The organism is Pseudoalteromonas sp. SWN166 (assembly GCF_015864485.1).
GTDB lineage: Bacteria > Pseudomonadota > Gammaproteobacteria > Enterobacterales > Alteromonadaceae > Pseudoalteromonas.
In genome coordinates this window covers 1-43213 of record NZ_JADYXB010000033.1, presented here as the reverse complement: position 1 = coordinate 43213, position 43213 = coordinate 1, and the positions used below count along the sequence as shown (strand labels likewise).

41 protein-coding genes are annotated in these 43213 nt (G+C 39.9%); 26 read left to right on the top strand and 15 right to left on the bottom strand.

Annotated features, from left to right (window positions below):
* Positions 1-160: 160 nt before the first annotated feature.
* The 5 genes from I6F49_RS16195 to I6F49_RS16175 all read right to left on the bottom strand — a co-directional run bounded on the left by I6F49_RS16195 (position 161) and on the right by I6F49_RS16175 (position 6758).
* Positions 161-2002 (bottom strand): methyl-accepting chemotaxis protein, encoded by a 1842-nt coding sequence (locus I6F49_RS16195; protein ID WP_197181318.1) that lies wholly within the window; start codon positions 2000-2002, stop codon positions 161-163.
* 178 nt (positions 2003-2180) lie between these two features.
* Positions 2181-3461 carry a glutamate-1-semialdehyde 2,1-aminomutase gene (gene hemL / locus I6F49_RS16190; RefSeq protein ID WP_197181317.1) on the bottom strand — a complete coding sequence of 427 codons (1281 nt, stop codon included), beginning with the start codon at positions 3459-3461 and terminating at the stop codon, positions 2181-2183.
* Between the two features lie 33 nt (positions 3462-3494).
* The gene (locus I6F49_RS16185) at positions 3495-4511 is read right to left on the bottom strand and encodes an aspartate carbamoyltransferase (RefSeq protein ID WP_007584862.1); all 1017 of its coding nucleotides are present in this window, start codon (positions 4509-4511) and stop codon (positions 3495-3497) included.
* Between the two features lie 114 nt (positions 4512-4625).
* On the bottom strand, positions 4626-5060 hold the full coding sequence (locus I6F49_RS16180; protein ID WP_197181316.1) for a CopD family protein: 435 nt from the start codon (positions 5058-5060) through the stop codon (positions 4626-4628).
* A gap of 15 nt (positions 5061-5075) precedes the next feature.
* Positions 5076-6758, bottom strand: coding sequence for a chloride channel protein (locus tag I6F49_RS16175; RefSeq protein WP_166420136.1), 1683 nt, complete (start codon positions 6756-6758; stop codon positions 5076-5078).
* 322 nt (positions 6759-7080) lie between these two features.
* On the opposite strand from I6F49_RS16175, the gene erpA reads away from it, so the two are divergent.
* Entirely contained in the window at positions 7081-7419 is a 339-nt protein-coding gene (gene erpA / locus I6F49_RS16170) for an iron-sulfur cluster insertion protein ErpA (protein ID WP_002958911.1), read from the top strand.
* 49 nt (positions 7420-7468) lie between these two features.
* Here erpA and I6F49_RS16165 read toward each other — a convergent pair whose 3' ends face one another.
* A complete protein-coding gene (locus I6F49_RS16165) occupies positions 7469-7657 on the bottom strand; it encodes a hypothetical protein (RefSeq protein WP_166420135.1) in 189 nt (62 codons plus the stop codon).
* Positions 7658-8109: 452 nt separating this feature from the next.
* On the opposite strand from I6F49_RS16165, the gene I6F49_RS16160 reads away from it, so the two are divergent.
* Entirely contained in the window at positions 8110-8349 is a 240-nt protein-coding gene (locus I6F49_RS16160; RefSeq protein ID WP_007584874.1) for a helix-turn-helix domain-containing protein, read from the top strand.
* 70 nt (positions 8350-8419) lie between these two features.
* Here I6F49_RS16160 and I6F49_RS16155 read toward each other — a convergent pair whose 3' ends face one another.
* Genes I6F49_RS16155 through I6F49_RS16140 form a run of 4 tightly spaced genes read right to left on the bottom strand, consistent with a single transcriptional unit; the run spans position 8420 to position 12176 of the window.
* Positions 8420-9799 (bottom strand): AmpG family muropeptide MFS transporter, encoded by a 1380-nt coding sequence (locus I6F49_RS16155; protein ID WP_197181315.1) that lies wholly within the window; start codon positions 9797-9799, stop codon positions 8420-8422.
* A gap of 50 nt (positions 9800-9849) precedes the next feature.
* Positions 9850-10470, bottom strand: coding sequence for a peptidylprolyl isomerase (locus tag I6F49_RS16150; RefSeq protein ID WP_166420133.1), 621 nt, complete (start codon positions 10468-10470; stop codon positions 9850-9852).
* 2 nt (positions 10471-10472) lie between these two features.
* On the bottom strand, positions 10473-11033 hold the full coding sequence (locus I6F49_RS16145; protein ID WP_197181314.1) for a YajG family lipoprotein: 561 nt from the start codon (positions 11031-11033) through the stop codon (positions 10473-10475).
* Complete coding sequence (locus I6F49_RS16140) at positions 11034-12176, bottom strand: methyltransferase (RefSeq protein ID WP_166420131.1); 1143 nt, start codon at positions 12174-12176, stop codon at positions 11034-11036.
* Positions 12177-12218: 42 nt separating this feature from the next.
* Between I6F49_RS16140 and I6F49_RS16135 the strand changes: the two genes are divergently transcribed.
* The 17 genes from I6F49_RS16135 to cyoE all read left to right on the top strand — a co-directional run bounded on the left by I6F49_RS16135 (position 12219) and on the right by cyoE (position 28999).
* Positions 12219-12830, top strand: coding sequence for an alpha-ketoglutarate-dependent dioxygenase AlkB family protein (locus I6F49_RS16135; RefSeq protein ID WP_197181313.1), 612 nt, complete (start codon positions 12219-12221; stop codon positions 12828-12830).
* A 54-nt stretch (positions 12831-12884) separates the two neighbouring features.
* Complete coding sequence (locus I6F49_RS16130) at positions 12885-13196, top strand: BolA family protein (protein ID WP_165728481.1); 312 nt, start codon at positions 12885-12887, stop codon at positions 13194-13196.
* A gap of 104 nt (positions 13197-13300) precedes the next feature.
* Positions 13301-14494: an enoyl-ACP reductase FabV gene (fabV, locus tag I6F49_RS16125; protein ID WP_197181312.1), complete on the top strand. Its 1194-nt coding sequence runs from the start codon at positions 13301-13303 to the stop codon at positions 14492-14494.
* 629 nt (positions 14495-15123) lie between these two features.
* Complete coding sequence (locus tag I6F49_RS16120) at positions 15124-16467, top strand: Na(+)-translocating NADH-quinone reductase subunit A (RefSeq protein ID WP_197181311.1); 1344 nt, start codon at positions 15124-15126, stop codon at positions 16465-16467.
* Between the two features lie 4 nt (positions 16468-16471).
* A complete protein-coding gene (locus I6F49_RS16115) occupies positions 16472-17674 on the top strand; it encodes an NADH:ubiquinone reductase (Na(+)-transporting) subunit B (protein ID WP_010555189.1) in 1203 nt (400 codons plus the stop codon).
* Positions 17667-18419 (top strand): Na(+)-translocating NADH-quinone reductase subunit C, encoded by a 753-nt coding sequence (locus tag I6F49_RS16110; RefSeq protein WP_197181310.1) that lies wholly within the window; start codon positions 17667-17669, stop codon positions 18417-18419. Before I6F49_RS16115 ends, I6F49_RS16110 begins: the two co-directional genes overlap by 8 nt.
* Entirely contained in the window at positions 18419-19051 is a 633-nt protein-coding gene (locus I6F49_RS16105; protein ID WP_007584891.1) for an NADH:ubiquinone reductase (Na(+)-transporting) subunit D, read from the top strand. The genes I6F49_RS16110 and I6F49_RS16105 overlap by 1 nt, the downstream gene beginning before the upstream one ends.
* Before the next feature lie 10 nt (positions 19052-19061).
* On the top strand, positions 19062-19670 hold the full coding sequence (nqrE, locus tag I6F49_RS16100) for an NADH:ubiquinone reductase (Na(+)-transporting) subunit E (protein WP_166420125.1): 609 nt from the start codon (positions 19062-19064) through the stop codon (positions 19668-19670).
* Between the two features lie 19 nt (positions 19671-19689).
* Positions 19690-20919, top strand: coding sequence for an NADH:ubiquinone reductase (Na(+)-transporting) subunit F (gene nqrF, locus I6F49_RS16095; RefSeq protein ID WP_197181309.1), 1230 nt, complete (start codon positions 19690-19692; stop codon positions 20917-20919).
* A gap of 108 nt (positions 20920-21027) precedes the next feature.
* Entirely contained in the window at positions 21028-22059 is a 1032-nt protein-coding gene (locus I6F49_RS16090; protein ID WP_197181308.1) for an FAD:protein FMN transferase, read from the top strand.
* A gap of 101 nt (positions 22060-22160) precedes the next feature.
* Positions 22161-22373, top strand: a complete 213-nt coding sequence (gene nqrM, locus I6F49_RS16085; RefSeq protein WP_007376137.1) for a (Na+)-NQR maturation NqrM — start codon at positions 22161-22163, stop codon at positions 22371-22373.
* A 1049-nt stretch (positions 22374-23422) separates the two neighbouring features.
* The gene (locus I6F49_RS16080) at positions 23423-23842 is read left to right on the top strand and encodes a hypothetical protein (RefSeq protein ID WP_165728513.1); all 420 of its coding nucleotides are present in this window, start codon (positions 23423-23425) and stop codon (positions 23840-23842) included.
* A gap of 318 nt (positions 23843-24160) precedes the next feature.
* Complete coding sequence (cyoA, locus tag I6F49_RS16075) at positions 24161-25120, top strand: ubiquinol oxidase subunit II (protein ID WP_165728486.1); 960 nt, start codon at positions 24161-24163, stop codon at positions 25118-25120.
* 2 nt (positions 25121-25122) lie between these two features.
* Positions 25123-27111: a cytochrome o ubiquinol oxidase subunit I gene (gene cyoB, locus I6F49_RS16070; RefSeq protein WP_165728487.1), complete on the top strand. Its 1989-nt coding sequence runs from the start codon at positions 25123-25125 to the stop codon at positions 27109-27111.
* Complete coding sequence (cyoC, locus tag I6F49_RS16065; RefSeq protein WP_165728488.1) at positions 27108-27749, top strand: cytochrome o ubiquinol oxidase subunit III; 642 nt, start codon at positions 27108-27110, stop codon at positions 27747-27749. Before cyoB ends, cyoC begins: the two co-directional genes overlap by 4 nt.
* The gene (gene cyoD, locus I6F49_RS16060) at positions 27749-28105 is read left to right on the top strand and encodes a cytochrome o ubiquinol oxidase subunit IV (RefSeq protein ID WP_197141201.1); all 357 of its coding nucleotides are present in this window, start codon (positions 27749-27751) and stop codon (positions 28103-28105) included. Before cyoC ends, cyoD begins: the two co-directional genes overlap by 1 nt.
* Before the next feature lie 9 nt (positions 28106-28114).
* Positions 28115-28999: a heme o synthase gene (gene cyoE, locus I6F49_RS16055; protein WP_197119093.1), complete on the top strand. Its 885-nt coding sequence runs from the start codon at positions 28115-28117 to the stop codon at positions 28997-28999.
* 99 nt (positions 29000-29098) lie between these two features.
* On the opposite strand, the gene I6F49_RS16050 is transcribed toward cyoE, so the two are convergent.
* From I6F49_RS16050 to ettA, 5 genes are all read right to left on the bottom strand, one after another.
* Complete coding sequence (locus tag I6F49_RS16050; RefSeq protein ID WP_165740402.1) at positions 29099-29764, bottom strand: hypothetical protein; 666 nt, start codon at positions 29762-29764, stop codon at positions 29099-29101.
* Positions 29765-29846: 82 nt separating this feature from the next.
* The gene (locus I6F49_RS16045; protein ID WP_197141199.1) at positions 29847-30344 is read right to left on the bottom strand and encodes a TlpA family protein disulfide reductase; all 498 of its coding nucleotides are present in this window, start codon (positions 30342-30344) and stop codon (positions 29847-29849) included.
* Between the two features lie 62 nt (positions 30345-30406).
* Complete coding sequence (locus I6F49_RS16040) at positions 30407-31315, bottom strand: histone deacetylase family protein (RefSeq protein WP_021032146.1); 909 nt, start codon at positions 31313-31315, stop codon at positions 30407-30409.
* 53 nt (positions 31316-31368) lie between these two features.
* Positions 31369-31737, bottom strand: a complete 369-nt coding sequence (locus I6F49_RS16035) for a PilZ domain-containing protein (RefSeq protein ID WP_007581201.1) — start codon at positions 31735-31737, stop codon at positions 31369-31371.
* A 156-nt stretch (positions 31738-31893) separates the two neighbouring features.
* The gene (gene ettA / locus I6F49_RS16030; protein ID WP_007581203.1) at positions 31894-33567 is read right to left on the bottom strand and encodes an energy-dependent translational throttle protein EttA; all 1674 of its coding nucleotides are present in this window, start codon (positions 33565-33567) and stop codon (positions 31894-31896) included.
* Between the two features lie 222 nt (positions 33568-33789).
* On the opposite strand from ettA, the gene I6F49_RS16025 reads away from it, so the two are divergent.
* From I6F49_RS16025 to I6F49_RS15995, 7 genes are all read left to right on the top strand, one after another.
* A complete protein-coding gene (locus I6F49_RS16025; RefSeq protein WP_007376156.1) occupies positions 33790-34737 on the top strand; it encodes a homoserine O-succinyltransferase in 948 nt (315 codons plus the stop codon).
* On the top strand, positions 34727-35800 hold the full coding sequence (locus I6F49_RS16020; protein WP_197181307.1) for a homocysteine S-methyltransferase family protein: 1074 nt from the start codon (positions 34727-34729) through the stop codon (positions 35798-35800). Before I6F49_RS16025 ends, I6F49_RS16020 begins: the two co-directional genes overlap by 11 nt.
* A gap of 9 nt (positions 35801-35809) precedes the next feature.
* Positions 35810-38440: a methionine synthase gene (metH, locus tag I6F49_RS16015; RefSeq protein ID WP_197141195.1), complete on the top strand. Its 2631-nt coding sequence runs from the start codon at positions 35810-35812 to the stop codon at positions 38438-38440.
* Positions 38441-38612: 172 nt separating this feature from the next.
* The gene (locus I6F49_RS16010; protein WP_197181306.1) at positions 38613-39284 is read left to right on the top strand and encodes a DUF2971 domain-containing protein; all 672 of its coding nucleotides are present in this window, start codon (positions 38613-38615) and stop codon (positions 39282-39284) included.
* 78 nt (positions 39285-39362) lie between these two features.
* The gene (locus tag I6F49_RS16005) at positions 39363-40118 is read left to right on the top strand and encodes a hypothetical protein (RefSeq protein WP_197181305.1); all 756 of its coding nucleotides are present in this window, start codon (positions 39363-39365) and stop codon (positions 40116-40118) included.
* 175 nt (positions 40119-40293) lie between these two features.
* The gene (locus I6F49_RS16000; protein ID WP_165740542.1) at positions 40294-40791 is read left to right on the top strand and encodes a (2Fe-2S)-binding protein; all 498 of its coding nucleotides are present in this window, start codon (positions 40294-40296) and stop codon (positions 40789-40791) included.
* The gene (locus tag I6F49_RS15995) at positions 40788-43052 is read left to right on the top strand and encodes a xanthine dehydrogenase family protein molybdopterin-binding subunit (protein WP_197181304.1); all 2265 of its coding nucleotides are present in this window, start codon (positions 40788-40790) and stop codon (positions 43050-43052) included. Before I6F49_RS16000 ends, I6F49_RS15995 begins: the two co-directional genes overlap by 4 nt.
* Positions 43053-43213 lie beyond the last annotated feature (161 nt).

Here is a 43213-nt window from a genome sequence, read left to right as displayed (position 1 = left end):
GAACGAGTGAAACGTTATATTCTTCCAGAAAAAAGAAAACGGCCCAAAAGTAGGACCGTTCGAATTTCAAAAACTCGGTACACCATTAAGTCAAAACATGCTTAACTGAATGGTGTTAGCTTATTTAGCGGCTTTGTTGTTTAAAGTATAGTTAACGTAATTAAGATTTAAAAAACTGCATCGATTTAGTTAAATCATCGGATAGGCGACTTAATTGCTGTGCATCTTGTAGCGTTGATTGAGCTGATGTTAACGTTTGATCTGCTAAATTACTCACCTCTTGCGAATCATTCAATGCTTGTGTTGTGGCATTAGATTGCTGTTTAACACGCTCTGCAATAACTTCACCCTGATGTTTAATATCACCCATGCTTTGCTCTGCACTTTGCAATACATCATTAGTTTGGTTGGCTGCTTTTACTGATTGCTCCATTTTTTCAACACTTGAGCGCATTTTTTGCTGAGTGTCGTCAGATGCTTGTTGTAAGGAGCTAATAATTTGATGTATTTCTTGGGTTTGTGTTTGTGTACGCTGAGCAAGAGTTCTTACTTCATCAGCTACAACGGCAAAGCCTCGACCATGCTCGCCAGCGCGTGCAGCTTCAATAGCAGCATTGAGTGCAAGTAAATTTGTTTGATCGGCTATCTCACTAATACCTTTGCTAACTTTGCTAATTTCTTGGCTATCTTGCGCTAGCTTATCGAGTGCTTGCTGGCTTTCTGCAAATTCAATCTGTAGGTCTTGCATGTATTTAGCAAGCTCCATTGTGTTATCTGAACCCTGCTTTACATGCATTGCAGCATCTTGCGCGGTAAGCGTTGCTTGGTGCGCAGATTCTTCAACTGCAAGTGCGTTTTGAGCCATGTCACTTAAAGCATTATAAATAGCATTTACTCGAATTTGCTGTTTTGAAACATCATTACTTGTTTGGCTACTCGCATGTGATAGCGATTTAGTTGCGCCGCACAGCTCTTCTGTACTTGCTTTAACATCAAATAATAAATGTGAAAATGCATTAAGTAATGCGTTGTAGCGCGATGCAATAATTCCCATTTCATCATTAGTACTCGAATCGATAGTAGCATTTAAGTCCCCATTCGCGGCTCTATTAGCTGCGTCAGCAAAGCGATTAATGGTATCAACAACTGCAAAATAAAAACCAATCATTAAATAAAATGCAAATAACAAACTGATCAATGAAGCAGCTAAAACAAGATTTCGAGTCCACTGTTGAGTTTGCAGTTTTGCTTTAATAAGGCTCTCAAGAGTTGGAATACTCTTACTAACAAGTTGATTAATGCTGCTGTGAACATTGTTTGTTAGTTTAGTAAACTCTGATTGAGTTAACAAAATATCGTCTGGCTCAAGTAGTTTCCCATCTATCGCTTTTTTGAATGCACCAACAGCACTGTGTAAATTAGTTAACGAAGGCATGAGCGCTTTATTTACTGATTTATCTGCATTGGTGGCTACATTAAGTATTTTATCGAGTTGCTTTTCGTATAAAGGAAGCGACTTACTAAAATTTGAAAGTGCTATAAACGTATCTGGCGTAAAGCGATTACTTGCCAAAACAGTGTTTGCGCTTTGCGCTGTCGAGTTTATTTGCATTATAAGTGCAGGAATTGGCGTGACTAAAGAGCGGTTTACATAAGCACTGGCTAATTGGCTATCTAGGGCTAGATTTGACTGAATAGAAACAAGTTCGAGCACTTCATTTTCTTGATCGTTTTTTATATTAAAACCGAGTGAGCGGGCTATTTTTATATTTTGATTTATATCACCTTGCATCAAGTTTGAAAGTATAGGTCTGTAGCCTTTTAAACCTTGTTGCTGCATTTTTGAAACAGCGATACTTTCACTTAACAATGAGACTAAAAAAAACAAACTAAGAGCAAGAGGAACGAGTAAAATTCCAAACATTAAGCTGATTTTAGTTTTGTATTTTAAATTTGCCATTAGCTGGATAGCGGGAAAAGAAAATTGGCGTAATCCTGACATAAGGCTCTCTTGTATTTTTGTAATTAGGGTAAAGGTGAATAGACCTTGTTATGCTTAATTATCATTCATTTATAGTACTTTACAAATAAAAAAAGCCCTTCCGGGCTTTTTTCAATCTTTAGTCTTAATTACACACTATAAAAACAAGCGCTTATAAAATATAAAAAGTAATTTTAACTTAAAGTTTAGCAAACGAGCGTTCTGCTGCCGCTATTGTTTCTTTTACTTCTTGCTCAGTATGCGCAGCACATACAAAACCAGCTTCAAATGCTGATGGAGCAAGGTACACACCTTCTTCAAGCATAAGGTGGAAAAAACGTTTGAAGCGCTCTAGGTCGCATTCAGTAGCTTGTTTGTATGTCGTTACTTTTTCAGCATCAGTAAAAAAGAATCCATACATGCCGCCAGCATAATTAGTTGTTAATGCAATGCCTGCTTTTTTAGCGCCAGCTTCAAAGCCTTCACAAATTGCTTTAGAAATTGCTTCTAACTTATCGTGTAGGCCTGGCTCACATAATAGCTCAAGTGATTTTAAACCTGCAGCCATCGCAATAGGGTTACCAGAAAGAGTACCCGCTTGGTAAACAGGACCCACAGGCGCAATGTAATCCATTATTTCGGTTTTGCCACCAAATGCGCCAACAGGCATGCCGCCGCCAATTACTTTACCTAAACAGGTAAGGTCTGGTTTAATGTTGTAATAGGCTTGTGCGCCGCCAAGTGCAACACGAAATCCCGTCATTACTTCATCAAAAATAAGCACAGACTTGTATTCATCACATACTGCGCGTAAACCTTCTAAAAAGCCTTCAACAGGTGGAATGCAGTTCATGTTACCCGCTACTGGCTCTACAATAATACAGGCAATTTCGTCTGCGTATTTTGCAAAAATAGCTTTTACTTCATCAAGGTTATTAAACGATACTGTTAGCGTGTGCTTAGCAAAGTCCTCTGGAATACCTGGAGAGTTAGGTACGCCCATTGTTAATGCACCAGAGCCTGCTTTAACTAATAATGAGTCAGCATGGCCGTGGTAACAGCCTTCAAATTTAAGGATTTTGTCACGATTAGTAAAACCACGGGCTAAACGAATTGCACTCATAGTCGCTTCAGTGCCTGAGCTAACCATACGTACTTTTTCGATTGATGGAACCAGCTCTTTTACCTTTTCCGCCATTAGTATTTCGGCTTCAGTTGGCGCGCCATAACTAAGGCCATTTTCTACAGCTTCGTGTACGGCTTGTTTAATTGCAGGGTGGTTATGGCCCATGATCATAGGCCCCCAAGAGCCAACATAATCAATGTAACGATTACCGTCGGCATCAAATGTAAACGCACCTTCAGCTTTTGTAATAAAAAGCGGTGTACCACCTACGCCATTAAAAGCACGTACTGGCGAGTTTACGCCACCAGGAATAGAAGCTTGAGCGCGTTCAAATAAGTCTTGGCTAATTGTCATGAAAAATCCTATGAATTATTACTAAAAAGGGGTTTAGCTATCGCGTTTGCGGCTAAACCAAGGTACGTCTACTTCATACTTATCGACTTTGTTTTCTACGCCGAGTGTTAAAGCAAATAGTGCCATACGAATTAATACGCCATTTTGTACTTGGCGGAATATTGCTAAATTGTCGTTACTGTTTAAGTCGTTATCAAGCTCGTTAGCTTCTAAGCGACTATCGCGTGGTAACGGATGCATTAATACTGAGTTAGGTTTGCAGTGAGCGCTGTAAATAGATTGGCTAATTCTAAAGCCGCCACGGTATTTATTTGCTTCTTCTTGTGAAGGAAAACGCTCTTCTTGAATACGTGTTTGGTAAACAATATCGGCTGCTAAGTTGCCTTCCATCTTGTTTACTAGCTCAATTTTGTGGCCTGCATTTTCTACGGCATCTAAAATGCTCGTTGGCATTTGTAGGCCATCAGGCGCTACCATCGAAAACTTTACGTTTTTGTAATGGCACAATAGTTTTGATAAAGAATGCACTGTACGGCCATATTTTAAATCACCAACCAGGGCTATATGCATACCATCAATATTTTGATCAAAACGGTGCAATTCACGCTCTATGGTTAATAAATCAAGTAATGCTTGAGTAGGGTGCTCATTTGGGCCGTCACCGCCATTAATAACCGGCACAGTACATCCATCAGCAAATTCACTTACTGAGCCTGCATCAGGGTGGCGCATAGCTACGGCATCAGCGTAAGCTGAAATAACGCGCGCAGTATCGTAAAGTGACTCACCTTTTGCAAGGGCAGAGCTTTGCATACCTGTAGTTTCACGTACACCACCGCCGAGTAAGTTAAAGGCGGTACCAAAACTAACCCGTGTACGAGTGCTTGGTTCAAAAAACAAATTAGCTAAAATAGCGCCTTTAAGCACCGTTGTTTGCTTTTGCTTTTTAGCATAAGGCTCCATTTTTTTAGCTACTGCAAAAATACGTTCAATGCAGTCTCTGTCTAGCTGATTTACAGACAGTATATGTTCGCCTTGGAAACTTAACATGGGGTTATTCCTAATCAATCAAATGGGCGCGATAATCCATAAATAGGGCACGCAATCGCGCGTGTTATAACAAGTATTGTAAATTGCGGCGCAGTTTAACATGCACCGAAACGCTTATAAATTAGGTTTTATTACAGCAAGTGCCACTATGATAAGCAGCGCAATAACAGGAAGCTCATTAAAAATACGGTAAAAGCGGTCTGTTTTAGTGTTTCGGTCATGTTTAAAGTCACTCAATAACTTAAAACAGTAGCCGTGGTATACGTATAAAATAATTACTAGTACAAGTTTGTAATGTAGCCACATACTGTATTTAAACCAATCACGACCATATTCAACAATGGTTAATACACCAAATACAGCCGTTAAAACAGCAAATGGGGTTACGAAATAAAGTAGTCTGCGCTCCATAACTTTAAGCATAGAGTTACATGCTCTTTCTTCGCTCATTGCGTGATATACAAATAACCGTGGTAAGTAAAAAATACCGGCAAACCACGCAATCATAAAAAATATGTGGAGTGTTTTATAAATCAATAATGCGCTCATACTAGTCCTTATTACTTAAAGTAAGCTGTTACGAATGGTTAAAATATGATGAATTTGATCCCAGCGTAATAGCCCCATAATTTGTTGATTATCTAAAAGGTTATAAACGTAAAGTGCGCCACTTCTTTTATCTTTTAGTATATCGAATGCATCGGCTAGAGTGGCTTGGCTGCTGATACCCTGCAAGCTAATGTAGTTTATATTTATTGTTTCATCAGACATTAGCGTTAAATCGTACTCAGCGAGGCGGTAGCCATTTTCTTCGTCAAAAACAATTAACGGGGTTTGACTATCCATCGCATCTAGCGTGTTTTTTATTTGTTCTTTGTCATCTGAGTAAAGTAATTTAAAGTCTTCATCCATGTCATCCATTATACCCACTTTTTGCAGGGCTTCTGTTGCAGGGGACACATGATACGGCAAACCTTGAAAATCTAATTGCTGTAAAAATATGGAACGATTTCCAAAAAACTGTAAGGCAGTAACATAGGCTGTGGTTATAACTATCATCGCAGGAACGATTATTTCCGGTGACGATGTAAGCTCCATTACTGTTGTTAATGCAGCAAGTGGTGCATGCAGTGTTGCTGCCAATAACCCCGCCATGCCCAAAACTCCGTATGTACCGGCTATATCTGTACCAGGGCTAATATATTGAGCAAAAAAGGCCATTAATGTACCAATTAATACGCCTAGTCCAATAACAGGGCCAATTAAACCACCCGGAATACCTAAGCCAATAGCAAATAATGTTGCAAGCAATTTAGCTATTAATATAGTGGTAAGCAGTTTTACGTTATCAGGGGATTCAACCGCGATAGTAATTGCACTCATACCAGAGCCCATAGCATGTGGTACCGCGTAAGCTATTAAGCTGGCAATACAGCCCGCAATTAATAAACGAGGGAACATACTTAAAGGTTTAAATGTTTTAATAATTAGCATTAAATTTTGATTAAAGCTAAATGCAATAGCGCCCAGTGCCATCCCGCATAGTATTAAATAAGGATAATGCCAGCCACTCAGTGGCGCTATGGTTATAAGTGCAAGCTCAGAGCCTTCACCAAATACAAACTGTGTAGCCAGTGCACCAGTAACAGCAGCAAGCATGATAGGCACAAATATGTGTACTTTATATTCACGAAGTACCACTTCCATTACAAAAATAACGGCTGCAAGTGGGGTGTTAAATGAAGCGGCTATACCTGCTGCAACGCCGCAACCACTTAAAGTACGCATGGCGTTATGCGGTAAATGCAGTTTATCAGCTAAAATACTCGCGCCCGTTGCGCCCATATGTACGGAAGGCCCTTCTCGACCAACCGAAAAACCGCTAATGAGTGCAAGTGCGCCACCAACAAATTGATTAACCGTATTGTATAAAGGCATTTGCCCATAATGGCGTTTAATTCTGTGTATAACAAAAGGGATGCCTAAACGGTAATGTTTAAAGCCAGTAAAAGCAGCAAACGTGGCTATTAGTAATGCAGCAACTAAAGGCATGAGCACACGTTCAAGTGTTGGTAGGGTCGTAAAGTCGTCAGGCGTTTCTAAAAATAAGCTTTGGAAAAATAAAATAGTTAAGCGGAATAAAATAATAAAAAATGCAGCAATTAGTCCGGCAACTACGCCTAATAAGCATAATTGTACAGATGTTTTAGGTTTTGCCAGTCGACGTCTGAGTTGCTCAAGCCACATACATTATTTCCTCGCCGCATTTTTCAGCAGCATTTTAGCAAAAGAGTTTAGCTAAGTCGTTGTGATTTTGAATTTTTCGTAACTTATATTAACAATTTGCAGTAAAGTTTAAGCCCTATTATTTATAACTAAAATTTTTAATGAACTTATAGTTTACAAGGGTCGCTTTTAGTTTGCTTAAGTATTATTTTAGTGAGCTAACGTTTAGCTATTTTTTTACTAATTTATAGGTATAACTTAGAGTAAAGAGTTGTTTTACTATACTTGATTAAAACACTCGGGTATTAGATAATCACGCCATTGCGATATTGAGGGTTTTAGAATGTCTGAAGAATTACCAATTAAGTTCAGCGATGCAGCTGCTGTTCGTGTTAAACAGTTAATCGACGAAGAAGAAAATCCAGATTTAAAACTGCGTGTTTACGTAACAGGTGGTGGTTGTTCGGGTTTTCAATATGGTTTTACTTTTGATGAAAAAGCGAATCCTGGCGATTTAGAAATTGTAAAAAATGGTGTAACGCTAGTTATCGATCCAATGAGCATTCAATATTTAGTTGACGGTGAAGTTGACTACACTGAAGGATTAGAAGGTGCACGCTTTTTTGTATCTAATCCTAATGCAACAACAACCTGTGGTTGTGGTGCAAGCTTTAGCGTTTAACAGCTAAACGCTAAATAGAATAAAGCCGCTTTTGCGGCTTTTTTAATGTCTACAAATCGCTTGGTGCATATTCGGTTATTTGCATTATTAATACAAAAAAGCCAAGTACAAATGCAGAAAACGCTAAAATGTATATAAATCCTTTTTTGCCTTGTTTAATCGGTACGCCGTTATTGCGCAAAAAAAAGTACCAACCTAAGCATAATACAATAGGTAATAAAAAAAGAAGTCTGAACATTATTCGGCCTTTTTGGTGCTAATTATTGCTTAATCATAAACATGTGACGATAAATTGGAACAAAATTGTTATAAAAATTCATTTTAATTTTTTATAGCCAAGAGTTAATTTATTAATACTTTTTGAGTACTTAGGTGAATATTCAGTGTTTATAAATATTCACTCGTGTTCATATTTGTACCGAGTATGTAATTAGTTATTTAACGAAAGTGTTAATAGTATATAATGTATCCAAGAATGAGACGGGCAAAATTTCATTCTCAATAAAAATAAATCTTTACCACATTATTAGCGTAGTGCTTTTAGCTATATTGGTGGAGTGAGTAGCAACACATGCTTTGTTAAGCAATAGCTTGCTATTGAATGTAAGTATGACTGCTTACTTGCCTACAGCTATTGATAGAGACTACTGCTTTAATAGGTACGTCAAATCATCTAGTAGGAGATGTAAAATGATGGGCAAAACAGTTTCTTCTGAAGAAAATGCAAAGCTAACAAAGTGGCTTAAAAGTAAGCGCCACGAAAAAGGTCATACAATGCGAAGCCTAGCACAAGTGCTTGGAACGCCTCATTCGTTTATCGGCAAGATTGAAAATCAAGAACGCCGTTTAGATGTAATTGAGTTTGTTCGCTATTGTACAGCTCTTGAAGTTGATCCACATGAAGCACTTAGCTTGCTAAAAGTAGATTAACTCAAAAATTGCTTAGTACACTTTAAGGGGCACTTGATAGTGCTAAGCAATATGTTAATGCAGGGATGCATTAAATATTTTGATGATAATTCCTCTCAAGCTCATATAATTTATGCCGAATTAGATATAAAAACACTAGCGAAGGTATAACCATTAAAGCTGTTAAAATAAAGAACAGCGACCAATTCCCCATTAACCAATCATCAATCACTACACCGCTGTAGCTTGAAAGTAACGTTCGTCCTAAATTCCCTAATGATGCTAGTAATGCATAGTGTGTTGCACTAAATGCTCTGTCGCATAGCATTGATATAAAGGCCACCATAGCCACTAACGACCATGCTTGTGTAAACCCATCAATAACAATAGCAAAGGCATATAGCCTTAAATCAGGGCCAACTAAAGCAATCCACGAAAAGGCTAAGTTTGAGGCCGCCATCGCAATGCCACTTATAAATAAACCTCTAACAATGCCATATTTTTGATTAAATAAACTGCCAACAAAGGTAAATATGATTGTGAGTACCGCTGTACCTACCTTTGAAAATGTTGCTATGTCGCTATTACTAAAACCAATTTCTTTATAAAACACAATCGACATACGCCCTAAAAACGCTTCGCCTATCTTAAATAAGAAAATAAACGCAAGTAATGCCAAGGCTGTTTTAACGCCGTTTTTAGTAAAAAAAGCTCTAAAGGGGTCAATAACGGTTACTGCAAGCCAGGCAACCGTTTTGGTAAGCGGCGTTTGCGTTGTTGAAGAGAGCTTTTCAAGGTATACACGTTCAAGTTCGGCATGTACGGCTTCGCGATTTGATTCAGGCTCTTTAGCAAATAATGCTCCACTCATTAGCAGCAGCATTACGGCTGCTAAAAAGTAATAAATTTGTGGCCAGTCGAGCGACGGAATATCAGCCATGTAAAATGGAATGGCGCCCAAAAGTGCGTAACCTGTCCACCAACCAGATGTTGCCATCGCGGCCGCTGCGGTTGCTTTGTGTGATTCTTTCTCGCTTAGGGTGTCTATTCTAAATGCGTCAATTGCAATGTCTTGCGTGGCAGAAGCAATGGCGATTAACAAACAAATTGCAGCAACAAGTGCCAAATTAGCTTTTAAATCAAGCCCAGCTAGTAACAAGGTGCCAATAAAAATAAAGCTTTGGCAAAATAGTATCCAACTGCGGCGTTGGCCTAGCCATTTATATAAAATAGGGAGTTTTGTACGATCGATTAAAGGCGACCATAAAAAGTTAATACTGTAAGCGCCAAATACAATGCCGAATAAGCCGATCATACTGCGACTTAGCCCTTCATCTTTTAACCAAGCGGACATAACAGAGCCAATTAGTACCCACGGAAAACCGCTACTCATACCAAATATAAAAATATTGATTAAGCGTTTGTCTTTAAAATAAGAAAAATATTCGCTAACAGAGAGAGATTTACTCATAGGGCCTTCATTGGCTTTGATGCAGAGCAGCTAAGCTGCTCTTAAAAAAGTTATAGTGGGACTTGCTCAAGCATTTTTATATTTAAAATAACCACTGGTTTTACAGGTACAAAATCGTAACCAATTTTTTCATTAAAGCCTGTTTCAACAGCCATAATTTTATCTAGTGTTTCGTAACCTTCCATAACATTACCAAAAACAGCAAAACCCCAATCTTTACCTGGGTTTAAGTGATCGTTGTTATCCATATTAAAAAAGAACTGACGAGTACCAGAGTGAGGTTCACGGTCCTGATACGCCATAGCAATGCTATACATATCGTTTTTCATACCGTTACCGCTTTCATTAAAAATAGGATCGTTTTCGTGTAGGCCGTCGTAATCTTTATCGTAGCCACCACCTTGAATAACAAAGTCGCGGTCATTTTCTACATCACGTTCTATGCGATGAAAGACACTACCTTGATAGCTTTTATCTGACACGTAAGTTAAAAAGTTATTGACCGTAATAGGCGCTCTCGAACGGTCGAGTTCAACAACAATACTACCCATAGTCGTTACAATTTCGACGCGCGGAAAAATATTATCTTTTTGAACAAAGCGGCCTTCTTGGGCTGCAAAGCTACTTACACTCACAAATAAGCTTAAGCAGATTAAAAAAAGTCGTTTCATAGTTAACCTTCTAAAAATTCTATTAATTCAGGGTCAGATACAATGCGGGTAATAATTTGCTCAGTCAACTTATTGAGCTGACCTTCTATTTTAGCTCGCTCGTGGCTAAATGGGCCTTCTAAATTAGCACTGCCTTTATACACTTTACTAAAGTTGCTTGAAGCGCGAATAACTCTTACACCAAGCTCTATATGCGCTTCGCTGGTATGGCTCACTAGTTTTTCGGTTACCACCGCTTGCAGTGCATGAATATCTACTTCAAAACGCGCCATTGCACGGTTTGAAATACGCACACCATTACGATTAAGTGCGCTGTCTAACACACTTTTAATTGATTCAGTAAGGCCTTGGCTTGCAAAGGTTTTAGTTTTGTCTGATTCAATAAGTTTAAGTGTTGATGTATCGCCACGTAAATCAATTACACTGGTGCTTAAGCTACTATTTATAGTGCTTATTTGACCGCTTTTATAAACAGGGTTGAGTATTACTTGGCTAGGCTGATTAGCGCAGCCACCAAGTATTAGCAATACACAGCACCCAGTTATAATGTTTGTTAATTTCATTTATAGCATTCCACTATTTTTAGTTGCGCTTAAAACGACAAACTTTTTGTTTGAACCTAGCAGCTTACAGTTACCAAACATACGATTTAACTTATCGTGATAGTCTAAATGGCGATTACCAATAATACGCAGTTCGCCGCCTTCTTTTAATGTATCTTTTGCTTGTTTAAACATTTGCCAAGCAATGTGATCGGTAACAGCTTGAGCTTGGTGAAATGGAGGGTTACATAACACCATATCTACACTGTCTCTTTCAAAGCCTGTTAAACAGTCGTTTTCGATAAATTCACAGTTATCAAACTTATCGCCTAGGTTAATTTCTACATTTAACCGGGCTGATTCTACTGCCATGTAAGACTCATCAACAAACGTTACTGATGCATTAGGACACTGAGCAAGCGTCATTAATCCAACAACACCGTTACCACAGCCCAAGTCAATAATACTTTTAGCTTTTGGCGTTTCTGGTAAGTAGTTAAAAAAGAAGCGCGCACCAATATCTAACGAATCACGCGAAAACACATTTGCATGGTTTGTTATATTAAACTCTGTGCCTTCAAGCTCCCACGTTATAGGGAAGTCTGCTGCTTTATATCCGCCTTTAGCTGTGCTTAAAATAAGGCGAGACTTTTTAACTGCTAGGCTGGTTGTTGTTTCACCAATAAATTGTTCAAATGATTTTATTGTTGAATTATGAATTTCTTTTGTTTTACCTGCCGCAATTACTGGTGTACCAGGCGCAAGTACTTCACTAAGTTCACTTAATTGGAACTGTAAAAAACCCACATTACGAGGGATTTTAATAAGTACTAAATCAACGTCTTCTGGTAATGCCGACAAACTATCTACTTGTGTAAAATCTGTAGTAGGCAATTTGTTTTCTTGTAAGTTATAAGCCGCAGCTTGGTGGCTAATATAAGAATCATTAACTGAACAAACCGTTAACTTATTAAAATAACAAGCAAGTGCACCAAAGCTATCGTTTAGAATAAGCAATGAGCGACAATCAGGGTGATGTTCGTTAACATAATTGATAAGGTACTCATCTGCCGAATCCCACGCTTGTAAGCTGCGGTTTTTTTGATCCAATGGAAAGCGTTCAAGAGTAAAGGTTTTATCGCCTAGCTGGGCTTGCGTCGTCATAATGGTTCGTTGATCAGTAATCTAATGTAGGTAAATTCTAACATGCAACGGCAAAACGCCAACCCCCAACAGTTACCAAATGGCTTTTCTTATCAAAGTAGGGCACTTAGTGCGCAAAAAAGCCTCGATCTGTTTTATTATTTGCAGAAAAACCTACATTGGCAACAGCCCGATGTAACCGTTTATGGAAAAACAGGACCCATTCCACGACTTCAATGCTTCATGAGCGATTTAAATATTGAATACGGCTATTCAAGTAGTAAGCAAATAGTAGAACCGTGGGATGAGTTGCTACTTAATATGCGAAAGCGATTAGAAGCACATTTAAATCAGCCTCTAAACTCACTACTGGTTAATTATTACCGAGACGGAAATGATACGATGGGGTGGCACAGTGATGATGAAATAGAGCTTGGTGATAAACCAACAATTGTGTGTGTGTCGCTAGGAGCTGATCGGGTTTTAAAGTTAAAGCACAAAGCGAGTAATAAAGTGACTGACTTAAAGCTACAAAGCGGCAGTTGCCTAATAATGAATGGACATAGTCAACGAGATTATCAACATGCAATACCCAAGCAAACAACGCTTGCGCACCCGCGAATAAGTTTAACTTACCGATTTATTAAGCACATTAAGCAAAAGCAATTTAGTTAGTTAATTTAACTTGTTATAGTAAGCCTATAAATTAGCTAATTAAAATGGTCTTTTATGTCAATGCAGCAACAGATCCAAGAAAAAATAAGCAGCGCCATTGCGTGTAAACATTTAAACGTAATCAATGAAAGTCACATGCACAGTGCCGGTACTGAGTCACATTTTAAAGTTATAGTAGTTAGCGAAGAGTTCGCGGGTAAGCGCTTGTTACAACGCCATCGTGAAATTAACGAAATTTTAAAAGATGAATTAGCAAATCATATTCATGCACTCGCTATTCATACATATACACCAGACGAATATACAGAGCAGGGCGGTGAAGCGCCTGATTCTCCTAATTGTATGGGCGGCTCAAAGCTTAACTAAAATAAATAGGGAATTTGGTCGGTGTTTAACTGATCAGATCAGTGTTTTTAGTATTAGCCTTTAAACTAGCGCTAATTTTTATTGTAAAAGATATAGGATGATCAATGGTCATTAAGCCTAAAATTCGTGGATTTATCTGCACAAACGCACACCCAGCTGGTTGTGCAGAGCATGTTCAAGAACAAATTAACTATGTAAAACAACAGGGTGCATTAAAAAACACACCAAAAAATGTATTAGTTATTGGCGCATCAACAGGCTACGGCTTGGCATCGCGCATTACTGCTGCGTTTGGTGGTGGTGCTAAAACATTAGGTATTTTCTTTGAAAAAGAGGGTACAGAGCGTAAAACAGGTTCTGCTGGTTGGTACAATACCGCTGCTTTTCAAGATGCTGCAGACGAAGCGGGCCTTTGGTCTAAAAATATTAATGGCGATGCGTTTTCTAACGAAATCAAGCAAAAAGCAATCGACACCATTAAAGCTGATTTGGGCAAAGTAGATTGTATTATCTACAGCCTAGCATCTCCTCGTCGTACTGATCCAAATACCGGTGAAGTGTTTTCTTCTACACTTAAGCCAATTGGTAATGCCGTAACAACAAAAAACTTAAATACATCAAAGCGTGAAATTGATGAAATTACGGTTGAAGCTGCAAATCAAGACGATATCGACAACACCATTAAAGTAATGGGTGGTGAAGATTGGGAAATGTGGATAGACGCATTAAAAGAAGCAGATGTATTAGCCGATAACTTTAAAACGACTGCGTACACTTATATTGGTAAAGAGTTAACATGGCCAATATACGGACACGCTACTATTGGTAAGGCTAAAGAAGACTTAGACCGTGCAACGGCTGCTATTAAAGAATCAACAAAAGATTTAAAGGGTGAGGCGTATGTTTCATCACTTAATGCAGTAGTAACCCAAGCAAGTTCTGCTATTCCTATTATGCCGTTATATATTTCTGCTTTATTTAAAGTTATGAAAGCAGATGGCACATACGAAGGTACTATTGAGCAAATTCACGCATTATTTAGTGAAAACCTATATGGTGCATCGCCTCGCTTTGACGAAGGCGGACATTTATTCCAAAACTACAAAGAGCTAGAAGACGATGTGCAAGCACGTGTTCAAGCTGTATGGGATAGTGTTGATACAAGTAGTATTGATGAGCTAACAGACTATGTTGGTTACCATAACGAGTTTTTACGCTTATTTGGTTTTGGTATAGACGGTGTTGACTACGAGCAAGATATCGATTCAGTTAAGCCAATTGCTAATATGATTGACTAACAGAACGTAGGGCCTGTTTATCTTTCGAGGTTGAATTTGCAGCAGGCTGTTTGGTATTTAGGCAAGGTAGAGCCTATGTAGTGTGGTTATTCCCCATAAATGGGCGATAACGTGGAATAAATGCCAAACATGCGCTGCCCAAAGGGTTCTGCCTAGGGGCTATTTACTCTTTGTTGCTCGGTTTTTACTTAGCCCACTAGGTTACAAACCTCACGCCGCGATTAAATAGCCCCTAGATTGAACAAATTTTAATCCTGAAAGGTCAACAGGCCCTAGTTATTAAAAGCCGCTATTGTGGCTTTTTTTATATTATGCGATTTGTTTAATTTACGATGAAATCAGGAACAATAATTGCTTAGGCTACCACTTTGGTCTAACTTGATTTTTATTAAAATCACTTAACAAAACCAAATAAGCGTTTCTGTCGTATAATTTTCATAAATACACTCGCATAGTCATCTAAAATGATGTTAAAATCTCGACAATATGTGATGAGTTTTACTACGTTGCTTGTTTGATATATCTAGCAAGCTGCTCTTTTGTACCTTGATATAGCTTGGAATAACTCAAATGGCGACGTGGTTGATACGATTTTTCAGTTTCTTTCCTTTAATGTAATGCAAGTGCGTATGATCAATATAAAAAAAGGTCTGGATTTACCCTTAGAGGGCTCACCACAGCAAGTTATACATGACGGTTCTGCTGTCAAACGTGTAGCTGTGCTTGGTGAAGAGTTTATCGGTATGCGTCCAACCATGCATGTTCGTGTGGATGACCAAGTCAAAAAAGGCCAGGTACTTTTTGAAGATAAAAAGAACCCAGGCGTCCTATTTACTGCTCCAGCTTCTGGCACAGTAAAAGAAATAAATCGTGGTGCTAAACGTGTGCTGCAATCTGTTGTTATTGAAGTTAACGGCAGTGAGCAAATCACCTTTGACTCTTTCAAAGCAGACGAGCTTTCGAGCTTAGAGCGTGAAAAAGCCAAAGAAGTACTTATCCAGTCTGGTCAATGGACAGCACTTCGTGCTCGCCCATTTAGCAAAGTAGCGGCTGTGGATGCAAATCCTAGTTCTATTTTTGTGACCGCAACTGACACAAACCCATTAGCTGCAGATCCTGCAGTAATAATTGCCGAAAATGCGCAAGCATTTGAAGCGGGTCTTGCTGTTATTTCGCGTTTGACCGATGGCAAAGTATTTGTGTGTAAAAAAGCAGGTAGCCAAGTTCCTAGCTCATCTATAGCTCAAGTAGAAGTACATGAGTTTGGTGGTGTGCATCCGGCTGGCCTCGTTGGCACTCATATCCATCATCTTGATGCAGTTTCTGTTAGCAAACAAGTTTGGCATATTGGTTACCAAGACGTTATCGCGTATGGTCACTTATTCCTTACTGGTGAAATTTACACAAATCGTGTTATTTCGCTTGCAGGTCCTCGCGTTAAAAATCCACGTTTAGTGAAAACACAACTAGGTGCTTCATTGGATGATTTAGTTGCTGGTGAGCTAGAAGACGGAGATAACCGCGTTATTTCTGGTTCTGTTCTATCAGGTTCTATTTCAAACGGTGTTCATGCATTCTTAGGTCGTTACCACGTTCAAGTATCTGTTTTACTTGAAGGTCGCGAAAAAGAATTGTTTGGCTGGATTGCACCAGGTAGTGATAAATTCTCTGTAACGCGTACATTCCTTTCTCACCTTGCGCCGAGTCGTTTATTTAAAATGACAACGTCAACAGGTGGTTCAAAACGTGCCATGGTACCAATTGGTAGCTACGAGCGCGTAATGCCGCTGGATATTTTGCCTACTCTATTATTACGTGACTTAATTGCGCGTGATTTAGACAGTGCAATTTCATTAGGTGCGCTTGAACTTGATGAAGAAGATTTAGCGTTATGTACCTTCGTTTGTCCTGGCAAATACGAGTATGGTTCTATCCTACGCGATTGCTTAACTACGATCGAGAAGGAAGGCTAGAGAGATGGGTTTAAAAAAATATCTAGAAGATATCGAGCCGAATTTTGAAGCCGGTGGTAAATATGAAAAGTTTTATGCTCTGTATGAAGCAGCTGCAACTATTTTTTATACACCAGGCTACGTAAATAAAGGCGCGACACACGTACGCGATAACATCGACCTAAAACGCATGATGATTTTAGTGTGGATGGCGACGTTCCCAGCTATGTTTTTTGGTATGTTCAATATCGGCCATCAGGCCGCAGGTGCTTTAGCACAAGGTTTTGAACTAGCAAATACGTGGCAAGTTGGTTTGTTCCAGTTATTCGGTGGTGAATTAACCGCTGATGCAGGCTGGGGCGCTAAGATGTTCTATGGAGCATGTTTCTTCCTACCTATCTACGCGGTAACATTTGCAGTTGGTGGCTTTTGGGAAGTAATATTTGCTTCTGTGCGTAAGCATGAAATTAACGAAGGTTTCTTCGTTACTTCAGTGTTATTTGCACTTATTTTGCCAGCAACGATTCCTTTATGGCAAGTTGCGTTAGGTATTACGTTTGGTGTAGTAATCGCTAAAGAAATCTTTGGTGGTACTGGCCGTAACTTCTTAAACCCTGCTTTAGCCGGCCGTGCATTTTTGTTCTTTGCATACCCTGCTCAAATCTCAGGTGACACAGTATGGACAGCAGTAGATTCGTTCTCTGGTGCAACTATGCTAGGCCAAGCATTTGCTGGCACACTTGATTTTGCAAACATGGAATTATGGTGGAATGCGTTTTATGGTTTCATTCAAGGTTCTGTAGGTGAAACATCTACACTTGCATTATTAGTAGGTGGTTTGTTCTTAATTTACGTTCGTATCGCTTCTTGGCGCATCGTACTAGGTGTATTCCTAGGTATGGTAGCAACTGCATTTTTACTAAATGCTGTTGGCTCAGAAACTAACCCTGTATTTGCAATGCCTTGGTATTGGCATTTAGTACTTGGTGGCTTTGCGTTCGGTATGTTCTTTATGGCTACTGACCCTGTATCAGCTGCATTTACTGACAAAGGTAAATTAGCATATGGTCTATTAATTGGCTTTATGGTGGTTATGATACGTGTTGTGAATCCTGCTTTCCCAGAAGGTATGATGCTAGCAATCTTATTTGCTAACTTATTCGCTCCACTGTTCGATCACTTTGTAGTGCAGGCTAATATTAAGCGGAGGTTGGCACGTAATGTCTAGTAATAACGAATCAATCGGCAAAACGTTATCAGTTGTTGTCGCACTATGTTTAGTGTGTGCAATCATCGTATCGTTTGCTTCTGTACAGCTTCGTCCTTTACAGCAAGCTAATAAAGAAAAAGATATTCAAAGTAATATCTTGGCTGCTGCGGGTATCGATAAAGTTGAAAATGTTTTAGAAACATTTGATGCAAAAATCGAAGCGCGCGTTGTAAACATGACTACAGGTGAGTTTGTAGATACAGACCCAACAATCTTTGACTTTGAAAAAAGCAAATATGATGCAGCGCTAAGTGTTTCTCTTAAAGAGAAAGGCGTTAAAGATATTGCTGGTATTCAACGTGTGACTAAAGAGTCGCCGGTGTATATCTCTAAAAAAGAAGATGGCTCAGTTGATGCAATCATTCTTCCTATCCAAGGCTACGGCTTATGGGGCTTAATGTATGGTTTTATCTCGCTTGAAAGCGATGGCGAAACTGTTAAGAGCATTATCTTTTACAAGCATAATGAAACCCCTGGTCTAGGTGGCGAAATTCAGAATCCACAGTGGACAGCTACATGGGAAGGTAAAGAACTTCCAATTCAAATTGTTAAAGGTACTGCGGGCAATGATGAGCATAAGATCGATGGTCTTTCAGGTGCTACATTAACGTCTAACGGTGTTGATCATGCAGTTGATTTTTGGACTGGCGAAAATGGCTTTGGCCCTTTCCTTGCGAAAGTACGTAAAGGAGCATTGAAATAATGGCTGATACTAAAGAAATGAAGGCGGTCCTATTTGGTCCGGTTTTAGCTAACAACCCAATCGCACTACAAGTACTTGGTATTTGTTCAGCGCTAGCGGTAACGTCTAGCTTAAAAAATGCGTTAATTATGTCAATTGCATTGACACTAGTAACAGCGTTTTCGAGCTTCTTTATCTCACTTATTCGTAACCAGATCCCATCATCTGTACGTATCATCGTACAAATGACAATTATTGCATCATTGGTAATCGTTGTTGACCAAGTATTACAGGCATTCTCTTACGCTACGGCAAAAGAGCTTTCTGTATTCGTTGGTCTAATCATTACTAACTGTATCGTAATGGGTCGTGCTGAAGCATATGCGATGAAGTCGCCACCAATTATGTCTTTCCTTGACGGTATTGGTAATGGCTTAGGCTACTCTGTTGTTTTACTTACTGTTGGTTTCATTCGTGAGCTATTCGGTAAGGGTTCACTATTCGGTGTTGATATTATCCCATTAGTACAAGATGGCGGTTGGTATCAGCCTATGGGTCTATTGATTTTACCACCGAGTGCATTCTTCATCATTGGTTTATTCATATGGGTACTTCGTACTTATAAGAAAGACCAAGTAGAAGCTAAAGCGTAAGGGGCAAATAGTGGAACATTATATTAGTTTATTTGTAAAAGCCGTTTTTATTGAGAACTTAGCGTTGTCATTCTTCTTAGGCATGTGTACTTTTTTAGCAGTATCTAAAAAAGTAACTACATCAATTGGCCTAGGTATAGCGGTTATAGTTGTATTGGGTATTTCTGTGCCTGTTAACAACTTGGTTTATCATGCGGTACTTGCACCCGGTTCACTTACTTGGTTAGGTTACCCAGATGCAGATCTTAGCTTTTTACGTTTCTTAACTTTCATTGGTGTTATTGCAGCACTTGTGCAAATTCTTGAAATGGCATTAGATAAGTTTTTCCCTGCACTATACAACGCATTAGGTATCTTCTTACCACTTATCACAGTTAACTGTGCAATATTTGGTGCGGTATCATTCATGGTTGAGCGTAACTATAACTTCGGCGAGTCTGTTGTTTATGGTGTTGGCGCTGGTGTTGGTTGGGCGCTTGCAATTACATTACTTGCAGGTATCCGTGAGAAACTGAAATATTCAGACGTGCCAGACGGCTTACGTGGTTTAGGTATTACCTTCATCACTGTTGGTTTAATGGGACTTGGCTTTATGTCATTCTCTGGTATTTCACTGTAAAGGGTAGCGAGGATAAATCATGGATTATCAGATTTTCTTAGGCGTTGGTGTTTTCATCGCTATCGTTGTACTACTAGTTTTAGTGATCATTGGTGCTAAATCTCAGTTAGTTGCAAGCGGTGACATCATCATCGGTATTAATGGCGATAAAGACAAAGCCATTACTACATCAGCAGGTAATAAGCTTTTAAGTGCATTATCTGAGTCAGGTATTTTTGTATCATCTGCTTGTGGTGGCGGTGGCTCTTGTGGTCAGTGTCGTGTTCACATTAAAGAAGGTGGCGGCGATATCCTGCCAACTGAACTTGATCACATATCTAAAGGTGAAGCCCGTGAAGGCTGTCGTTTAGCGTGTCAGGTAAATGTTAAAAACGACATGGAAATTGAACTTGAAGAGTCAATTTTCGGTGTTAAAAAATGGGATTGTGAAGTTATCTCTAACGATAACAAAGCAACGTTCATTAAAGAACTTAAACTGCAAATCCCTGGTGATGAGTCAGTGCCTTTCCGTGCGGGTGGTTACATCCAAATCGAAGCGCCACCTCATCATGTTAAATATGCAGATTTTGATGTTCCTGAAGAATATCGTGGCGACTGGAACCATTTTGGTTTCTTCGATCTGGAGTCAAAGGTAGACGAAGAAACTATTCGTGCATACTCAATGGCTAACTACCCAGAAGAAGAAGGCATCATTATGCTTAACGTGCGTATTGCTGCTCCGCCTCCGAGAAACCTAAGCTTGCCATGTGGTAAAATGTCTTCGTACATTTGGTCACTTAAAAAAGGCGACAAGGTAACTATTTCAGGTCCATTTGGTGAGTTCTTTGCTAAAGATACAGATGCAGAAATGATCTTTGTTGGTGGTGGTGCTGGTATGGCGCCAATGCGTTCACATATCTTTGACCAACTTAAACGTTTGCACTCTAAACGTAAGATGAGCTTTTGGTATGGTGCACGTTCTGAACGTGAAATGTTCTACGTAGAAGATTTTGACGGCCTAGCGGCTGAAAATCCTAACTTCGTATGGCATACAGCGCTTTCAGATCCACAACCTGAAGATAACTGGGAAGGCTACACTGGCTTTATCCATAACGTGTTATTTGAGAACTATCTTAAAGATCACGAAGCGCCAGAAGATTGTGAGTACTACATGTGTGGTCCTCCAATGATGAACGCGGCAGTTATCACTATGCTTAAAGATTTAGGTGTTGAAGACGAAAATATCTTATTAGATGATTTCGGTGGCTAACACTAATACCAAAACAGTTTAGTTTTGGTTAAAATACCAGCCTCGTAGCACTTGTGTTACGAGGCTTTTTTTATTCTTTAATTTTTCAATCTATTAAGTAGAGCTGTTATGAATCGAGTAAGTACTTCACAAGGCATAATGGCCTTTTTACTAATTGCGCTGACTTTATTATTGTCTGGGTGTGGTGAAAAGCCAGAGTCAAAAGAGACCTTTTTAGAAGGTAAGACTATGGGAACCACTTATCATATTAAATATTATGATGAGCAAGCCCTGTTATCGGCCTCACAATTACAGCTGCAAATAGACGCTGTTTTAAAAGATGTAAATCAATCTATGTCTACTTACATAGAAGGCTCTGAAATAAATACATTTAACAGATTACCTGCAAATCAAGTGATGCCAATTAGCGACGATTTTAGGGCTGTTATAAGCGAATCAATCCGCTTAGGTGAATCAACTAAAACACTTGATGTAACTATGGGACCTTTAATTGACTTATGGGGCTTTGGTCCTGATAAAAAGCCAACCAATCGCCCAAGCGATGAAGAGCTTACTAAAATGGTTGAAAAAATAGGTATTGATAAGCTTATTTTAAATGAACAGGGTTTAGCTAAAACAGTTAATGGGCTAGAGCTTTCGTTTTCAGCAACGGCTAAAGGCTACGGTATCGACAAAGTAGCGCAGCTATTAGAAAGCCACAGTATTACTAATTATATGGTTGAGATTGGTGGTGAGCTACGTATAGCGGGTGAAAAGCCAAATAACCAGGATTGGAAAATTGCGATAGAACAACCAGATGCACAACCTGGAGAGCGTAAGGTACACCGTGTTTTATCGCCAGGTACAAACGGGATAGCGACATCAGGTGATTACCGTATTTTTTATAAAATGGATGGGGAGATCTATACGCATCTAATTGATCCAGCAACAGGTATGCCTATTAAGCACGACTTAGTGTCGGTAACGGTGCTTAATCCAAGCGCTATGACGGCAGATGGTTTAGCGACTGCTCTTACTGTGATGGGTATGGAGAAAGCGCAGGCATATGCACAGCAGCATGATTTACCGGTGTATTTAATAGGTAAATCAGAAGAGGGTTTAGTTACTTATTCAAGCCCTGCATTTAAACCTTATTTATAGTATGGTGCTGGCTTGTTTATTTCCACGTTATTTGGGTATATAATAGCAGTTGCTCAAAAATGTTTGAGTTTAATTAATTGCTGATCAATAGGGGCTAAGCAATGTCACTTTTTCTTCTTACTTTTGGCTTACTAATTTTGATAGTGTCGGCTATGGCCGTTGGTATGATCGTGCAAAAAAAATCTATGGCAAGTAGCTGTGGTGGTTTAGGTTCGGTTGGTATTGATAAAGCCTGTGATTGCGATGATCCATGTGATAAGCGCAAAAACCGTTTAGCTAAAGAGCAAGCCTGGAAAGAAAATCAAATTATTTAAGTTCTCTTAAATATTAAAAAGCGCTTTACAGCGCTTTTTTTGTGTCTGTAAAACTCTTTAAATCCTTTGTTCTCAAACCAACCCAATCTTAATGTATTAGACAAACGTCTATAGTTTAGTTTTTTTCACCTATTAGGTTTATTTTTCTCGTTTGTCAAATTGGAGCTAACACTCTAAAGTTTAACCATAGACACAGAGCAAGGCTCTAGTCATAAGCTTGAGGCAAAGTTGGCCTCGCTTAAAAGAATCTTTATATTGTGTGTGAAGATGTTGTCAGTGTGAAAGGCAACTCAAATTCGGTGGTGACTGTATTTGAGTTGTTTTTATTTCCTTACAATGCCACGCAGTGTAAACAAAAAATCTTTATATTGTGTGTGAAGATGTTGTCAGTGTGAAAGGCAACTCAAATTCGGTGGTGACTGTATTTGAGTTGTTTTTATTTCCCTACAATGCCACGTAATGTAAACCAAAAATCTTTATATTGTGTGTGAAGATGTTGTCAGTGTGAAAGGCAACTCAAGTTCGGTGGTGACTGCATTTGAGTTGTTTTTATTTCCCTACAATGCCACGCAGTGTAAACCAAGAATCTTTATATTGTGTGTGAAGATGTTGTCAGTGTGAAAAGCGGCTCAATTTCGGTGGTGACTGAATTTGAGCTGTTTTTATTTGTGCGGCACAATTATTACTCCCTCCTAAAAGCCTACAATTCTATTAAATATACCTCTTTAAATTGTTTTTTATTTTAAACAACCCTATGTTTTTTATCGTGTTATTTTTTATTAACAAAATAGCTTCGAAAGCTTAACTCAAATTAATTGATTTTTAGTTGAACAGAAAATTCTCTTTGTTATACTCACGTTCGAACTTTCAGTAAGTTTTGAAAGTTTGATTGATACGGATCAATTTTCACTAGGCAAATATGTGCTAGCCGGATTTGATTGTATTTAGCACCTGGTTTTAGGGCTTTCAGCAGCAATGTTTTTTAAGTTTTTCCATTGCAAACTGTATTACTCTAATTTTGTTATAGTCATTTAAGTAGGTTAATGTCTTTGAACACACTTTCTTTACATCATACCAATACTGATCTCGCCCCAAGCGAGCCAGTTACGTGTGAACGCTTGAATAAAGCAGGTAAGGGCGTGTGTGTAGCTATAACTTTATTAGTGTTTAATACGGTCATGTTGTTAAGTGGTGCACTAGAGGATGCCTTCAAGCTTGAGGCGCTATTAAGTGATGGGTTTATTGTAGAGCCACTGTTACTTACTATTGCCGGATTTTTAGCTCATCCAATCATTTCAAGTCAGTTACTTATTGGCCTTTGTTGGTTATTGTTCCATATTTTTCCAGCGCGTCGTGCTGGAATTATCCTCCGTAAAGCAGCCTTTGCTTTTAGCGAGGCTAAAGTTCTTCAGCCAGTGCATGTTGCACATGGTTGTCGTGCTCCACCTAGCTTTACAGGTTGTCTGTAAGGCTGCATCTTGTTGCTGGTTTTAATTATTTGTTCTTGCTGTAAATAATTAAGGTTAGCTAAAACAAAGTAGCTCTGTGTTTTTTAAGCACACTTCAGCCAACCACCACTCACCCAAGTTAACTTTTATTACGTTATATAAATGCGTTTAGAAAGCTGGGTTTGTTGCTAGGTCATTAATGGCATGAGCTTTAGGTTTTGAATAGCCCCCTTATTTTTATAATTTAATTCTAGTTAACTTGGGTTTTTATTGAAAAATCGTTGCTTTGGTTTTTATGCAAAGCAGCAAACTGAAACTCTAGGTTTGTAGGATACTCCCTTGTTAATTCGTAACCTTTGTAATATTGCTTTAGCTAGTACCGTGCTGGCGTTGTCAGGCTGTAAAGGCGGGATACTCGATCCAAAAGGGCAGATAGGCATAGATGAGAAAAATTTAATTATCATCGCAACCGTGCTTATGTTGCTTGTAGTCGTTCCCGTTATTGTGATGACTTTGTATTTCGCATGGAAATATAGAGACACGCAAACTCATGAAATTTACGCTCCAAAATGGGCTCATTCAAATAAAATTGAAGCCGCAGTTTGGGCTGTTCCTATTGTTATTGTGATTATTTTAGGTGTTATTACCTGGGTGTCTACCCAAGAGCTAGACCCTTACAAACCCATTGAAGGTAAAGGTAAGCATCTTACTGTTGAAGTGGTGTCATTAAATTGGAAGTGGCTATTTATTTATCCTGAGCAAGGTATTGCTACGGTTAATGAATTAGTGTTTCCGGCAAATGTACCTGTTGAATATAAAATCACGTCAGAGAGCACAATGAATTCATTTTTTATTCCGCAATTAGGTAGTCAAATATACTCAATGGCTGGGATGGAAACCAAGCTTCACTTAATTGCAAATGAGCCAGGTACGTTTAAAGGTTTCTCAGCAAATTACAGTGGTGCAGGTTTTACTGGTATGAAGTTTAATGCCATTGCTACCCCTACTCAAGCTGGTTTTGATAAGTGGGTGAGTGATGTAAAAGCGAATTCAAGCGCTAATAATCTGACTCATGCAAATTATGTTGAGCTTGCAAAAGCGAGCGAAAATAATCCTGTTGCTTATTACGGTAAAGTTGAAGACAGCTTATTTCATACCATTATCATGAAATATATGCAGGCGCATGGCGATATGAATAAAAAGCACAATGCGATGAGCGAACATGGCGAGATGGGTATGCAACATCACGCAATGGACAAACATTCAGCGAAACCATCACACAGCCAGGACGAGGAATAATAATGTCGTTTTTAGGTAAACTTTCACTCGATGCAATACCGTTTCACGAGCCGATTCTTGTGTTTACGATGGCAGCTATTTTAATAGCTGCAATTGTTATTACTGCGCTAATTACAAAGCATAAAAAATGGGGCGTGCTTTGGCGCGACTGGATCACATCTGTGGATCATAAGCGCTTAGGCGTAATGTATATTATTTTAGCTTTAGTAATGCTGTTTCGTGGGTTTTCTGATGCAATAATGATGCGTACTCAGTTAGCACTTGCTACTAGTGGCGCGCCCGGTTATTTACCACCAGAGCACTACGACCAAATATTTACAGCTCACGGCGTAATTATGATCATATTTATGGCGATGCCATTTATGATTGGTTTAATGAACATTGTACTACCACTGCAAATTGGTGCTCGCGATGTTGCCTTTCCATTTTTAAACAATTTAAGTTTTTGGTTAACTACCGGTGGTGCTATTTTAATTAATATGTCGCTGGTTTTTGGTGAGTTTGCTAAAACAGGTTGGGTGGCGTATCCGCCACTTTCGGAGCTGACCTTTAGCCCTGGGGTGGGGGTCGACTATTATATTTGGGCTTTGCAAATATCCGGTCTTGGAACACTCTTAACTGCAGTAAACTTTTTAGCGACCGTTATCAAAATGCGTGCACCAGGCATGACCTTAATGAAAATGCCAATTTTCACATGGACATGTACGTGGGCAAACATCTTAATTGCAGCATCATTCCCAATTTTAACCGCAATGCTTACTATGTTAACGCTTGACCGTTATCTCGATTTCCATTTCTTTACCAATGAATTGGGCGGTAACGCCATGATGTACATCAACCTGTTTTGGGCATGGGGTCATCCTGAGGTATATATTTTAGTATTACCGGCGTTTGGTGTTTTTTCTGAGATTATTTCGACATTTGCAGGTAAGCGTTTATTTGGTTATAAATCGATGGTTTACGCCAGCGGTGCAATCTCTATTTTAGGGTTTATTGTTTGGTTACATCACTTCTTTACAATGGGCTCAAGTGCTAACGTTAACGCGTTCTTTGGGGTAATGACCATGGTTATTGCCGTACCAACAGGCGTTAAGTTGTTTAACTGGCTATTTACTATTTACCGAGGTCGTTTACGTATAACCGTTCCGGTACTTTGGACACTTGGTTTTATGGTTACCTTTACCGTAGGCGGCATGACTGGCGTATTACTTGCTATTCCTGGTGCCGATTACGTACTGCATAATAGCTTATTCTTAATTGCACATTTTCATAATACAATTATCGGTGGTGCTGTATTTGGCTACCTAGCAGGTTTTGTATTTTGGTTCCCTAAAGCGATGGGCTTCAAGCTTAACGAAAAATGGGGCAAGGCATCATTTTGGTGTTGGATTATCGGTTTCTTCGTTGCATTTATGCCGTTGTATGTACTTGGTTTCTTAGGTATGACACGTCGTTTAAACCACACTAATAATCCTGATTGGAACATTTGGCTATACATTGCTGCAGGCGGTGCTGTCATTATTATGTTTGGTATTATTAGCCAAGCAGTTCAATTATATGTGAGCTTTAGAGACCGTGAAGCGCTTGACGATACAACAGGCGATCCGTGGAACGGACACACACTTGAGTGGGCAACAAGCTCACCTCCACAAGTGTATAACTTTGCTACCATTCCGCACATTGATGATATTGATGCATGGACCGACATGAAAGAAAAAGGTCAAGCTTACCAAGATAAGGCAAGCTACAGCCCTATTCATATGCCTAAAAATACATCAGCAGGCGTGCTAATGGCAGCAAGTTTAACCGCATTTTGTTTTGCGATGATCTGGCATATTTGGTGGTTAGCAGCTGTTGGTTTTATTGGCGCAATTGCTTTATTTATCAAACGTTGTTACGCCAGCGATGTTGATTACTATATACAACCTGATGAAATTGCACGAATTGAAGCAGCATACAATTCAAGTGGGAATAAGGAGCTAAAAGCGTGAGTACACTTTCTGCAAATTTAGAATCTGCAAATTTAGAGTCTGTATCTCACGATGATCATGCGCACGAGCATGATCATCACGATACATCGGGCGATACCGTATTCGGTTTTTGGTTATACCTAATGACCGATTGCTTATTATTTGCCTCATTTTTTGCAACCTACGCCGTGTTATTTATGAACACAGCCGGTGGTGTATCGGGTAAAGATATTTTTGAACTCGACTTTGTAGCAGTAGAAACAGCTGCACTACTTATTAGTAGTATTACCTTTGGTTTTGCCATGATTGCCGCTCAAGGGCAAAAAAAGGCGCTCACACTTACTTGGTTATTTATTACGTTTTGTTTAGGTGCTGTGTTTATTGGTATGGAAATATACGAATTTCATCACCTAATAGTGAACGGGCATGGTCCGCAACATAGTGCTTTTTTAACATCGTTTTTCTCATTAGTTGGCTTACATGGTTTACATGTAACAGCCGGTTTAATTTGGATGACCATAATGATGATAGAAGTTGCTAAACGCGGTCTAGGTAAAGCAACCGTAACGCGTTTAAGTTGCTTAAGCCTATTTTGGCACTTCTTAGACATTGTTTGGATTTGTGTATTTACCGTTGTTTATTTAATGGGAGCAATGTAATGAGCCACAGCGAAACGCATGCGTTAAAGCAAACGCACAGTGATCATCATGATGAATCTCATGGCAGTGTTAAAACTTACTTAATTGGCTTTGTGTTATCAGTAATTTTGACAGCCATTCCATTTTGGATGGTAATGGAAGGCGACTTCACAAAGGCAACAACGCTTTGGAGCATTGTTACTTTAGCAATCGTACAAATTTGGGTGCATTTAAAGTACTTTTTACACCTTAATTTTACGACCGAAGATGGCCGTGCAAGTACTTTCTCATTCCTATTCAGTGCTCTGATCATCGTAATGGTGGTTGGGTTATCTGTTTGGATCATTTATGAATCTAACGCAATGATGATGTACTAGGAGTTGAAGATGTTTCGTCGTTATTTATCAGTGACAAAGCCGGGTATTATTATGGGCAATTTGATCAGCGTAGCGGGCGGGTTTTTACTTGCCTCGCGCGGTGATATAAACCCATGGTTAATGATTGCTACATTAATTGGTTTGTCGCTAGTGGTTGCATCAGGTTGTGCTATCAATAATGTTATAGATAGAGACATAGATGTAGCCATGGCGCGTACTCGTACGCGAGTAACAGTAACAGGCGAAATGTCGGCCTTTGCTGCACTTAGTCACGGTATTTTATTGGGTGTTGTGGGCTTTGGTTTACTTATCGCCTATACCACTCAAGCCGCGGTATTTTTTGCAGCCTTTGGCTACGTAATTTATGTAGGGGTTTATAGCCTCTACATGAAGCGTAACTCAGTATATGGCACTTTTGTAGGTAGCCTTTCGGGCGCAGTACCACCAGTAGTCGGTTATTGCGCCGTAACAGGCCAGTTCGATATGGGCGCGTTAATACTGCTGGTTATGTTTAGCTTGTGGCAAATGCCGCACTCTTATGCCATCGCTATTTTTCGCTTTAAAGATTACCAAGCTGCAGGTATTCCAGTATTACCTGTAGCGCAAGGTATCGACAAAGCAAAACGCCACATTGTGCTTTATATTGCTGTATACGCGTTAGTTGTGATGTTACTGCCAATTACTGGCTACACAGGTGCTGCTTTTATGGCTGTTGCTTGTATTACCAGCTTTTGGTGGTTGCTAATGGCACTAAGAGGGTATCGTCGAAATATTGATGTAACCAGTTGGGCACGTAAAGTGTTCGCGTTTTCTATCATTAATATTACAGCGTTAAGTATTGCTATGGCTGTTGACTATCATAGCGTTGCTCCACAGCTATTAACACTTACCTAATTTAAAAACTTTAACATTCCAAAGTTAATCCAAAGGCTCGAAAGAGCCTTTTTTTATGCCTGAATATTGAAATTATTTAGCATTCGTATACTCGCTATTTTACTTTTTAAAATCATCAGCATTGTAATAAAGTGGTTTAAGGGTGCCGCAATTAATAAATTTATAAGTAAGCTCATTTTCAGCTGGGACACGTTTTGAGGTACGAAGCTTTTGCATACATGCATTAACTAAATCGACAAAAATAAGATGGTTATAGCTCGGCGCTTTTTGAATTTTATGAATATAAATACGCTCAGTACCGCTTAGTGTAATCATGTCGTAGTCTTGCCATTGCGATGATTCACTTAATTTTTTTAGTTCTCTGGCATACAGCTGCTTACTCAAGACCAACTCTTTTTTTGAATAAATTAAACTGCCACCTTGTTGATAATCACCCTCGTAAATATCGGCAATAATTGTAATTTCTTCACCACGCATTAAATGCTGAATATTAAACGCTTGTGGCTTTACGGTGATTAACTCGGCATTTCTAACAAAGCCTAAAAATGGAACATCGGGGTTTCCTATTTTATAAACAACTTGCACATCATTGGGTAAATTATAGGTGGGTAAATTCATTGCAATAATAGACGAGCCTTGATTAACCAAAGCCATAGGGTGCTCAGCATTGTAAGCGGGGTCTACCGGTGGAAGTTCTGCTTTTTCTTCTTCAGCTGCGGCAAAGCCACTTAAAGTAATTAGTAATAAAGTAAGTAGTAAGCGCATTATAATCTCAATTAATTTATGAGCTTAAATTGTAGTATAAAGTTTATATTACTTATATTTTTAAACTAAATTTAGACCTATATTATTGTTCAGATATGGAGTGCAACAATGTTCGTGCCTTTAAATGTAGGTTTGCGTCCTCTGGGTTTGACGTATTAGTCAGCCAAATTACATTACCTTCTTTATTTACAAACAATGTAGTAGGTGTGCCTCGTATACCTAATTGCTGTGCTGTTGCATCGGCTTTTACGGCTGTTTTAAAAGTATAACCTCTATCGCTAAGCGCTTTAGCGGGAGTAGCATCGTCATCCTCTTTAAAGCTCACGGCAATAACTTTTAAGCCCATATCATCAATTTTTTGAAGTGCTGGCTGAAGCTTTTTACAGTACGGACACCACGTTGCCCAAAAGTGTAAAACGTAAGGTTGACCTAATAAATCTTGAGTATTGAGTGCAGATCCATCGGCCATTTGTAAATTTAATGTAGGTAATTTAGGGTATGTTGCTTCTGAATTTTTATCTTGTGCGTAAGCTGTAAAACTTAATAAAATGAGTGTAATGGCAATAAAGAATTGTTTCATAATATGTTCGTTCTTATTTTACATATTAAATAAGAACGAGAATTTAACAATTTTATTTCAAACTAAAAGCGAGCGGCTTGCTCAACAACAATAGCATGGCGTTTAGCGAGGCGAAGATGGTCTTTATCGTAGCCACCACCTATTACTGTAGCAACGGGTGTATTGTGTTCAAGGCAGCGTTTTAGCACTAAATGGTCGCGCTTAACTATGCCATCCCAGCTTATATCTAATTTACCCAAGCCATCGCCTTGCCAAATATCAACGCCAGCATCGTAAAGTACCAAGCTTGGGTTTAGCTCTTTAAGTAAATAACTCAAGGTGTCGTCAACTACGGCAAGGTATTCGTCGTCTTTCATATTATCGGCTAAGCCAATATCTAAATCGCTAGCGGATTTTCTGAAAGGGAAGTTTTTTTCACAATGGATAGAGCAAGTATAAGCGTATGCTTGATGCTGTAACATTGCGGCTGTGCCATCACCTTGGTGCACGTCTAAATCAAAAATAAGTACGTTAGTTACTTCACCCGATTCAATTAAAGTTTGCGTGGTAAAGGCTAAATCGTTAACCATGCAGTAGCCTGAGCCAAAATCGGTATGCGCATGGTGTGTACCACCGGCTAAGTGGCAGGCTATACCATGTTTAAGTGCTAAACGAGCTGTTTGCAAAGTACCTTGAGGTGCTGTAAAGGTACGTGCCATAAGCTCTTTTGACCAAGGTAGGCCAATGCGACGCATTGCTTTTTCATCTAAGCGGTTATTCCACAAATCATGTATGTAATTTTCGCAGTGTATTAGCTCCAGTGGCTCTGGCGTGCCTAATATTGGCTCAACCAGGTTATCGCCAATCAAACCAAGCTTTGCTACATGCTGATATAAATGTGCAAACTTACTCATTGCAAAACGATGCTTTGGATCGAAATTAAACGAGTAGTTAGGGTGATACACCAAAGGTAAATGTGGATTTAAAGTCATGTTTGCACAAGTTAAAAAGTTTGCACTATGGTAATCAACTAATCCAAATGAGTCTATTCTTGTGTGTCGTGAATCAACATAGCGAGTTCGCGATGTAATAGTTCGTCATCAGCTAAGTTTAGCTCTATTAAACGCTTTAAATAAGTAATGCTGTCTATATCAATATGGTGGCACTTTAAACCAATATGATCCGCTTCTATATGGCACACCACAACCTCCATTTTTATTTCTATTTCGCTTTGAGGCAGCGAAAAACGCAGAACAGCTTGGCTATTTTGGTTGCCAATAAAAGCATCACATTTAGTGATTAATGCGCCATGCAAAGATACATCAAGTAATTTACATGGGTATTGGTGATCATTAAAAATCACTTGTGCATCGGTTGAAAATAAAACACGAGAAAACTGACGACGATTTTGCATAACCTAATTTAGCCTTACTATTTTTATAATAAATTAAGCATAGCGGGTAATTCTCTACATGCTAGCAGGATATGCTCCTGTAATGCTGGTGGCATAAAAAAGCCCCGCATAAATGCAGGGCTTAGTTTTACTGTAATAAATTAGCTACAGTAAATATTAACCAATTTTTTTGTACTTAATACGTTTAGGTTCAGTTGCTGCTGCACCTAGTGTCTTTTTAAGCCACTCTTCGTATTCAGTATAGTTACCATCAAAGAAGTTAATTTGACCTTCGTCGCGGTAATCTAAAATGTGCGTAGCAATACGGTCAAGGAACCAACGGTCATGCGAGATACACATTACGCAACCAGGGAACTCTAAAATAGCGTTCTCTAGCGCACGTAATGTTTCAACGTCCAAGTCATTGGTTGGCTCATCGAGTAGTAACACATTGCCGCCAGCTTTTAATAACTTAGCAAGGTGTAAACGGTTACGCTCACCACCTGATAGGTCTTTAACAAACTTTTGCTGATCGTTACCTTTAAAGTTAAAGCGACTTACATACGCACGACTTTGGAACTCAAAGTTACCAATTTTTAGTACGTCTTGGCCGTCTGATATTTCTTGGAAAACAGTTTTGCTTTCGTCCATACCGTCGCGGAACTGATCAACAGTAGCAAGGTGTACGCTTTCGCCAACGGTAATGCTACCGCTGTCTTGCTTTTGCTCACCACTGATCATTTTAAACAGCGTTGATTTACCCGCGCCATTGGCACCAATAATGCCCACAATGGCACCTTTTGGCATGCTAAAGCTTAAATCGTCAATTAAAACGCGATCGCCAAAACTCTTACGAAGATTCGTTACTTCAAGCACTTGATCGCCTAAGCGCGGGCCAGGTGGAATAAACATCTCGTTAGTTTCGTTACGTTTTTGGTAATCAGACTGCTGCATTTCAGTAAACTGAGCCATACGTGCTTTTGACTTAGCTTGGCGACCTTTAGGGTTTGAACGAACCCATTCAAGTTCTTGCGCAATTGATTTTTGACGTGCTTTTTCAGATTTTTGTTCTTGCTGTAAGCGCGCATCTTTTTGTTCAAGCCAAGAAGAGTAGTTACCTTCCCATGGAATACCTTCACCACGGTCAAGCTCTAATATCCAACCAGCTACATTATCAAGGAAGTAACGGTCATGCGTAACCGCCACAACAGTGCCTTCGTAATCGTGTAAAAAGCGCTCTAACCATGCAACCGACTCAGCATCCAAGTGGTTAGTAGGTTCATCGAGAATAAGCATGTCTGGTTTTTCAAGCAGTAATCGACATATAGCAACACGACGACGCTCACCACCTGAAAGGTGCTCAATTTTAGCATCCCATTCTGGCAGGCGAAGTGCATCAGCAGCACGCTCTAAAACGTTATCAATGTTGTGACCATCGTGCGCCTGAATAACAGCTTCAAGCTCGCCTTGCTCTTTTGCAAGTGCGTCAAAGTCAGCGTCTTCCATGGCGTATTCGTTATACACTTCGTCAAGACGTTTAAGTGCGTGTTTAACTTCGCCAACAGCTTCTTCAACAATTTCACGAACTGTTTTGCTTTCGTCTAAAACAGGCTCTTGCGGTAAATAACCAATTTTTGTACCAGGCTGAGGATGTGCATCACCTTCAAAATCTTGGTCAACACCGGCCATAATACGTAGTAACGTAGATTTACCAGAACCGTTTAAACCAAGCACACCAATTTTAGCGCCAGGAAAAAAATGTAACGAAATATCTTTTAAGATAGTGCGCTTAGGTGGCACAACCTTAGATACTCGACTCATCGAGAATATAAATTTATCAGGTAAAACCATGGAGGAAAGCCTTCAAATAATAATAAAAATTTCAATGTTGTATTGTAGTGGCTGACAGGTGAAACAGTCAACGAATGGCGGGTTTTAAAGCACTAAAGCATGCTTGTAAGTAAAGTATAAAATCATGAATAAATTTCATTTAGACATCTATACATCTAGAGGTTGATATTTTTTACTTTCAGTTCATAATTAAGCTTCGGTTTTTATGAGCAGGAGTAAAGTATGCCAATTACAGTAAAAGACGAGTTGCCGGCAATTGCACGTTTACGTCAAGAAAACGTATTTGTAATGCCTAAAACACGTGCAAAAACGCAAGAAATACGCCCAATGCGTTTGGCTATTTTAAACTTAATGCCTAATAAAGTAGAAACCGAAGTTCAGTTTATCCGCTTGCTTGCCAACTCGCCTTTGCAAGTAAACGTAGAGCTGCTGCGCCTCGACACTCACCGCAGTAGTAGCAACTCAGAAGAGCACCTTGATACCTTTTATCGTTATTTTTCTGAGGTTAAAGACAACAATTACGACGCATTAATAGTAACTGGCGCGCCACTTGCGCATTTAGAATACGACGATGTAGCGTATTGGGATGAGCTAAAGGTCATTATTGATTGGGCTGAGCAACACGTTACCTCTACGTTATTTTCGTGCTGGGCAGCACATGCAGCGCTATACCATCGTTACAATTTAAAGCGCGATTTAAAAGACGACAAACTGTGTGGCGTATTTACTCACCAATGTTACTTTGATCACGGCGCACTGACTCGCGGATTCGACGACACCTTTTTAGTACCGCACTCACGCTACGGCCACATTGATATAAATAAAATAAATGCTTGTGATGAGCTAGTTGTACTAGCTGGTTCTGAGCGAGTAGGGGCTTACTTACTTAAAAATAAATCAGGTAGCCAAGTGTTTATAACCGGCCATCCTGAGTACGACGCCGACTCGCTAAAAGCAGAATACGAGCGCGATTGTAAAAAAAGCCCTAATGCACCAAAACCCGAAAATTACTTTCCGGATGACGATGCAACCAAACAACCTTCAAAAACGTGGCAAAGCCATGCTTTTTTACTTTTTTCGAACTGGTTAAATTACTACGTGTACCAAACCACACCGTATGATATTAATTTAGTTAGCCAAGACGTGAGGACTAACAACTATGCCGAATAACGCTCCTACAAATAATAAGCAAGCCGAAATAAGCGCCGCATTAAAAGAACGCATTTTAATTTTAGATGGCGCTATGGGCACCATGATCCAAGATCATAAGCTAGAAGAAGAAGACTATCGCGGAGAGCGTTTTAAAGACTGGCATGTATTAATTAAAGGCAATAACGATTTATTAAGCCTAACCAAGCCCGATTTAATCACTGATATTCATCGTGGTTTTTTATCAGCGGGCGCCGATATTATCGAAACCAACACGTTTAACTCGACCACTATTTCGATGGAAGATTACGACATGGCAAGCTTAAGTCGTGAAATAAACCTAGAGTCGGCTAAATTAGCACGCGCAATTTGCGATGAATTTACGGCTAAAACGCCAGAAAAACCACGCTATGTAGCCGGTGTTTTAGGGCCGACATCTAAAACGTGTTCAATTTCGCCAGACGTAAACGATCCGGGTTACCGAAATGTCACTTTTGATAAACTCGTTACTGCGTATGTTGAGTCTACCCTTGCATTAATGGAAGGCGGCGCCGATTTAATACTAATCGAAACTATATTCGACACCCTTAATGCAAAAGCCGCATCGTTTGCAGTAGAAGAAGCCTTTGAACAAGCAGGGCGTACATTACCCGTTATGATTTCAGGCACTATTACCGATGCCTCTGGGCGTACGCTTTCGGGGCAAACAACCGAAGCATTTTATAACTCTATTCGCCACATTAAGCCTATATCAATCGGCCTAAATTGCGCGCTTGGCCCCGATTTATTGCGCCAATATGTGCAAGAGCTATCGCGTGTATGCGAAACATTTACCTCAGTACATCCTAATGCGGGCTTGCCTAATGAGTTTGGCGAATACGACTTAGAAGCGCCTGAAATGGCAGCCGAAATTATCGATTGGGGTAAATCGGGCTTTATTAATATAGTAGGCGGGTGCTGCGGTACAACGCCTGCGCATATTCGCGCGTTTGCAAAAGGGCTTGAAGGCGTTAAACCTCGGCCTTTACCTGAGCTTGAAGTACGTATGCGTTTATCAGGCCTTGAAGCCTGTAACTTAAACTAAGGAGCCAACATGACACAGCAAATAGCAGTATTTACTAATGTCGGCGAACGTACCAACGTAACTGGTTCGGCCATGTTTAAACGCCTAATCATGGAAGAAGACTTTGAAGCCGCGCTAACTGTTGCCCGCGAACAAGTAGAAAATGGCGCACAGGTTATTGATATAAACATGGACGAAGCCATGTTGGACTCAAAAGCCGCTATGGTTAAGTTTTTAAACTTAATAGCCTCAGAGCCTGATATTTCTCGCGTACCAATTATGGTCGACTCCTCAAAATGGGAAGTAATAGAAGCAGGTTTAAAGTGTATTCAAGGCAAGGCAATTGTTAACTCAATATCACTAAAAGAAGGTGAAGAGCCGTTTATTCGCCAAGCTAAAATAATAAAACGCTTTGGTGCAGCCGCTGTTGTAATGGCGTTTGATACCGACGGGCAAGCCGACACGGCAGACCGTAAGTTCGCAATATGTGCGCGCAGTTATAAAATATTGGTAGAAGACATTGGCTTTGCGCCAGAAGATATTATTTTCGACCCAAATATATTTGCCGTAGCCACCGGTATAGAAGAGCACGACAACTACGCCGTAGAATTTATTGAAGGCACGCGCCGTATTAAGCAAAATTTACCGCACTGTAAAGTGTCGGGCGGGGTGTCAAATGTATCGTTTTCGTTTAGGGGTAATAACCCAGTACGTGAGGCTATTCACTCGGTGTTTTTATATCACGCTATTCAAGCTGGTATGGATATGGGTATTGTAAATGCAGGGCAACTAGCCGTTTACGACGACATACCAGAAGAGTTACGCAAAGCCGTTACAGACGTAATACTTAACACCGACTCAGGCGCAGGCGAGCGTTTAGTAGAGCTTGCACCAAAATACTCGGGTATGGCGCAAGCCGAGCGAGTAGAAGATTTAGAGTGGCGCACATGGCCTGTTGCAAAACGCCTTGAGCACGCGCTTGTTAAAGGTATTACTACCTTTATAGATGAAGATACCGAAGAATGCCGCGCCGCAGCAGCTAAACCTATTCACGTAATTGAAGGGCCGTTAATGGACGGCATGAACGTAGTAGGCGACTTATTTGGCGCAGGAAAAATGTTTTTACCACAAGTTGTTAAATCGGCGCGCGTAATGAAGCGAGCCGTAGCCTACCTAGACCCCTACATTGAGCTTGAAAAAGAAGAAGGCTCAACTAACGGTAAAATAGTGATGGCGACCGTAAAAGGTGACGTACACGACATAGGTAAAAATATTGTGGGTGTTGTACTGCAATGTAATAACTATGAAGTAATCGATTTAGGTGTAATGGTACCTGCCGATAAAATACTGCAAACCGCCATCGATGAAAAAGCCGATATTATTGGGTTGTCGGGCTTAATTACCCCATCGCTTGACGAAATGGTGCACGTAGCAAAAGAAATGAAACGCCGTGGCTTTGAGCTCCCATTAATGATTGGTGGCGCTACTACTTCTAAAGCGCATACTGCCGTTAAAATTGAGCCACAGTACGACAAGGGCGTAGTGTACGTAAGTAACGCCAGCCGTGCAGTAGGTGTGGTATCAAGCTTGTTATCTAAAGAGCTAAAACCTGCCTTTTTAGAAAAAACAAAAGCCGAGTATGTAAAAGTACGCGAGCAACAAGCGCGTAAAAAACCACGTTCTAAGCCTGTTACAATCCAGCGCGCACGCGATAACGCAGCACAACTCGATTGGGATAACTACACGCCACCAGTGCCTAAAAAGCTTGGCGTGATCGAGTTTAAAAACGTATCAATCGCTACTTTGCGTAAATACATAGATTGGACGCCATACTTTATGACGTGGTCAATCGCCGGTAAATACCCGCGCATAATGACCGATGAAGTCGTAGGCGAGCAAGCGCAAAGCTTATTTAAAGACGCTAACGACATGTTAGACGACCTTGAAAAAGCCGGCAGTTTGCAACCACTTGGCGTAATAGGTTTATTCCCTGCTAACCGCGTTGGGGACGACATAGAAATATACACCGACGAAACACGCAAAACGCTGTTAACTACTTCATGCCATTTACGTCAGCAAACCGAAAAAACCGACTTTGCTAACTACTGCCTAGCCGACTACATAGCACCCAAAGGCACACCAGACTATTTTGGCGCGTTTGCAGTAACAGGCGGTTTAGAAGAGGACGACTTAGCAAATGCGTTTGACGCACAGCAAGACGACTACAACAAAATAATGATTAAAGCGGTTGCCGACAGACTCGCAGAAGCGTTTGCAGAATACCTACACGAAAAAGTACGTAAAGAGTATTGGGGTTTTGCACCAGACGAAAACCTAGCAAACGATGAGCTAATACGCGAAAACTACCAAGGTATTCGCCCAGCGCCAGGTTACCCTGCGTGCCCAGAGCACACCGAGAAAAAGAAAATTTGGCAGTTGCTCGACACCGAAAAACGCATTGGCATGCAGTTAACCAGCTCATACGCCATGTGGCCAGGTGCTGCTGTTTCAGGTTGGTACTTTTCACACCCAGAAGCTAAGTACTACGCAGTAGCAGCGGTACAACGCGATCAAGTAGAAGACTACGCTAAACGAACTAATATGACGCTCGCAGAGGCAGAAAGATGGCTATCGCCTAACTTGGGGTATGATCCGGAGTAAATAGAACAGCTGTCCGTTAAAACAAAAGCGAGCTTAATTAAGCTCGTTTTTTTGTTTTTTCAGACTTTATTCAAAGTATTGTAAAACAGTGGGTAACTTATTGTTACAATCTAATGTGTGTAATAAATGACCGTTGATTTATCTAATATTATTTTTCGGGGGGGATTAGCATATGAAACTTTATAAGTACTTATCAGAAGAAAGATTAGATGTTTTAACTAACGGAAAAATTAGGTTTTCTTACCCTAGAAGTGTAAATGATCCATTTGAGTCATCTATGATGATAGGGGACTATGAGCTAGATCTAAAAAAACCACATGAGAGGCATGATGAATGTAGAAAAAAAATGACTTTTCTCTCTCTATCGAGAAACAAGGGGAATTTATTAATGTGGTCACATTATGCAGCTTCACATACCGGGTTTTGTATTGAGTTTAATAGAAAAAACAACTTTTTCTCAAAAGCACAGCCAGTTATTTACCGTAGGGAAAGAGGCACTCTAAACGGTTATATGTCGGAAGGAAAACTGTTTAATCTTGATAAAACACTACTTCAAAAACCTATTGATTGGGCCTACGAGGAAGAAGAGCGTATTTTTGCATCAGATTTAGATTTTGAACCTATGATTATTAATAATGATATTTTTGGCGAGAGTATTAATTTAATGGAGTATCCAATAGGATCCATCGATGGAGTGTATTTAGGCTTACGATCTAGTGATAAATTAAAAGAAAGAATATCAGAGAAATTACTAAAAATTTCTGCTGGAAAAATAAAGTTATATAAAGCTGAGACAGATTCAAAATATTACCAATTAAAATTTCAAGAAGTTTTATATGCTTAAGAATAGTTTTAGCCATATAAAACTCAAGCTATTCTGACTACTTATTCATTCCCAATAGCTTTAAATAAAGGATTATAAATGAAATGTCTAAACCACATCCTACTGTGCTTATCCCTACTTTTTACATCAAACACATTCGCTCTTGATCAAAAGTATCAGGAGAGCGTTTTACCTGTTATTACTGCCTTTGCAGATCACGATAAACCTACAATTGCTGCACTTATTAGCTACCCGCTAAAACGACGATATCCCATACCTGACATTAAAAATGAAGCTGAGTTTATTAACCGCTTTGATGAGGTGTTTGACGATGAGTTAGTGACAGTTATTGCCCGTTCAAACATTAATACTGATTGGGAGAAAGTAGGTTGGCGCGGCATTATGCTAAATAACGGCGTGATGTGGGTTGATACCGACGGTAAAATAATTGCTGTAAATACCCAAAATACTAAAGAGCAGGCACTTGCTAAAAGCTTAATCGAACAAGGTAAGCAATCTTTGCACGCAAGTATCAACACTTTTGAAAAACCAGTACTTGATTGGAAAACGGCTAACTACCATATTCGTGTTGATGATTTAGGCGATCATAATTATCGGTATGTAGTGTGGGGTATTAATAAAAAACCAAGCGACAAGCCTGATATGGTTTTACTAAATGGCGATATTACATTTGAGGGTAGCGGCGGGAATCATCACTATACGTTTAAAAATGGACGTTACAGTTATGTGCTACAAGTAACCATTATTGGCTGCGATACATCACCACCGGGTTGGCTTGAAGTTTATAAAGACGATGAGCGGTTGTTAAACGAGCCTGTGGTAAGTGCTAATTAATGTATATTTTTAGTGTATTAAACAATGTGGATCTGTTTTTAACAATTAAGCGTTCTAATAATTAGTATTTTTATAAAATAGATCTAAGTGGTAGGCTAAAAAGTAGTAAGTAATTAAAATAGTTCTCGCGCAACAAGGAACCGTCCTTTAAAAGCGCTTTGCCAAGGAGTTTAGTATGATCACGCTTACCATTAATGGTAATAAACATGAGTTTTCTGGCGATCCGTCAACGCCAGTATTATGGTATCTCCGAGACGAATTGAATTTAACAGGGCCTAAGTTTGGCTGCGGTATGGCTCAGTGCGGTGCATGTACTGTGCATATTGATGGGGTAGCTCAACGCTCGTGTGTATTACCGGTAGCGGCAGCAGCAGGGCGTTCAATTACAACAATTGAAGGGCTAAGTGAGCAGGGCGACCATCCGGTACAACAAGCGTGGGTTGAGCATAAAGTACCGCAATGTGGTTTTTGCCAGTGCGGCCAAATGATGCAAGCAGCGAGCTTATTAGCTGCCAATCCAAACCCAACTGATGATGAAATAGTAAGCAATATGTCGGGCAATATTTGTCGTTGTGGTACTTATCCGCGTATTCATAAAGCGATTAAATCGGCTGCTAAAACTATTGCGGGCGTGCAGTATTTTGACCCAAATGAGCAAGGGGAAGAAGTATGAGCGAAGCAAATAATACATACTTTGATTTAACCCGCCGTAAGTTTTTAAAAACCAGCGCAATAGGTGCGTTGGTACTCGGTACTTATTTTGTAGGCAGTGCGCCAAGAGCATTTGCGGGTGTGTTAGAGCAGCCATCTGAGCTGGCAAAACGCGCAAACTTATTTATTGCACTGCGCCCAGACGGCATGGTTGAAATAACCTGTCACCGCTCTGAAATGGGTCAGCAAATTCGCACTGCAATTGCACAAATAGTTGCCGATGAAATGGAAGCCGCATGGGATAAGGTTATTGTTATTCAGGGTAAGGGCGACCCTAAATACGGCGATCAAAATACCGATGGCTCGCGCAGTATTCGCTACAACATGCAGCGCCTGCGTGAAATGGGCGCAAGTGTGCGTTACATGATGCAGCACGCTGCCGCTAAGTATTGGAAAGTTGATCCTCAAACCTGTACTGCTAATCAACACGTTGTTACACACAGCTCAGATAAATCGCTTACTTATAAAGATTTAATCGACTTAGCGCTTACAATAACGCCACCAGAAGCTGACAAATTAACACTCAAAACACGTAAAGAATGGCGTTATATTAATACGGGTATGGCGCACATAGATTTAGCCGATTTAGTAACAGGTAAAGCTATATTTGCAGCCGATGTACGCGAACCACAAGCGCTGGTGGCTATAATTGAACGCCCGCCGGTAGTAGGCGGTGTTGTTAAGTCGTTTGATGCCAGTGCTACAAAAGCGATAAACGGCGTTATAGATGTTATTGAAATACCTGCACCAAAAGGCGCGCCGCAGTTTCAGCCAAAAGGCGGTATTGCGATTATAGCTAAAAACACATGGGCTGCATGGCAAGGGCGTAAAGCATTAAAAGTAGTGTGGGATGATGGCAAAAATGGCGATTACAATTCAGAAGAATTTAAAAAGTCATTATTACAAACTGTACAAACTCCACAGACAAACATACGTGACAAAGGCGATGCCATGGGTGTATTGGCTAAATCGAGCAATAAACTCGTAGCTGATTACTACGCGCCGCATCTTGCTCAAGCACCCATGGAGCCACCGTGCGCGACAGCTATGTACAACAAAGACAGTGTTGATATATGGGCTGCTACGCAAAATCCACAAGCCGATATGAAAACAGTGGCTGCAATGCTTGGCATGGATGAGAGCAAAATTAACGTTCACGTTACCATGTTAGGAGGCGGCTTTGGGCGTAAGTCAAAACCTGACTTTTCAGCAGAAGCAGCTTACCTGTCAATGAAAGTAGGCAAACCTATTCGTGTTCAATGGACGCGTGAAGACGACATACAACATGGTTTTTATCATGCGGTTTCGGCTCAGCACATTGAAGCATCGCTAGATAAAAATGGCGCTATAGAATCGTATTTACACCGCACCGCGTTTTCACCAATTACCTCTACCTTTTCAGAAGGGGCAACTACGCCAGGGAGCTTTGAACTGCGCTTAGGGTTTACCGATAATCCTATTAATACACCAAACATGAAATTAGAAAACGGTGATGCGCAAGCCAAAGCACGAATTGGTTGGATGCGCTCCGTATCAAATGTTTTTCATGCTTTTGCTATTCAGTCATTCATTGGCGAAGCAGCGCACAAAGCCGGTCGCGACCAAAAAGACTATTTACTAGACACTATAGGTCCGAGTCGCATTGTTGATGTAACTGAGCAAAATGCCACATACGATAATTATGGCGGCGATAAAGCGGTTTATCCGTTAGATATTGGCAGGCTGCGCCATGTTATTGAAAAAGTAGCTGACATGAGTAAGTGGGGGCGAGAGCTTCCTAAAGGGCGAGGTTTAGGTATAGCAGCGCATAGAAGCTTTTTAACTTACGTAGCGACAGTAGTAGAAGTGGAAGTATCGGATGCTGGCGATTTAAAAGTAATTAAATCATGGGTTGCCATTGATGCGGGTACGGTTGTAAACACCGACACAGTTAAAAACCAAACTCAAGGTGGCTCTATTTACGGTATTACCACTGCAATTAGTGACGGTATTACCTTTGATAAAGGCCGCGTGCAGCAAAGTAACTTTCATGATTATCGCGTACCGCGTATGAGCGACTCACCTCTTGAAATTGAAGTTGAAATTGTACAAAGCGATGCACCACCAGCAGGGGTAGGAGAGCCGTCTACACCAGTTTATGCGCCAGCATTATGTAACGCTATTTTTGCAGCATGCGGAAAGCGTATTAGGCAGTTACCGATTGGTAACCAATTAAAAGCGTAGCTAAATAACCTACAGCTTAAACAAAAAAAACCGCCAAAATGGCTAACACCGATCAGTTAAGGTATTTTTGATCGGTTGACCGATCTTTTGGTTGCTTCACAATACCCTTATCATCTTTTGATTATGAGGGTATTTTTATGCTTAGTCATTGGTTACTTGAT

Bases quoted from the DNA above. Each gene is read 5' to 3' on its own strand.
- I6F49_RS16195 (WP_197181318.1), bottom strand. From the start codon at position 2,002: ATGTCAGGATTACGCCAATTTTCTTTTCCCGCTATCCAGCTAATGGCA.
- hemL (WP_197181317.1), bottom strand. From the start codon at position 3,461: ATGACAATTAGCCAAGACTTATTTGAACGCGCTCAAGCTTCTATTCCT.
- I6F49_RS16185 (WP_007584862.1), bottom strand. From the start codon at position 4,511: ATGTTAAGTTTCCAAGGCGAACATATACTGTCTGTAAATCAGCTAGAC.
- I6F49_RS16180 (WP_197181316.1), bottom strand. From the start codon at position 5,060: ATGAGCGCATTATTGATTTATAAAACACTCCACATATTTTTTATGATT.
- I6F49_RS16175 (WP_166420136.1), bottom strand. From the start codon at position 6,758: ATGTGGCTTGAGCAACTCAGACGTCGACTGGCAAAACCTAAAACATCT.
- erpA (WP_002958911.1), top strand. From the start codon at position 7,081: ATGTCTGAAGAATTACCAATTAAGTTCAGCGATGCAGCTGCTGTTCGT.
- I6F49_RS16165 (WP_166420135.1), bottom strand. From the start codon at position 7,657: ATGTTCAGACTTCTTTTTTTATTACCTATTGTATTATGCTTAGGTTGG.
- I6F49_RS16160 (WP_007584874.1), top strand. From the start codon at position 8,110: ATGATGGGCAAAACAGTTTCTTCTGAAGAAAATGCAAAGCTAACAAAG.
- I6F49_RS16155 (WP_197181315.1), bottom strand. From the start codon at position 9,799: ATGAGTAAATCTCTCTCTGTTAGCGAATATTTTTCTTATTTTAAAGAC.
- I6F49_RS16150 (WP_166420133.1), bottom strand. From the start codon at position 10,470: ATGAAACGACTTTTTTTAATCTGCTTAAGCTTATTTGTGAGTGTAAGT.
- I6F49_RS16145 (WP_197181314.1), bottom strand. From the start codon at position 11,033: ATGAAATTAACAAACATTATAACTGGGTGCTGTGTATTGCTAATACTT.
- I6F49_RS16140 (WP_166420131.1), bottom strand. From the start codon at position 12,176: ATGACGACGCAAGCCCAGCTAGGCGATAAAACCTTTACTCTTGAACGC.
- I6F49_RS16135 (WP_197181313.1), top strand. From the start codon at position 12,219: ATGCAACGGCAAAACGCCAACCCCCAACAGTTACCAAATGGCTTTTCT.
- I6F49_RS16130 (WP_165728481.1), top strand. From the start codon at position 12,885: ATGTCAATGCAGCAACAGATCCAAGAAAAAATAAGCAGCGCCATTGCG.
- fabV (WP_197181312.1), top strand. From the start codon at position 13,301: ATGGTCATTAAGCCTAAAATTCGTGGATTTATCTGCACAAACGCACAC.
- I6F49_RS16120 (WP_197181311.1), top strand. From the start codon at position 15,124: ATGATCAATATAAAAAAAGGTCTGGATTTACCCTTAGAGGGCTCACCA.
- I6F49_RS16115 (WP_010555189.1), top strand. From the start codon at position 16,472: ATGGGTTTAAAAAAATATCTAGAAGATATCGAGCCGAATTTTGAAGCC.
- I6F49_RS16110 (WP_197181310.1), top strand. From the start codon at position 17,667: ATGTCTAGTAATAACGAATCAATCGGCAAAACGTTATCAGTTGTTGTC.
- I6F49_RS16105 (WP_007584891.1), top strand. From the start codon at position 18,419: ATGGCTGATACTAAAGAAATGAAGGCGGTCCTATTTGGTCCGGTTTTA.
- nqrF (WP_197181309.1), top strand. From the start codon at position 19,690: ATGGATTATCAGATTTTCTTAGGCGTTGGTGTTTTCATCGCTATCGTT.
- I6F49_RS16090 (WP_197181308.1), top strand. From the start codon at position 21,028: ATGAATCGAGTAAGTACTTCACAAGGCATAATGGCCTTTTTACTAATT.
- nqrM (WP_007376137.1), top strand. From the start codon at position 22,161: ATGTCACTTTTTCTTCTTACTTTTGGCTTACTAATTTTGATAGTGTCG.
- cyoB (WP_165728487.1), top strand. From the start codon at position 25,123: ATGTCGTTTTTAGGTAAACTTTCACTCGATGCAATACCGTTTCACGAG.
- cyoD (WP_197141201.1), top strand. From the start codon at position 27,749: ATGAGCCACAGCGAAACGCATGCGTTAAAGCAAACGCACAGTGATCAT.
- cyoE (WP_197119093.1), top strand. From the start codon at position 28,115: ATGTTTCGTCGTTATTTATCAGTGACAAAGCCGGGTATTATTATGGGC.
- I6F49_RS16050 (WP_165740402.1), bottom strand. From the start codon at position 29,764: ATGCGCTTACTACTTACTTTATTACTAATTACTTTAAGTGGCTTTGCC.
- I6F49_RS16045 (WP_197141199.1), bottom strand. From the start codon at position 30,344: ATGAAACAATTCTTTATTGCCATTACACTCATTTTATTAAGTTTTACA.
- I6F49_RS16040 (WP_021032146.1), bottom strand. From the start codon at position 31,315: ATGACTTTAAATCCACATTTACCTTTGGTGTATCACCCTAACTACTCG.
- I6F49_RS16035 (WP_007581201.1), bottom strand. From the start codon at position 31,737: ATGCAAAATCGTCGTCAGTTTTCTCGTGTTTTATTTTCAACCGATGCA.
- ettA (WP_007581203.1), bottom strand. From the start codon at position 33,567: ATGGTTTTACCTGATAAATTTATATTCTCGATGAGTCGAGTATCTAAG.
- I6F49_RS16025 (WP_007376156.1), top strand. From the start codon at position 33,790: ATGCCAATTACAGTAAAAGACGAGTTGCCGGCAATTGCACGTTTACGT.
- I6F49_RS16020 (WP_197181307.1), top strand. From the start codon at position 34,727: ATGCCGAATAACGCTCCTACAAATAATAAGCAAGCCGAAATAAGCGCC.
- metH (WP_197141195.1), top strand. From the start codon at position 35,810: ATGACACAGCAAATAGCAGTATTTACTAATGTCGGCGAACGTACCAAC.
- I6F49_RS16010 (WP_197181306.1), top strand. From the start codon at position 38,613: ATGAAACTTTATAAGTACTTATCAGAAGAAAGATTAGATGTTTTAACT.
- I6F49_RS16005 (WP_197181305.1), top strand. From the start codon at position 39,363: ATGAAATGTCTAAACCACATCCTACTGTGCTTATCCCTACTTTTTACA.
- I6F49_RS16000 (WP_165740542.1), top strand. From the start codon at position 40,294: ATGATCACGCTTACCATTAATGGTAATAAACATGAGTTTTCTGGCGAT.
- I6F49_RS15995 (WP_197181304.1), top strand. From the start codon at position 40,788: ATGAGCGAAGCAAATAATACATACTTTGATTTAACCCGCCGTAAGTTT.